Origin of the sequence: Massilia luteola (genome assembly GCF_034420155.1) — a bacterium.
Classification (GTDB): Bacteria; Pseudomonadota; Gammaproteobacteria; order Burkholderiales; family Burkholderiaceae_D; genus Telluria; species Telluria luteola.
The window spans coordinates 170,406-228,076 of record NZ_JAXOFN010000005.1; the positions used below are offsets into that span (position 1 = coordinate 170,406).

General features: G+C 66.0%; 48 protein-coding genes, 1 tRNA gene and 1 pseudogene (2 of these 50 cut by a window edge). 22 read left to right on the forward strand and 28 right to left on the reverse strand.

Going from position 1 to position 57,671, the window contains the following annotated elements:
- The 5 genes in view from thiC to thiE are tightly spaced (at most 24 nt apart) and all read left to right on the forward strand, a layout consistent with a single transcriptional unit that may run on beyond the window.
- Positions 1-485, forward strand: partial view of a phosphomethylpyrimidine synthase ThiC gene (gene thiC, locus U9J41_RS08625; RefSeq protein ID WP_322401803.1) — the end only. The gene continues 1,429 nt to the left of window position 1, outside the view; the window shows 485 of its 1,914 coding nt (coding positions 1,430-1,914); the start codon falls outside the window, past its left edge; it ends in the stop codon at positions 483-485.
- 4 nt (positions 486-489) lie between these two features.
- Positions 490-693, forward strand: coding sequence for a sulfur carrier protein ThiS (gene thiS, locus U9J41_RS08630; protein ID WP_322401804.1), 204 nt, complete (start codon positions 490-492; stop codon positions 691-693).
- A gap of 24 nt (positions 694-717) precedes the next feature.
- On the forward strand, positions 718-1,512 hold the full coding sequence (locus tag U9J41_RS08635) for a thiazole synthase (protein ID WP_322401805.1): 795 nt from the start codon (positions 718-720) through the stop codon (positions 1,510-1,512).
- Entirely contained in the window at positions 1,512-2,279 is a 768-nt protein-coding gene (gene thiD, locus U9J41_RS08640; RefSeq protein ID WP_322401806.1) for a bifunctional hydroxymethylpyrimidine kinase/phosphomethylpyrimidine kinase, read from the forward strand. Before U9J41_RS08635 ends, thiD begins: the two co-directional genes overlap by 1 nt.
- Before the next feature lie 14 nt (positions 2,280-2,293).
- Positions 2,294-2,899 carry a thiamine phosphate synthase gene (thiE, locus tag U9J41_RS08645; protein WP_322401807.1) on the forward strand — a complete coding sequence of 202 codons (606 nt, stop codon included), beginning with the start codon at positions 2,294-2,296 and terminating at the stop codon, positions 2,897-2,899.
- A gap of 41 nt (positions 2,900-2,940) precedes the next feature.
- Here the strand turns inward: thiE and U9J41_RS08650 are convergent, their stop codons facing one another.
- On the reverse strand, positions 2,941-4,917 hold the full coding sequence (locus U9J41_RS08650; RefSeq protein ID WP_322401808.1) for a PhoX family protein: 1,977 nt from the start codon (positions 4,915-4,917) through the stop codon (positions 2,941-2,943).
- Between the two features lie 302 nt (positions 4,918-5,219).
- Between U9J41_RS08650 and U9J41_RS08655 the strand changes: the two genes are divergently transcribed.
- The 4 genes from U9J41_RS08655 to U9J41_RS08670 all read left to right on the forward strand — a co-directional run bounded on the left by U9J41_RS08655 (position 5,220) and on the right by U9J41_RS08670 (position 10,229).
- The gene (locus tag U9J41_RS08655) at positions 5,220-6,605 is read left to right on the forward strand and encodes a hypothetical protein (protein WP_322401809.1); all 1,386 of its coding nucleotides are present in this window, start codon (positions 5,220-5,222) and stop codon (positions 6,603-6,605) included.
- Positions 6,606-6,673: 68 nt separating this feature from the next.
- Entirely contained in the window at positions 6,674-8,380 is a 1,707-nt protein-coding gene (locus U9J41_RS08660) for a GMC oxidoreductase (protein ID WP_322401810.1), read from the forward strand.
- A gap of 896 nt (positions 8,381-9,276) precedes the next feature.
- Positions 9,277-9,879: a hypothetical protein gene (locus U9J41_RS08665; protein ID WP_322401811.1), complete on the forward strand. Its 603-nt coding sequence runs from the start codon at positions 9,277-9,279 to the stop codon at positions 9,877-9,879.
- Positions 9,880-9,962: 83 nt separating this feature from the next.
- The gene (locus tag U9J41_RS08670) at positions 9,963-10,229 is read left to right on the forward strand and encodes a PAAR domain-containing protein (RefSeq protein WP_322401812.1); all 267 of its coding nucleotides are present in this window, start codon (positions 9,963-9,965) and stop codon (positions 10,227-10,229) included.
- 160 nt (positions 10,230-10,389) lie between these two features.
- On the opposite strand, the gene ychF is transcribed toward U9J41_RS08670, so the two are convergent.
- Both ychF and U9J41_RS08680 read right to left on the reverse strand, forming a co-directional pair.
- Positions 10,390-11,481: a redox-regulated ATPase YchF gene (gene ychF / locus U9J41_RS08675; RefSeq protein ID WP_322401813.1), complete on the reverse strand. Its 1,092-nt coding sequence runs from the start codon at positions 11,479-11,481 to the stop codon at positions 10,390-10,392.
- Between the two features lie 117 nt (positions 11,482-11,598).
- Positions 11,599-12,696, reverse strand: coding sequence for a patatin-like phospholipase family protein (locus U9J41_RS08680; RefSeq protein WP_322401814.1), 1,098 nt, complete (start codon positions 12,694-12,696; stop codon positions 11,599-11,601).
- Between the two features lie 141 nt (positions 12,697-12,837).
- Here U9J41_RS08680 and U9J41_RS29315 point away from each other — a divergent pair.
- Positions 12,838-13,404: pseudogene (locus tag U9J41_RS29315) on the forward strand (DUF3857 domain-containing protein); the annotation flags it as partial.
- 1,158 nt (positions 13,405-14,562) lie between these two features.
- Here the strand turns inward: U9J41_RS29315 and U9J41_RS29320 are convergent.
- Positions 14,563-15,123: a GNAT family N-acetyltransferase gene (locus tag U9J41_RS29320; protein WP_425260201.1), complete on the reverse strand. Its 561-nt coding sequence runs from the start codon at positions 15,121-15,123 to the stop codon at positions 14,563-14,565.
- Positions 15,124-15,378: 255 nt separating this feature from the next.
- Here U9J41_RS29320 and U9J41_RS08690 point away from each other — a divergent pair, with 255 nt between their 5' ends.
- Positions 15,379-15,588: a cold-shock protein gene (locus U9J41_RS08690; RefSeq protein WP_056449032.1), complete on the forward strand. Its 210-nt coding sequence runs from the start codon at positions 15,379-15,381 to the stop codon at positions 15,586-15,588.
- A 122-nt stretch (positions 15,589-15,710) separates the two neighbouring features.
- Positions 15,711-17,141: an HD domain-containing phosphohydrolase gene (locus U9J41_RS08695; protein ID WP_322401816.1), complete on the forward strand. Its 1,431-nt coding sequence runs from the start codon at positions 15,711-15,713 to the stop codon at positions 17,139-17,141.
- 20 nt (positions 17,142-17,161) lie between these two features.
- On the opposite strand, the gene pth is transcribed toward U9J41_RS08695, so the two are convergent.
- Together pth and U9J41_RS08705 are read right to left on the reverse strand one after the other, a co-directional pair.
- Entirely contained in the window at positions 17,162-17,746 is a 585-nt protein-coding gene (gene pth, locus U9J41_RS08700) for an aminoacyl-tRNA hydrolase (protein WP_322401817.1), read from the reverse strand.
- 309 nt (positions 17,747-18,055) lie between these two features.
- Complete coding sequence (locus U9J41_RS08705; protein WP_322401818.1) at positions 18,056-18,835, reverse strand: alpha/beta fold hydrolase; 780 nt, start codon at positions 18,833-18,835, stop codon at positions 18,056-18,058.
- Positions 18,836-18,988: 153 nt separating this feature from the next.
- On the opposite strand from U9J41_RS08705, the gene U9J41_RS08710 reads away from it, so the two are divergent.
- Positions 18,989-20,473 (forward strand): HD domain-containing phosphohydrolase, encoded by a 1,485-nt coding sequence (locus tag U9J41_RS08710; RefSeq protein WP_322401819.1) that lies wholly within the window; start codon positions 18,989-18,991, stop codon positions 20,471-20,473.
- 86 nt (positions 20,474-20,559) lie between these two features.
- Here U9J41_RS08710 and U9J41_RS08715 read toward each other — a convergent pair whose 3' ends face one another.
- From U9J41_RS08715 to U9J41_RS08740, 6 genes are all read right to left on the reverse strand, one after another.
- A complete protein-coding gene (locus U9J41_RS08715; protein ID WP_322401820.1) occupies positions 20,560-21,147 on the reverse strand; it encodes a 50S ribosomal protein L25/general stress protein Ctc in 588 nt (195 codons plus the stop codon).
- 260 nt (positions 21,148-21,407) lie between these two features.
- Positions 21,408-22,358: a ribose-phosphate pyrophosphokinase gene (locus U9J41_RS08720; protein ID WP_056126570.1), complete on the reverse strand. Its 951-nt coding sequence runs from the start codon at positions 22,356-22,358 to the stop codon at positions 21,408-21,410.
- Positions 22,359-22,519: 161 nt separating this feature from the next.
- Positions 22,520-22,596, reverse strand: a tRNA-Gln gene (locus U9J41_RS08725).
- A 73-nt stretch (positions 22,597-22,669) separates the two neighbouring features.
- Positions 22,670-23,569, reverse strand: a complete 900-nt coding sequence (gene ispE / locus U9J41_RS08730; RefSeq protein WP_322401821.1) for a 4-(cytidine 5'-diphospho)-2-C-methyl-D-erythritol kinase — start codon at positions 23,567-23,569, stop codon at positions 22,670-22,672.
- Position 23,570: 1 nt separating this feature from the next.
- Complete coding sequence (locus U9J41_RS08735; protein WP_322401822.1) at positions 23,571-24,185, reverse strand: outer membrane lipoprotein LolB; 615 nt, start codon at positions 24,183-24,185, stop codon at positions 23,571-23,573.
- Between the two features lie 62 nt (positions 24,186-24,247).
- Positions 24,248-26,041 (reverse strand): tetratricopeptide repeat protein, encoded by a 1,794-nt coding sequence (locus U9J41_RS08740; RefSeq protein ID WP_322401823.1) that lies wholly within the window; start codon positions 26,039-26,041, stop codon positions 24,248-24,250.
- A 200-nt stretch (positions 26,042-26,241) separates the two neighbouring features.
- On the opposite strand from U9J41_RS08740, the gene mutM reads away from it, so the two are divergent.
- From mutM to U9J41_RS08760, 4 genes are all read left to right on the forward strand, one after another.
- The gene (gene mutM, locus U9J41_RS08745; RefSeq protein WP_322401824.1) at positions 26,242-27,075 is read left to right on the forward strand and encodes a bifunctional DNA-formamidopyrimidine glycosylase/DNA-(apurinic or apyrimidinic site) lyase; all 834 of its coding nucleotides are present in this window, start codon (positions 26,242-26,244) and stop codon (positions 27,073-27,075) included.
- 31 nt (positions 27,076-27,106) lie between these two features.
- Positions 27,107-29,029, forward strand: a complete 1,923-nt coding sequence (locus U9J41_RS08750) for a dynamin family protein (RefSeq protein WP_322401825.1) — start codon at positions 27,107-27,109, stop codon at positions 29,027-29,029.
- An 18-nt stretch (positions 29,030-29,047) separates the two neighbouring features.
- Complete coding sequence (gene mutY / locus U9J41_RS08755) at positions 29,048-30,157, forward strand: A/G-specific adenine glycosylase (RefSeq protein ID WP_322401826.1); 1,110 nt, start codon at positions 29,048-29,050, stop codon at positions 30,155-30,157.
- 96 nt (positions 30,158-30,253) lie between these two features.
- The gene (locus U9J41_RS08760; RefSeq protein WP_322401827.1) at positions 30,254-30,622 is read left to right on the forward strand and encodes a VOC family protein; all 369 of its coding nucleotides are present in this window, start codon (positions 30,254-30,256) and stop codon (positions 30,620-30,622) included.
- 3 nt (positions 30,623-30,625) lie between these two features.
- Here the strand turns inward: U9J41_RS08760 and U9J41_RS08765 are convergent, their stop codons facing one another.
- The 8 genes from U9J41_RS08765 to U9J41_RS08800 form a co-directional block, all read right to left on the reverse strand.
- The gene (locus tag U9J41_RS08765; protein ID WP_322401828.1) at positions 30,626-31,765 is read right to left on the reverse strand and encodes a deoxyguanosinetriphosphate triphosphohydrolase; all 1,140 of its coding nucleotides are present in this window, start codon (positions 31,763-31,765) and stop codon (positions 30,626-30,628) included.
- Positions 31,762-33,387, reverse strand: coding sequence for a bifunctional shikimate kinase/3-dehydroquinate synthase AroKB (gene aroKB, locus U9J41_RS08770; RefSeq protein WP_425260204.1), 1,626 nt, complete (start codon positions 33,385-33,387; stop codon positions 31,762-31,764). The genes U9J41_RS08765 and aroKB overlap by 4 nt, the downstream gene beginning before the upstream one ends.
- A 116-nt stretch (positions 33,388-33,503) precedes the next feature.
- Positions 33,504-35,462, reverse strand: a complete 1,959-nt coding sequence (locus U9J41_RS08775; RefSeq protein ID WP_322401830.1) for an Ig-like domain-containing protein — start codon at positions 35,460-35,462, stop codon at positions 33,504-33,506.
- Between the two features lie 25 nt (positions 35,463-35,487).
- The gene (locus tag U9J41_RS08780) at positions 35,488-37,641 is read right to left on the reverse strand and encodes a type IV pilus secretin PilQ (RefSeq protein WP_322401831.1); all 2,154 of its coding nucleotides are present in this window, start codon (positions 37,639-37,641) and stop codon (positions 35,488-35,490) included.
- Positions 37,638-38,177, reverse strand: coding sequence for a pilus assembly protein PilP (locus tag U9J41_RS08785; protein ID WP_322401832.1), 540 nt, complete (start codon positions 38,175-38,177; stop codon positions 37,638-37,640). The genes U9J41_RS08780 and U9J41_RS08785 overlap by 4 nt, the downstream gene beginning before the upstream one ends.
- Positions 38,174-38,851 carry a type IV pilus inner membrane component PilO gene (locus U9J41_RS08790; protein WP_322401833.1) on the reverse strand — a complete coding sequence of 226 codons (678 nt, stop codon included), beginning with the start codon at positions 38,849-38,851 and terminating at the stop codon, positions 38,174-38,176. Before U9J41_RS08790 ends, U9J41_RS08785 begins: the two co-directional genes overlap by 4 nt.
- Positions 38,848-39,483: a PilN domain-containing protein gene (locus tag U9J41_RS08795; RefSeq protein ID WP_322401834.1), complete on the reverse strand. Its 636-nt coding sequence runs from the start codon at positions 39,481-39,483 to the stop codon at positions 38,848-38,850. Before U9J41_RS08795 ends, U9J41_RS08790 begins: the two co-directional genes overlap by 4 nt.
- Positions 39,483-40,556 (reverse strand): pilus assembly protein PilM, encoded by a 1,074-nt coding sequence (locus tag U9J41_RS08800; RefSeq protein WP_322401835.1) that lies wholly within the window; start codon positions 40,554-40,556, stop codon positions 39,483-39,485. The genes U9J41_RS08795 and U9J41_RS08800 overlap by 1 nt, the downstream gene beginning before the upstream one ends.
- A gap of 324 nt (positions 40,557-40,880) precedes the next feature.
- On the opposite strand from U9J41_RS08800, the gene U9J41_RS08805 reads away from it, so the two are divergent.
- Complete coding sequence (locus tag U9J41_RS08805; RefSeq protein WP_322401836.1) at positions 40,881-43,232, forward strand: penicillin-binding protein 1A; 2,352 nt, start codon at positions 40,881-40,883, stop codon at positions 43,230-43,232.
- A gap of 102 nt (positions 43,233-43,334) precedes the next feature.
- Here the strand turns inward: U9J41_RS08805 and cyaY are convergent, their stop codons facing one another.
- On the reverse strand, positions 43,335-43,664 hold the full coding sequence (gene cyaY, locus U9J41_RS08810) for an iron donor protein CyaY (RefSeq protein ID WP_322401837.1): 330 nt from the start codon (positions 43,662-43,664) through the stop codon (positions 43,335-43,337).
- A 41-nt stretch (positions 43,665-43,705) separates the two neighbouring features.
- On the opposite strand from cyaY, the gene lptM reads away from it, so the two are divergent.
- Positions 43,706-43,981, forward strand: a complete 276-nt coding sequence (lptM, locus tag U9J41_RS08815; protein ID WP_322401838.1) for an LPS translocon maturation chaperone LptM — start codon at positions 43,706-43,708, stop codon at positions 43,979-43,981.
- A gap of 11 nt (positions 43,982-43,992) precedes the next feature.
- Positions 43,993-45,270 (forward strand): diaminopimelate decarboxylase, encoded by a 1,278-nt coding sequence (gene lysA, locus U9J41_RS08820; protein WP_322401839.1) that lies wholly within the window; start codon positions 43,993-43,995, stop codon positions 45,268-45,270.
- Between the two features lie 301 nt (positions 45,271-45,571).
- Here lysA and U9J41_RS08825 read toward each other — a convergent pair whose 3' ends face one another.
- The 5 genes from U9J41_RS08825 to U9J41_RS08845 form a co-directional block, all read right to left on the reverse strand.
- Positions 45,572-46,219 (reverse strand): protein-methionine-sulfoxide reductase heme-binding subunit MsrQ, encoded by a 648-nt coding sequence (locus U9J41_RS08825; protein WP_322401840.1) that lies wholly within the window; start codon positions 46,217-46,219, stop codon positions 45,572-45,574.
- A gap of 11 nt (positions 46,220-46,230) precedes the next feature.
- The gene (msrP, locus tag U9J41_RS08830) at positions 46,231-47,208 is read right to left on the reverse strand and encodes a protein-methionine-sulfoxide reductase catalytic subunit MsrP (RefSeq protein ID WP_322401841.1); all 978 of its coding nucleotides are present in this window, start codon (positions 47,206-47,208) and stop codon (positions 46,231-46,233) included.
- A 120-nt stretch (positions 47,209-47,328) separates the two neighbouring features.
- Positions 47,329-48,504, reverse strand: coding sequence for a c-type cytochrome biogenesis protein CcsB (gene ccsB, locus U9J41_RS08835; protein ID WP_322401842.1), 1,176 nt, complete (start codon positions 48,502-48,504; stop codon positions 47,329-47,331).
- 32 nt (positions 48,505-48,536) lie between these two features.
- Positions 48,537-50,630 carry a cytochrome c biogenesis protein ResB gene (locus U9J41_RS08840; RefSeq protein ID WP_322401843.1) on the reverse strand — a complete coding sequence of 698 codons (2,094 nt, stop codon included), beginning with the start codon at positions 50,628-50,630 and terminating at the stop codon, positions 48,537-48,539.
- A 147-nt stretch (positions 50,631-50,777) separates the two neighbouring features.
- Positions 50,778-51,461: a c-type cytochrome gene (locus tag U9J41_RS08845; RefSeq protein ID WP_322401844.1), complete on the reverse strand. Its 684-nt coding sequence runs from the start codon at positions 51,459-51,461 to the stop codon at positions 50,778-50,780.
- Positions 51,462-51,654: 193 nt separating this feature from the next.
- Here U9J41_RS08845 and yihA point away from each other — a divergent pair, with 193 nt between their 5' ends.
- A complete protein-coding gene (gene yihA / locus U9J41_RS08850; RefSeq protein WP_322401845.1) occupies positions 51,655-52,359 on the forward strand; it encodes a ribosome biogenesis GTP-binding protein YihA/YsxC in 705 nt (234 codons plus the stop codon).
- 24 nt (positions 52,360-52,383) lie between these two features.
- Positions 52,384-53,397 carry a porphobilinogen synthase gene (gene hemB, locus U9J41_RS08855; RefSeq protein WP_322401846.1) on the forward strand — a complete coding sequence of 338 codons (1,014 nt, stop codon included), beginning with the start codon at positions 52,384-52,386 and terminating at the stop codon, positions 53,395-53,397.
- Positions 53,398-53,575: 178 nt separating this feature from the next.
- Here the strand turns inward: hemB and U9J41_RS08860 are convergent, their stop codons facing one another.
- Both U9J41_RS08860 and U9J41_RS08865 read right to left on the reverse strand, forming a co-directional pair.
- Positions 53,576-54,445, reverse strand: coding sequence for a hypothetical protein (locus tag U9J41_RS08860; RefSeq protein WP_322401847.1), 870 nt, complete (start codon positions 54,443-54,445; stop codon positions 53,576-53,578).
- A 269-nt stretch (positions 54,446-54,714) separates the two neighbouring features.
- Positions 54,715-57,671: the 3' portion of an efflux RND transporter permease subunit gene (locus tag U9J41_RS08865; protein WP_322401848.1), read on the reverse strand. The gene runs 160 nt beyond the window's last position; only the last 2,957 of its 3,117 coding nucleotides appear in the window; its start codon lies off the right edge, out of view — the gene reads right to left on this strand; the stop codon is at positions 54,715-54,717.

The window sequence follows — 57,671 nt, forward strand, 5'->3', positions numbered from 1 at the left end:
ACCACATCACGTCCGGCATCGGCGCCGCCAACATCGGCTGGTACGGCACGGCGATGCTGTGCTACGTGACGCCGAAGGAGCACCTGGGCCTGCCCGACAAGGACGACGTCAAGGACGGCATCATCACGTACAAGATCGCGGCGCACGCGGCCGACCTGGCCAAGGGTCATCCGGGCGCGCAGATCCGCGACAACGCGCTGTCGAAGGCGCGCTTCGAATTCCGCTGGGACGACCAGTTCAATCTCGGCCTCGATCCGGACAAGGCGCGTTCCTTCCACGACGAGACATTGCCCAAGGATTCCGCCAAGGTGGCGCACTTCTGCTCCATGTGCGGTCCGCATTTCTGCTCGATGAAGATCACGCAGGAAGTGCGCGACTACGCGGCCGGCCAGGGCATCGCCGCCAACGCCGCGCTGGAACAGGGCATGCAGGTGAAGGCCGTCGAGTTCATGAAGCGCGGCGCCGAGCTGTATCACAAGGAGTGACGCCGTGCTGGAAATCGAATTGAACGGCGCCGCGCACGCGCTGCCCGGAGACTCCAGCCTGCACGACCTCGTCGAGTCGCTGGGCCTCGCGGGCCAGAAGCTCGCGCTGGCCGTGAACCGGCAAGTCGTGCCGCGCGAGCGCTGGCGCGACACGCCCCTGCACGCGCGCGACCGCGTGGACGTGGTGCGCGCCATCGGCGGCGGCTGATCCTCGACATTGAAGGAACATGACATGACGAATACGACTCAAACGGACCGGCCGTTGACCATCGCCGGCAAGGCATACGACTCGCGCCTGCTGGTGGGCAGCGGCAAATACCGCGACCTGGAACAGACCCGCGCGGCGACGGAAGCGTCGGGTGCCGCAATCATCACGGTGGCGATCCGGCGCGTGAACATCGGCCAGCACGCGAACGAACCGAACCTGCTCGACGCGGTACCGCCGTCGCGCTGGACGATCCTGCCCAACACGGCCGGCTGCTACAACGCCAAGGACGCCGTGTACACGCTGCAGCTGGCGCGCGAGCTGCTGAACGGCCACAAGCTCGTCAAGCTCGAAGTGCTGGGCGACGAGAAGACGCTGTTCCCGAACATGCCGGAGACGCTCGTCGCCGCGCGCGAACTGGTACGCGACGGCTTCGACGTGATGGTCTATTGCAGCGACGATCCGATCCAGGCGCGCATGCTGGAAGACATCGGCTGCGCGGCGATCATGCCGCTCGCGTCGCTGATCGGTTCCGGCATGGGCATCCTGAATCCGTGGAACCTGTCGCTGATCATCGAGCAGGCCAAGGTGCCGGTGATCGTGGATGCGGGCGTCGGCACGGCGTCCGATGCGGCCATCGCGATGGAGCTGGGCTGCGACGGCGTGCTGATGAACAGCGCCATCGCCGGTGCGCAAGACCCGGTGCGGATGGCCGGCGCGATGCGCCTCGCGGTGGAAGCGGGCCGCGAAGCCTACCTCGCGGGCCGCATGCCGCGCCGGTTCGCGGCCTCGCCGTCGTCGCCGATGGCGGGCCGGATCTGATGGACACGCTGCTGCGGCCCTGCGTGCTCGTGTGCGCCGGACTCGATCCGTCGGGCGGCGCCGGCATCCAGGCCGACATCGAAGCCGTCTCCGCCCAGGGCGCGCATGCGCTGCCGCTGGTGACGGCGCTGACGGTCCAGGACAACAACGCCGTGCGCGAAGTGGTGCCGGTCGACGCCGGCCTGCTGCTGCGCCAGGCCGTGCTGCTGGCCGAGACGATGCCGATCCGCGCGGTGAAAATCGGCATCCCCGGCAACCGGGAGAACGCGGAAGCCATCGCCGGCATCGTGCGGATGCTGCGTGTGCGGCGGCCGGACCTGCCCGTGGTGCTCGACCCGATACTGGCCAGCGGCCGCGGCGACACCCTGTCGCGCGGCGACGCGCTGGCCGCGCTGGCGCCGCTGCTGGCCGTGGCCACGCTGGTCGTGCCGAACCTGCCGGAAGCGGCGGCGCTGGGCATCGCGCCCAACGGCAGCACGCCCCTGCCCTGCGCCCACGTGCTGGTGACGGGCGGCCATGGCGACGGCGCCGACATCGTCAACCGCTGGCTGAGCGCTGGCGGATCGCGGGAGTGGCGCTGGCCGCGCCTGCGCGGCGAATTCCACGGCAGCGGCTGCACGCTGGCGTCCGGCATCGCGGCCCGGCTGGCGCTGGGCGACACGATGGCGCAGGCGCTGGAACTCGGCCAGCGCTGGTGCGACCGCACGCTCGCGCATGCGTACGCGATCGCGCCGGGCCAGCGCATTCCGCGCCGCATCCATCCATGAGGAGAGATAACGACATGCGAGGCTTATACCTGGTGACCCCGAACTGGGACGACACCGACCGGCTGCTGGACGTGACGGACCAGGCGCTGCGCGCCGGCGCCGCGCTGATCCAGTACCGCCACAAGGACGCGGGCCCCGACCTGCGCCGCGAACAGGCCGCCGCCCTGCTGGCCCTGTGCCGGCGCCACGGCCGGCCGCTGATCATCAACGACCATGTGCTGCTGTGCACCGAGCTCGATGCGGACGGCGTCCACGTGGGCGGTCTCGATGCGCCGGTGGCCGCCGTGCGCGGCGCCGTCGGCCCGGACAAGATCGTCGGCGCGTCGTGCTACGGCGACCTCGAACTGGCGCAGAAGGCGCAGGGCGCGGGCGCGAGCTATGTCGCGTTCGGCGGCTTCTATCCCTCGCTGGTCAAGAAGTATGCCGTGACGACATCGCCGGACATCGTCCTGCAGGCCAAGGCGAGCCTGTGCGTGCCGGTGGTGGTGATCGGCGGGATGACGGCGGCGAACGCGCGCCCGCTCGTGTCGCGCGGGGCGGACATGGTGGCCGCCATCAGCAGCGTGGTGCAGGTGCCGGATCCGTTTTCGGCGGCGCGGGAGTTCGTCGGATTGTTTTGATGGTGGTTTGGCGGGCACCCCGTGCCCGCCATGCGTTCGCGTTACGCTTTCGCCAATTTGAACTGCGCCAGCTCGCCGGTGAGATACCCCACCGCCGCCCCGAACTTGTCCTTGTAATTGGCCTTGATGAGCGGATCCAGCGTGCCCTTGACGTTGGCGTGGATGCCGATCCAGTCGCCCGGATGCTGGAAGTTGCTCATGACGTAGGTCCAGCCGTTGACGTCGTCCACCGCGTGCAGGCCGGTCGACTCGGCGCCGGACGGTACCGACAGCACGCGCGACAACTGTTTGGTGTCGACGTTGTACGCCCACAGGAAGTTATTGACGTGCAGGTTGCTGTCCTCGCCGATGAACAGGGTGCGCATCTTTTCCGAGAACTTGAGGTTGTCCGGGTTGGCGATCTTGTCCGGATTCGCCGCGTTGCCGAGGGCATCCGCGGCGATGTCCTCGCCAGTCAGCAGGGCCTTGACGTCGGCGGGCATCCACTCGCTGTTGATGGCATTGCCGGCCGTGTCCTTCTGGCCGCCCTTCAAGCTCAGCGCCATCACGGCGCCCGCGTTCAACGCTTTCGGGATCGAGATGCCGTTCCCCGCCACATTGGCCGCATTGCCGGCCACCATCGAGCCCTGGCAGTAGGACAGCGCCGAATACGCGACCTTGTCCTTGAGGTTGACGGTCGTGCCTTCCATCTTGGTAAAGCCCAGCGAGGCGCCCAGCAGCGCGGCATAGCGGTGGGTTTCGAGGAAGGCCGCGGCCTTTTCCATGCCCGGTTTCAGCTTGATCCACTCGGCCTTGCCGCCGACCATGACCTTGGTGTAGGTCGCGTCCTGCGGGTCGGCGCTGGTGCGGTCCATGATGTCGGTCGCCTTGAGCGAGGCGGCCAGCGCGCGGATCTCGTCGCTGGTGGCCGCGCCGAGCCTGAGCCAGGTGAGCGGCGCCGGGCTGCCCGCCGGGTCGAGTGAGAAGCCCGCGCCGACCTTGGCCACGTACAGCGTGCCCGCCGACAGGTCCTTTTCCTTGTCGGCCACGAACACGAAATAGCCGCTGTTGGTGGCGTCGTCGCCCATGATCACGGTGCGGTTGTCGCCCAGCACCTGCACCAGTTCGTGCGAGATGCGTCCCATGCAGTAGTGCTTCTTGATGGATGCCGTGCCGTCCGCGTTCACGGTCACTTCCGGCAGGTGGCCGTAGTTGTAGGGGTTCGCCTTCGCCTCGTCGCCGTACAGGTTCTTGCTGAAGGACTTGAACTGGTCCTCGCCGGCGGCGGTGAAGGCGTTCGGCTCGTACTCCTCGCTCGACAGGTGCGTGCCCCACGGCGACAGGCTGGCGCCGCACGTGATCCACAGGCCGTTCACGCCGGACGTGTCGACGTTGTGGTACTTCACCAGCGTCAGCTTGCCGGTGGTCTTGTCCTGGTCGAGGGTCAGCACGGCGATCGGCGACGGCAGCTTGCCGTACATGTCGGTCTTGCCGTCCTGGGCCCAGCTCGTGTATTCGAACTGCACGACGGCGAACACCGCGTTGCCCTTCACGCCCGTCACGTTCGCATTCGGCACGGTCAACAGCGACGTGCCGTCCGGCGAATCCGAGAAGAACTGGCGCTCTTTGCCCGCGACCGTCGTGTCGACGATCGCCTTGTTGTCGATGTCATAGTAGCCGCCGGCCAGGATGGTGCCGCCGCTGCCGTTCGGGACCATGTCGCCGGTGATGAAGAACGGCTGATACGACAGCTTGAAATCGAGCTTGCTGCTGTCGCTGAAGTTGACCGTCATCGTCGATGCGACCGACGTCTTCGCCATGGCGGCGGCATCGGCCAGCGCGGGCGCCGCCATTGACCCGAACGACACGCTCGCGAGGGTCACGGCCGGCGTCGGCGCGGTGGTCGTCGGGGTGTCGTTGTCACCACCGCCGCAGCCGGCCATCAAGGCGGCCACGCCGCCGGCGCCCAGCGGCAGCATCGGGGTGGCGCCCATCAGGCGAAGCAGGCGGCGGCGGGACAGGTCGGGATTCGGATTCATGCGTCAACTCTCCAGGGTCTGAGGGTGGAACCGCGCTCTGTGCGGCGCGGCATGCCCGGAGGTTAGTTGACGAGTATGTCACCTTCATTACAAAACTTTAACGTTTCAAGCCTTGGCGGCAAGCCGCCGCACCGCCGCGATGCCTAACGGTCCAGCCCGGGTACGCCACCCGCTGGGGGCAAAATCGAGAATCCTTGCGTTTCTTCAAGAATGTGACATTTCCGGCGAGTTAGTTTCCGAGAGCAATCAAAGAATCGGACCAATCCGGTCCGGTATGACATCGACGAAAGGGGACGCATCGCATGAAACTCGGATTCTTCGGCATTGGCCTGTGCCTGATCCCGCTGGCCGTGGCGGCCGCACCGGTTGCGACACCATACGCGAACAACAACGGCGCGCTGCCGCCGTCCAGCCAGTACACCGGACCGCTGTTCAAGCTCAGCCACGCATACCCGGCCAAGGTCGCGGCGCCGGCCATGCCTTGGCGCGGCGCCATCCAGAACGGCCGGATCACGGTCCAGAACGCGAGCGCGTACGCCGAGGCGCTGAAGGCGGCGGTCGGCAAGGACATGCCGACCCTGCTGTTCGATTACGCGCACTGGGACGCCGCCGCGCGCGGCTGGTACAACGAGCCCTGGCTGGGCAGCGCCAACGGCAACTACGGCGGGCGCGAAGCCATCCACGGCATGTACGTCGGCACCGACGAACTGGATGCGTCGCTGTTCGCCGCCAGCGGCCTGACGAAGCCGATCTCGACCTATGTGCTGACCTACTACGACAAGGTCGCGGCCCAGACCCTGAACCACGTGTGGTCGGCCAGCGCCGGCATGAAGCCGAACGTGACGTCCACCAGCACGCAATTCGCGGAGGGCGCGCTGATCGTCAAGGCGGCGTTCGTGACGGCCGGCCCGGACGTGTGGCCGGTGATGGCCGGCACCCAGGCCTGGCCGCTGTACATCACGACCAACGCCACGACCGGCGGCAGCACGCTGCCCAAGGTGACGAACACCTACCTGATGCAGTTCGACATCATCGTCAAGGACAGCCAGTCCGCACCGGACACCGGCTGGGTCTTCATGACGCTCGTCTACGACAGCAACGTCAAACCCGGCCCGAACGGCATCTGGGACCAGATGGTCGTGCTCGGCGCGCAGTGGGGTAACGACCCGCAGGCCAACAGCACGGTCAACCCGGCCGCTCCCCTGCTGCAGAACTGGAACAACCCGGCCGCGCCGGCCTATGGCGGCGCCACGTTCGGCTGGGGCAATCGCCTGTCCGGCCCGAACGACGGCGCCATGAACGACATCGCCTACAAGGACGGCATCAAGCAGCAGCTGGTCAAGAATGCCCAGGACTCCTCGTGCATGAGCTGCCACAGCACGGCGCAATGGAATCCGAAGACGAACACCATGCCGTCGTTCCTGCTGCCGGCCACGTCGAACCCGCCGCAGATCGCATCGAAGCAGTACATCGTGTCGCCGCCGCCCGGCTCGCCGGACTGGCTGCGCTGGTTCCAGAACCGCAAGGGCAACGTGCCGATGGATGCGGGCAGCATCGCCGCCGACTTCGACATGGTGCTGGCCTTTAAATCGCTGCCGCTGTGGTACACCGCCACGACCGGCAAGACGCATGCCCTGACCGGCTTCGACCTGCGCGGCAAGCGGATGCCGCCGCGCGCCGGCAAATAAGCCGCGTCCAGCCCCGTACGCGGGCGCGGGCGCCCGCGACACGCCATCCGCATCCAGCAGGAGACACGATGTCATCCAACTACAAGCGTTTCTACACGAAGGCGGGCAACATGCCGGCCGGGATCTCCGAAGGCTACCCGGTGCCGGGTCCGCAGTCGGCGGACGCCGACCGCATCGCCGCCAGCGCCTTCTTCACGACCGACTGGGCGCAGGCCCAGGCCACCAGTTACGACTTCATCGTCATCGGCACCGGCCCGACCGCCGTCGCCTTCATCGACCGCGCGCTGGCGCGCAATCCGCAGGCGCGCATCCTCGTGCTGGACCGCGGCGGCTACTGGCTGCCCGTGCATTACCAGATGCTGCCGATGGCCTTCCAGGCGACCAGTGCGCCGTGCACGACGTATCCGTGGGCACGCAGCGCGGCGATGGCCACGACCGGTTCCAAATTCTTCCAGGCCGGCTACATCCCCGTGCTGGGCGGCCGCTCGACCTACTGGAGCGCGTGGTGCCCGGCGCCGGAACCGACATTGATGCGCGACTGGCCGCCGGCGCTCGTCGCCGTCACGCAGCAGCCCGGATTCTGGGAGGGCGCGCGCGCCTTCCTGCACGTGACGACGGCCGACCGCATCGACGACAGCGTCTACGGCAGCCTGCAGCGCCAGCTGGACACCAATCTGCGCGAAAACTTCAAACGCTTCGTGCCCTCGGCCGAGGGCGCGTTCCCGGCGCCGATGGCCGTCGGCCACAGCGAATGGCAGGGAGTGAAGTTCTACAAGTACTCGACGGTCGGCACCCTGCTCGGCCTGCAGCAGCGCCAGCAGGCGCTGGCGGACCAGGGCCGCGGCCAGGCGCTGGCGCTCGTCGACCAGTGCATCGTCCAGCGCCTGCTGCACGACGGCGACGGCACCGTCACGGCGCTCGACACGAGCCGCGGCCCCTTAAGCGTCGGCAACGCGCGCATCGTGCTGGCGATGGGGACGATCCCGCCCGCGACCCTGCTGATGAATTCCTTCGGCGACCAGCTGCCCAACATCGGCAAGCGCTACACGGGCCACTTCATGTCGCACGTCACCGCGCGCGTCAAACGGTCGGCATTCAAGGACCTGGCCGCGCTGGAACTCGGCGCCCAGTACCTGCACGGCAAGGACGAGCAGGGCCTGCAATACCACGTGCAGGTGAGCGCCTTCGCGTCGGGCGACCCGGCGCGCGACGCTGCCACCATCGCCTACGAAGCCCCCGACGCCGCGGCCGTCGCGTCGATGGCGCAGTTGGTGGGTTCGGAAGACTACGTGGTGTTCGTGTGCGCCACGCTGGGCGAGGTCGGCGAAGACAATCCCGACAACTGGATCCGCCCGAACGGCAGCCTCGATCCGGCGACGAACATCACGGTGCAGTTGCAGGCCGGCCCGCGCGAACAGCACCTGTGGGACGTGCTCGACGAAGCGACCTACCAGACCATCGCCGCCCTGGCCAGCCGCGGCGCCGGCACGCTGCCTTCGATCGAATACTGGATCGAAGGCGCGCCCGACGCGGGCTTCTGGCAGGCGCGCCGGCCGGGCAAGCAGCAGATCCGCCTGCCGATCATCGTGCACGAGGCGTCGGCGCTGTGGATCGGGGAGGATCCGGCCACGTCGGTCGTCGGGCTGGATTACCGGCCGCATGGGGTGAACAACGTCTACGTTACTGGCGGCGGGTTGTTTCCGACGTCGGGGTCGTGGAATCCGACGTTGACCATGTGCGGGCTGGCGCAGGATCTGGCGGAGAGGCTGAGCTGACGGAAGCGGGTGCGGTGGGTGAGTTCCATTGCGGCCCGCGCCGGACCAGGTGAAGCACACTGGTCCACATCACCGCGGGCAGCATGAGATTCAGGATCGGGATCGGCACGCCGATCACCGACAGCACGCCCAGCATCAGCAGCGGTGGGACATGTTCGTGCAGCGGTAGCCGTCCCGGCACCGCGCCATGCACTTTTCTCACCGCGGACGCCGAAATGCCAGTAGAACCGGAGCCAGAAGACCAGGATGGCCGTGCACAGGCATGCCGAGCGCCACATAAACGGTTTCTGAAGCTTGAGCGCAGGCCAAGGAACAGGCACAGGAGCGCTTCCACGAGTGCGGCGCACCAACGCAGGAAGAACGATTTCATGTCGTTTTATAGGCGAGCATGCAGGAAACCATCCGGTTCCGAACTGGATCACGCGAGTGAAAAAGCCCCGGCATCAAACGAGGACCGTGGCCGCCATCGACGGTAGGCTCAATGCGCGAATTCTAATTCAAGGTTGCTTATCAAAAACACTTCAATTGTCACGACGCCCGAATTGCTCTTTCTTCGGACAGTGCGCGTACATACGAATCACCGAGCTGGCAAGCTTCGAAAAATCTTCGAGCTCACCTCGCCTCCTGCTTCATTTCAAAATAAAAGAAGACAATTATGCAAGAAAGTCATAAGATTTTACAATTCATTCTCACTACAACTCTGTAGTGCAAACGCCAGATAGAGTGTGGTCCCCCAAAACCGTTTGGCACAACCAAGAAAAACCACTGCTGTTGGATCGCTTAGAAACAGGGAAAATCGACGCCATTGAGATGCACATCGTCGATTTGAGTTCATCTACGCATCAGTTGTCACCGAATTATATCGATCAGCTACTAAAATTTGACCAACGAAAACCATGACCTACGCATATCAAAACTTCTTGGCTTTTTTTACAACGGCCAACAAAGAGCGGCTTGATGGCCTGAACGAGGCCCATTTCGATGGCATGTCTCTCGAAGAAAGATCGAAGGCCTTCGATTATTTATTAGAAAGAGTACTACATGGCGGAAGCCGTGAAAGCATCGGAGGGCTCTTTGTGGCCGATCCGGTGCGCGCCGCCCCCATAGTGAGGCAACTATTGGATTCCGGAAAATTGCGCGAAGATGCAGAAATCTCGGCGGCGTGGGAACTTTATCAAATTCAAGCGGATGCCTCATTGATACCGGTATTTATACGACTTATGTCGAGCGCAAACGAGACTAATCGATCCAATGCCGCGTTCTATGTACCCGCCGACGTATTGACGCCCGAACTTGATGCTGCATTAAAGGGCATGATTCGGACGGAAACGGAAACTCTTCCACTGATTAATGCGATCAATAAATTGCTTGAATGTCATGGCATTACTAGAGAATCCGTCAGCAAGGAAGAGTTCTCAAAATTTTACCTGGGCCTGCGTAGCGATGTTTTGACTGACAAAGAGAAAACATTCAGGCAGCTCGATAATCTTTTCAATTAAAGATTATCTGCTTCGCAGAATAGAACCATCGCGTGGTCTTTCTACCGAACATCTACGTCATCAACAGGAGCTCAAGTATAGAAATGGCATTGCCAATCATCCGCTTAGGTGACCCCACTTCTCATGGCGGCAAAGTTATCTCAGCTTCGACCACGCATATTATTTCCGGACTCGGCATTGCCCGCGTTGGCGATAGCGTGTCCTGTCCAATACCAGGCCACGGCATAAATCCTATCGTCGAAGGGGTTCCAACGTTCCTGATTGGTGAACGGATGGTAGCCTTGCAGGGGCATCATAGTGCATGCGGGTGCACACTGATTTCCAGCTTGCTCGCGGCAACCCATGGCTAAGTACTCACCCAAGATTACGGTGAAGTCGCTGCCGACACCTTTCATCTCGGACTGAATCTCGGCTAGGTCTCAGCCGGGCATGCGCGCATAAAAAAGCCCCGGCTCAATCGAGAAACCGGGGCGTCGGATAGCCGTCGGATCCGCTTGGACCCGACCTCACTCAAACGTTGAACAGGAAGTTCAACACATCCCCATCCTTGACGATGTATTCCTTGCCTTCCGCCCGCATCTTGCCCGCTTCCTTGGCGCCGGATTCACCCTTGTAGGTGATGTAGTCGTCGAAGGAAATGGTCTGGGCGCGGATGAAGCCGCGTTCGAAGTCCGTGTGGATCACGCCGGCTGCCTGCGGGGCGGTGGCGCCGATCGGGACGGTCCAGGCGCGCACTTCCTTCACGCCGGCCGTGAAGTAGGTCTGCAGGCCCAGCAGCGTGAACGCGGCGCGGATCAGGCGGTCCAGGCCCGGTTCTTCCATGCCGAGGTCGGCCAGGAATTCCAGCTTGTCGGCGTCGTCCAGGTTGGCGATCTCCGATTCGATGGCGGCGGAGATCGCGACGATCGGCGCGTTCTGCTTGTTGGCGAAGTCCGTCAGCAGGTCCAGCAGCGGGTTGTCCTTGAAGCCGCTTTCCGACACGTTGGCCACGAACATGGCCGGCTTGGCCGTGATCAGGCACAGCGGCTTGATCAGTTCCAGCTGGTCGGCGTCCAGGCCCAGCGTGCGCGCGGGTTGGCCTTCGTTCAGGTGCGGCAGCAGCTTTTCCAGGATCGCCACCAGCTTGATCGCGTCCTTGTCGCCGGCGCGCGCCTTCTTTTGCTCGCGGTGCAGCGCTTTCTCGGCGGTGCCCATGTCGGCCAGCGCCAGTTCGGTCTGGATGACTTCGATGTCGTCGATCGGGCTGACCTTGCCGGCTACGTGGATCACGTTCGGGTCTTCGAAGCAGCGCACGACGTTGACGATGGCGTCCGTCTCGCGGATATGCGACAGGAACTGGTTGCCCAGGCCCTCGCCCTTCGACGCGCCGGCCACGAGGCCAGCGATGTCGACGAACTCGACGATCGCCTTGACGACGCGCTCCGGCTTGACGATGGTGGCCAGCTGGTCGATGCGCGGATCCGGCACCTCGACGACGCCGACGTTCGGCTCGATGGTGCAGAACGGATAGTTTTCAGCCGGGATGCCGGCCTTGGTCAGGGCGTTGAACAGGGTGGACTTGCCGACGTTGGGCAGGCCGACGATGCCGCATTTGAGACTCATGGGAAGCTTTCTGGGTCGAATTTACGAAACCCCGTATTGTACCTCCGCTTGCCTGCAAAGACCGCAAACAGCCCTTTATTCCGGCCTTTTCTTGCGCATCAGCGCAATTCGCGTCGCTTAAAGCGGACGAATCTGTCCGACGTCCGGCCGCTCGACGAAGCCCGCGAATTCGTCGCGCAGCCGTTCTCCCTCATCCATCGCCTGGCGCCAGGCGCGGATGCGGGCATCGTGGTCGAGGCCGTAAAACTTGAAATCGCTGCGGTCGATGAGTTTTCCGCGCGGCATTTTGGCGAGGAATGCATGGCTCGGCGCCACGATCAGCACGTTGTCGAGCCAGCCGCGATTCGGCCCGCGCGCCGCGCGGCGCCACGGCAGCGCCTTGTCCAGCCAGCCCGGCACAATGTGTTCGGAAAAATGGGGATACAGCACGATGTCGCCGGGCGCCTGCGCCGCCATCCGCGCATACGGCAGCGCCAGGTTGTAATCGACGATGCCGCCGTCCCAGTAATGGCCGGGCGGCGCGCCGGCGATGTCGCGCACCGGTTTCATCAGCATCGGCAGGGTGCCGGAGGCCAGCAGGCCGGCCGCCAGGTTGTCCGGCGTCAGCACGGCGAAATGCGTGGCGAAGTTGTCGAAGCGGTCGCGCAGCCAGGGCGCGTGGGCGCGGCGGTCGGCGAGCACGACGCGGTCCAGCAAATGCGCCAGCTTGTCGCGCGAAAACAGATTGTGCAGAGCCGCCGCGGCGAATCCGCGCATCTCGGCGTGACGGTGGCCGGGCGCGGCCAGGGCGCGCTTGCCGCGCACCGTCAGCACGTGCAGGCGGTAGTGCGGGTGGTTGACGATGTCGCCCTCGTGGCCGCGCACGAATTCGTCCAGGAGGCCCTGCACGACGGCGTCGATCTGGTCCTGCGAGGGCCTCGTCGACGTGTAGCGCTGGCCGCTGTAGAGCTCACCCAGGCGCGCGAAGGCCGTCACGGGGTCGCGCTGGCAGGCGGCCGCCATGCGCCAGGCGCCGATCGACGATCCGATCAGGATGCGCTCGCGCGGCGCGCGCGCGAACCAGTCGCCGAACACCCACTGGTCGAGGGCGCGGAACACGAGTCCCTTGGGTCCGCCGGCCGCGGCGGGCACGACGGCGATGTCGCGTGCGCGCAAGCCATGCGCGCGGATCTGGGCCAGGGCCGCCGGCCCGGCGTGGAAGGTAAGTGCGCTCATCCCGAAATTATCGCAGGAAGGGCACGGTTGCGTAGCCTCAAGGGTCGTCCGGCGGCCCTCCGTAACATGGTCCGGTCGCCCTTCCGCCCTGTGTCTGGAGCCCGCATGATCAGTAGATATTGTGCCTCGCTAATCTGGATGATGGTCGCGCTGTTGACGACCGGCGGCCTCGCGCGCGCCGGCGCCGGCGCCGGCACCGATACCGGCACCGATCCATCCGTCATCGTCGAGCGCCACGTCCGGCATTACGTCGTCGAGCCGGACGGCACGTACCGGCTCACGGTGGACGACGCGCGCACCCTCGCAACACCGCGCGCCGTGCGGGATCACCGCCGGTTCACCATCCACTCCAGCACGACGCTGGACGAGGTCGTGTCGGTGGCGGCATACACGCAAAAGCCCGACGGACGGCGCATCGCGGTGCCGCCCGGCGCCATCCTGAACCAGGACGACGGCACGGCGCGTGCGACGACCATCGTGTTTCCCGACGCGGCGACGGGCGACCGGCAGGTCGTGCACTACGTCGTGCGGCGCCACACGCCACCATTTCCCGGCCAGTTCGACGACGTGGCGGTGATGCCGTTCCTCGTCCACCGGAACACCACGGTGGTCTACGACATGCCACCAGCGCTGCCGCTGCATGCGGATGCCGTCGGCTTCGTGCCGCTGCCGGGCGACAGTCCGCCGGGCCGGCGGCGCTACCAGTGGCGCTACGTGAACGGGCCCAACGCGCGCATCGAGGCGGACGCGGTCAGCGTCCTCGACTACGGCCGGCGCCTGGTCGTCTCGACCCTGCCCGATTACCCGGCCTTCGCGGCCGCCTGGCGCGCGGCGATGGCCGGCAAGGCCCTGCCCTCCCCGGCCGTCGCAACGCTGGCTCACCAGTTGACGGCCGGACTGCCCGATACGCGCGCCCGCGTGCTTGCGCTGTCCGCATGGGCTCAACAAAATATCCGCCCGATGGACGCCGGGGCCGGTGCTGGCGCTGGCGCTGGCGCTGGCGCTGGCGCTGGCGCTGGCGCTGGCGCCTTCAGCATGGTGCCGCATCCCGCGAGCACGGTGCTCGACGCACGCCGCGGCGACGACCGCGACCGCGCCGCGCTGCTGGAAGCGCTGCTGGCCGCCATCGGCATCGCCAGTACGCCGGCCCTCGTCAACGACGGCAACGTCTACACCTTGCCGGACACGCCGGCGCTGGGCGTGCTCGACCACCTGATCGTGTACGTGCCGGAGATCGCCCTGTTCGTCGACCCGGCGGCGGCCGTCAAGGCCGGCGACCTGCCGCCTGCCCTGCTGGGCAAGCCGGTGCTGTTGCTGAAGAGCGGCACGTTCGCGATGACACCTGTGCTGCAGCCGCAATCGATCCGCACGGTGGCGACCATCGACATCGAGCACGGCACGTCCAGGGTGGACCGGACCGTGACAGGCGCGCTGGCCGAACCCGTGCGCACGGTGGTCCGCGCCGGCGTCGGCGGCTTGCGGACGAATGGATCGCTGGCGACCACAGATCACACCGGAAGCGCCGTGGACGCCGCCGTGGCCAGCCTGATGCGGGAACGCGTTCGACGCCTGGACTTCGTCTGCGCGGCCATCGACGTCGAAGACGAGACCCGCGTGCGCCTGCCGCAGGGCCTGCGCCTCGCGGCGCTGCCCCGGCCCGCCAGCGTGATCACCGGCGGCATCTTTTATCGATCGACCTATGCGCGCGAAAGCGATGCCGTCCTGGTCAGGCGCCGCCTGACGGTCCGCCACGGCCGCGCGACCTGCACGCCGGCGGACGACCGCGCCATGCGGCCGGCACTGGAGCGCATCCGGCACGACCTGCGCAGCCGCATCGCCGTCGCAGCAAGCCGATCGGCGCCGGCATCAAGGGCGCGCGTCGCGGCCGAAGGCATCGCGCCACCCGCGCGCGCGCAAGGCGGCCACGGCCTCGTCCGTGAGGTCGAAGCGCAGGTCGACGCGGTCGCGTCCGGAGCGGTAGCCGCCGGGCCAGCGGGCGATCTCGACGAAGCCGCAGCGGCGGAAGAAGCCGGCCGTGTGCGGATGCGTATCGACCGTCACGTAACGGGGCCGCAGCTTGCGGCCGGCCATGTGCAACAGGCGGTAGGCAAGCAGCGCGCGGCCGATGCCGGCGCCGTGGCGGTCGGCCCGCACGAGGCCGAACACGAGGGTGCCGAGGTCGTAAAACTCGGACAATTCGTAGCCGCCGAAGCCGACGATCCCACCGGCCTCGACGGCGACGAACAGCGGGCCGTCCGGGTCGTCCAGGGCGGAACGCAGCCATAATGTTTCCGAAGCGGGAAAGTGAGCCGGCACGTTGGAGCGGAAGGCCGCGAGCACGGCCTTGCGGTCGTCCGGGCGATAACGTCTGATCTGCAATTGCATGGCGGATGGGAATGGTTGATCGGCACCGCTATCTTCCCCCATCCGCCTCGATGCCGCCGGTGCGCACCGGTGCGATTCGCGACCGCGCACAATAAATCCGACATTCAATCCGAAATGCTTAGGCGATCCGGCGCAACGCCTGTATATTTCATCGTGCACCTCATCAAGTCGTCGTTATTGTTGGTTTCTTTCCCGTCTCGCCCGTCCGGGCATTCCCGTTTGATACCCCTCGGTTACATCTCTTGGTCGCGCTGCGCATCGGGCACTCCGCTCTCAACATCTACTGAAGGTATCTACATGACGACTCAAACCGGCACCGTGAAATGGTTCAACGATTCCAAAGGCTTCGGCTTCATCGCGCCTGACGCAGGCGGCGACGATCTGTTCGCGCACTTCAAGGACATCCAGTCGGAAGGCTTCAAGAGCCTGACCGAAAACCAGCGCGTCTCGTTCGAACGCGCACCCAGCCCGAAGGGCGACAAGGCAAGCAATATCCGCGCGATCTGACGTTCGCGCCGGCAGCATCCAGGGCCCGCTTCGAGCGGGCTTTTTTACGTCTGCTCATCACCTCGCGCACGCGACAGTTCGCGCGCCTTGTACGCCATGGCAATGACCGTTACATTAGTGCCATGCAACCCGATGAAACCATTACCGTCGAGGACGCCGTGCAGGTGTTGGCCATGGTCGGCGACCTGTCCATGGGCCTGCCGCCTGACCACTCGATCCGCACGGCCCGCCTCGCCGCGCGGCTCGCGGAGGAAAACGGCGACGGTGCGGATGCGTGCACGAGCACGCGCCTCGTCGCACTGCTGCGCTGGTCGGGAAGCACGGCGACGGCGGCCGGGTTCGCGCACCTGCTGGGCGACGATGTGCGCGGCCGCCATGCGATGGTCACGCGCACCCTGTCCGGCCACAGCGGCCTCACGTTCGCCAACGTGCTGCCGCTGGCGCAGATGCAGTGCGAGGTGGCGGGCGACATCGCCGTGCTGCTCGGGTTGCCGGGCGACGTCGAGAACAGCCTGCGCCACCTGTTCGGCAGCCACCACCGCGGCGACATGCAGGATCTGCTGTTCGCCCCGAACATCCCGCGCGCCGTGTTCTACGTGCGCCTGGCCGGCGACCTCGAAGTGCTGGCGCCCGCGCACGGCACGACCGGGGCCCTGCGCCTGATCGGCGAGCGCGCCGGCGTCAAATATCCGGTCACGCTGGTGCAGCGCCTGTCGCCGCACGCGCAGGACTGGCTCGACATGCTCGAGGAACCGTCGTGCGCGGCCGACTATCCCGGCCACGACCGGCGCGTGCCGCTGGCCGTCGTGGCCGACGTCATCGAATTGAAACTGCCGTGGCTCACGGGCTATTCGCGGCGCGTCGCGGCATTGGCGCGCCGTAGCGCGTCGCTGGCCGGCATGCTGGCGCTGGAAGAAAGCCCGCTGGTGCGGGCCGCGCTGCTGCATGGCATCGGCAAGGTGGCGGTGCCGAACGCCGTGTGGGAACGGCCCGGCAAGCTCGATGCGGCCGACTGGGACCAGGTGCGCAAGGTGCCGTTCTGGACGGCGCGCGCGGGCGCGCAGATTCCGGCGCTCCAGGGCGAAGCGACGCTCGCCTCGTTCATCTACGAACGCCTCGACGGCAGCGGTTATTTTCGCAAGGCGCGGGCTGGATCCGTGGGCATGCAGGAACGCCTGCTCGGTGCGGCCGCCGCATATATTTCGCTGTGTTCGGCGCGTCCGTGGCGCCCCGCGCATGGCGCCGCGGCCGCGTCGACCCTGATGACGGCGCAGGCGGCGGCCGGACGCTTCGACCGGCATGCCGTCGAAGCCGTTCTTGCCGCGGCGCGCGGCACGGCGCCGTCCGCGCCCATGCGCGACCGCCTGCTGTCCGAACGCGAGCTCGAAGTGCTGCGCCACATCACCCACGGCGAGACGAGCCGCGAAGCCGCCCGCGCCATGCGGATCAGTCCGGCGAGCGTGCGGATGCACGTCGACAATATCTTCCAGAAGCTGGAAGCAGGGTCGCGTCCCGCCGCCACGTTGAAGGCGCTGGCGCGCGGGCTCATCTGAACTGGCGGACGCGCGGCGCGTCAGTCCGTGTGCAGCTGCATCGTCGCGGCGTTCATCTTGCCCTCGCACACCATCGGGATGATGCGCAGGCTCTTGTCGATGGCTTCTTCGATCAGCGTCTGCTCTTCGCGGCGCGGGCGGTGCAGCACGAAGTCGGCCACGGCCTGCTGCAGGTTCAGCGTGCGCGGATGGCCGATGCCGAGGCGCAGGCGCCAGTAGTCCTGCGTGCCGAGCGCGGCCGTGATGTCCTTGAGGCCGTTGTGGCCGCCCGAGGAACCGCCGCGCTTGAGCTTGGCGGCGCCCGGCGGCAGGTCGAGCTCGTCGTGCACGACGAGGATCTCTTCCGGTCCGACCTTGAAGAAACGCGCCAGTCCGCCCACCGACTGGCCGGACCGGTTCATGAAGGTCAGCGGTTCGAGCAGCCAGACGTCCTTGCCTGCGATCGATGTCTTAGCGACCATGGCGTTGAAACGCGACTCGCGCTGCAAATGGCAGCCGGGCAAGGAGTTGGCGAGGTTGTCGACCAGCCAGAAGCCGGCGTTGTGACGGGTTTGTTCATATTCCGGGCCGGGGTTGCCGAGGCCGACGATCAGGCGGATGTGCATAAACAGCAATCGATGCGTAAAACCTCGATTATCGCGTAAAACGCGGGTCTTGATTCTCACGGAAAACGCGACGCTTGATTCTCGCGTACACCGCGATTATTGATTCCGCCGTAAACGCGATTGTAGGTTCTCGCGTAAAACGCGCGTGCACTGATCGGCCGGATAAGCGCACGCGCGGCGGCCGGGCTGCGGCCGCCGCTGGTTTACCGCTGGCTTACCGCCGGATTGCCGCCGGTTTGCCGCCGGTTTGCCGCTGAGTTACCGCTGATTTGCCGCTGATTTGCCGTTGATTTGCCGTTGATTTCCTGATTACCGGCTGGCCGCCACCGCCTCCAGAATCACCCGGGCGACGTCCGCCGGACGCGACTGCTGCGGCACGTGGCTGGTCGGCAGCTCCGTCGTCTTCGCGCCGATGGTTTTGGCGAACGCGCGCTCCAGGTCGGGCTGGATCATGCGGTCGTTCTTGCTGACGATGTACCAGCTCGGATGGTTCTTCCAGGCCGCGACCGTCGTCTTTTCGCCGAACGCCTTCACGGCGATCGGGCCTTGCGTGGCAGCCATCACGGCGGCGTGCTCGGCAGGTACGTCCTGGGCGAAATTCTCTTGCAACGCGGCCGGCGACAGGCTGGCGAAGCCGAACTTGTCGACCGTCAGCTTCATGATGCCCGGCGCCGGGGGCAGGTCCTTGCCGAGGTCGCTGGTGGCCTGGCCGGCGTTCGGCGCGAAGGCGGCCACGTAGACGAGGCTCGCGACCTTGTCGCCGGCGCCCGCTTCCGTGATCACGGTGCCGCCCCAGGAGTGGCCGACCAGCACGACCTTGCCGGGCTGGTTGTCGATCGCGCGTTTCGTCGCGGCCACGTCGTCGGCCAGCGACGTCAGGCTGTTCTGCACGGCCGTGACTTTGACGCCCTTGGCCTGCAGCAGCGGGATCACCTTGGCCCAGTCGGAACCGTCGGCGAACGCGCCGTGGACGATGACGACGGACGGTTGCGCGGCGGCGGTGGCGGCTTGCGCGGCACCGGTGCCGGCGGCGGCGATGGCAGCCGCGGCGGCCAGGGTGCGCAGGGTGGTGGAAATCGATGCTTTCATGATGGCTCCTTGTGGTTCGTTGTCGGGTTGTCGATGGAAGCCAGTGTAGGGAATCGCCTCCGGCAGGAGTATCGGTCGATCGACCGACCCCGGCGCCTGTCGAAAGACCAGGCGCGGCTTGCCGGCACGCGTCATTGTCACTACAGTACCGGCATGCAAATCGACAACACCGTCACCGTCGAGGACGCCGTCCAGGCCCTGGCCCTCGTCGGCGACCTCTCCATGGGCCAGCCGACCGACGGCTCGATCCGCGCCGCGCGCCTGGCCGCGCGCCTCGCGCACGCGGACGGCGCCGCGCCCGATGCCTGTGCCCACGCGCGGCTCGTGGCGCTGCTGCGCTGGTCCGGCTGCACGGCCAACGCGTCCGGCTTCGCCACACTGCTCGGCGACGACGTCGGCGGACGCGACGCGATGCTCACGCACACGCTGCCGCCGAACCACCCGCTGACCGTCACGAGCGTGACGCCGCTGGCGCGCATCCATTGCGAGGTGTCGGGCGACATCGCCGGCCTGCTGGGTCTGCCGGTGGAAGTCGAGGCCGGCCTGCGCCACGTCTGGGAACATTACGACGGCAATGGCTTGCCGGAACGGTTGAGCGGGCCGGCCATCCCGACCGTCGTCTATTACACGAGCCTGGCCGGCGACCTCGAGATCCTCGCGCGCACGCACGGCCTGGCGGATGCGCTGCGGATGATCGCCGGCATGGCCGACCGCAAGTATCCGGCGGCGCTCGTGCGCATGCTCACCGGTCACGCCCGGGCCTGGCTGGACGAGCTGGACGCGCCGGCACCCGCCGCGGACGCCCCGCTGCTGACGCGGCAGGTGCCCTTGAGCATCGTCGCCGACATGATCGAGCTGAAGCTGCCCTGGCTGGCGGGCTATTCGCGCAAGGTGGCCGCGCTGGCGGAATCGGCCGCCGCGCACGCCGACTTGTCGCCGGTCCAACGGCAATGCCTGGGCCGCGCCGCGCTCATCCACGGCATCGGACGTGCGGCCGTGCCGAACACGGTATGGGAACGGGATGGCCGGCTCAGCGCCGCCGACTGGGAAAAAATCCGCCTCGTGCCGTACTGGACCGCGCGGGCCGGCGTCCAGATCCCGTCGCTGCGTCTCGAGGCCGCGCTGGCATCGCACGCGTACGAGCGGCTGGACGGCAGCGGCTATTTCCGCAACCTGAATGCCGATGCGCTCGGCCTGCCGCACCGCCTGCTGGCGGCCGCGTGCGCTTACGTGGCGCTGTGCATGCCGCGTCCTTGGCGTCCGGCCCATGCCCCGCATGAAGCCGCACGTGTGCTGGCAGAGCAGGCCGGCGCCTTCGATGCGGCCGCCGTGCGCTGCGTGATCGCTGCGGCCGGCGCTCCGGCGGCCGGCGCTCCTGCGGCCGGCGGTGCGGCGGCGAGCGGTGCGGCGGCCGGTGGTGCGGCGCAGGCCGCCGCACCGCGCAAGAACGTGCTGTCGGAACGCGAGGTCGAAGTCCTGCGCCGCATCAGCCTGGGCGAGAGCAACAAGGAAGCGGCGCGGAGCATGCAGATCAGCCCGTCGACCGTGCGCACGCACGTGGAAAGCATCTTCCGCAAGCTCGCATGTTCGACGCGCGCCGCGGCCACGCTCAAGGCGCTGACCCTGGGGCTCATCTAAAACACCGGACAACAAAAAACCCGCCGGACTCGCGTCGCGACGGGTTTGATGCGATCCTCCGGACGAGCCGGCGGCCAGCGCAGGAATTACTCTGCAGCGACTTCGGCCGTTGCGGCGCCGCGCGGGATCGACGACGTGGCGACGGTCTGGTCCTGGCCGTGGGCGACGACGGTCACGCCTTCCGGCAGGTTCAGCTGCGACACGTGGATCGACTGGCCGGCTTCCAGCGTCGACAGGTCGACGGTGATGAATTCCGGCAGTTGGCCCGGCAGGCAGGACACGTCCAGCTCGTTCAGCACGTGCGACACGATGGCGCCGCTCAGCTTGACTGCCGGCGAGATGTCGGCGTTGATGAAGTGCAGGGCGATCTTGGTGTGGATCGGCTGCGAAGCATCGACGCGCTGGAAGTCAGCGTGCAGGACCAGTTGCTTGTATGCGTGCATCTGGAAGTCGCGCAGCAGGACTTTCTGCGCCTTGCCGTCCAGTTCCAGATCCAGGATCGAACCGTGGAAAGCTTCTTTCTTGAGCGCGTGGTACAACGCGTTGCCATCCAGGGCGATCAGTTCCGGGGCAGCTGCGCCACCGTAGATGATGCCCGGGGTCTGGCCGGCGTTGCGCAGGCGGCGGCTCGCTCCGGTCCCCTGCTGAGTGCGTGCAAATGCGACTACTTTCATGGTGTTACTCCAAGTGTGGGCCCGAATGCCGGCACATGCCGGCCCGGTTGCCCGGGTTGTGATGTCCCCGCGACCAGGGACATCGATAAAGAGCGCGCTCGCGCACGCTCAAGAAATTCTGTACAGCTCGATGCGTCAACGGCGCGCCGGCTTTTTGCCTTGCGCGCCGTGTTTTACGGATTACTCATGCGATTGGTGCCCACCAAACGGCGTTCGACACGTAGGGTGGGCTCCCCGAGCCCACCACGCTTTCCGCGAAATTAATCGACGAACAGCGAAATGACCGAATCGCCCTTGACGATACGCTTGAACGTCTCGGCCAGCAGCGGTGCGCAGGTCAGCTGACGGATCTTGCCGCAAGCCTGGGCAGCCGGGCTCAGCGGGATCGTGTCGGTGACGACCAGTTCGTCCAGCGGCGAATTCGCGATACGCTCGATCGCCGGGCCGGACAGCACCGGGTGCGTGCAGTACGCGACGACTTTCTTCGCGCCACGCTCTTTCAGCACTTCGGCGGCCTTGGTCAGCGTGCCGGCGGTGTCGACCATGTCGTCCATGATCACGCAGTTGCGGCCTTCGACTTCACCGATGATGTTCATGACTTCCGACACGTTCGCCTTCGGACGACGCTTGTCGATGATCGCCAGGTCGCAGCCGAGGCGCTTGGCCAGCGCACGGGCGCGCACCACGCCGCCGACGTCCGGCGACACGACGAGCAGGTCGTCGTAGTTGCGCTTCTGCAGGTCGCCCAGCAGCAGCGGCGATGCGTAGATGTTATCGACCGGAATATCGAAGAATCCCTGGATCTGGTCGGCGTGCAAGTCCATGATCAGGACGCGCTCGACGCCCGCTTCCTGGAGCATGTTGGCAACGACCTTGGCCGAGATCGCGACGCGCGCGGAACGCGGACGGCGGTCCTGGCGGGCATAGCCGAAGTAAGGAATCGCCGCGGTGATGCGGCCTGCCGATGCGCGCTTGAGCGCGTCGACCATCAGCATGATTTCCATCAGGCTGTCGTTGGTCGGTGCGCAGGTCGATTGCAGAACGAACACGTCCTTGCCGCGAACGTTCTCATTGATTTCGACCATTACTTCGCCGTCGGAGAACTTCGAAACGACTGCTTTGCCGAGAGGAATGCCGAGGTTTTTTGCGACCCCTTCTGCTAGCGCCGGATTGGCATTGCCGGTAAAAACCATCAGGTTTTCGTAAGCCATGGGAGTCCCAGAGATGTAAGCGTTGAAAGAAGAACTTGAAAAGCCGCTAATCGTCGGATGATTAACGTTGAACCACAAAAAAAAATGAGCCGCTCATTGGCGGCTCCATTTTTATCTGCCTGCTGGAGCACTCGTCATCGTCAGCTCAGGCAAAGAAACTTTGGCAGGGGAACAAGGATTCGAACCTTGGTATGCCGGAATCAAAATCCGGTGCCTTAACCAGCTTGGCGATTCCCCTACACTGAAACTTACAGCTCGTCGCTGCACTTGATTATTATATCGTCAAATGCGTCGACAGGCAAAATTTTATTCTACAACTCATGGGTTTGCAAGAGCGATTTCATCGGATGTCGCTGCAGCGCCATGGCTTTCCACGCTCTCCACTTCGCCGGCACCTGCCTCAGTACCTGTTCAGCTTCTTGCTCTGTGGAAAACGCGCAAAACACGCACGATCCGGAACCAGTCATCCTGGCCGCCCCGTAACCACCCAACCATTCGATCGCCTCTGCTACCGGCGGGAACAGGCGGGCTGCCACGTCCTGCAAATCATTCTTTCCGAAGCCAATCAAATCCTTCGATTCGACATGTCGTCTGGAAAAGTCCGATATTGTGATGGCTTTCGTGTCTCTTGTCAAATCGGGGGCCGTAAAAATCCCGACAGTAGGCACGGCGACGCCGGGCTCGATGACGATGTACCAGCAATCCGGCCCCGGCACGGCCTGCAAGGCCTCGCCCACACCCTCCGCGAACGCCGTCTCGCCGAACAGGAAGAACGGGATGTCGGCGCCCAGCGGCAGGCCCAGCGCGATCAGCTCGGCATCCGTCAGCCCGGCCTGCCACAAGTGATTGGCGGCCATCAATGCCGTCGCCGCATCGGACGAGCCGCCGCCGAGTCCGCCGCCCATCGGCAGGCGTTTCTCGACCGCGACATCGATGCCCCGCGGCAGGCGGCCGTGGCGGCGTGCGTAGTCCGCCTGCAGCGCGCGCAGGGCGCGCACGATCAGGTCCTGCTCTTCCGGCACACCGGGCACGTCCGTGGTGCGATTGACGCGGTCGTCGTCGCGCAGGTCGAAGTGCAAGGTGTCGCTGCGGTCGATGAGCTGGAACACCGATTGCAGCAGGTGGTAGCCGTCCGGCCGGCGGCCGACGACGTGCAGGAACAGGTTCAGCTTGGCCGGCGCCGGACAATCGTGCAGAAACGTCGCCCCCATGTCACGCCACCGGATCGATGACGATGCGGATCGTCAGCGCATCGCCGACGGCCGTCGTGCTGCGCTCGGCATCGATGCGGCGCGGCATCGGCGCGCCCTGCGGACCATTCTGCCATTCCACGAAACGCAGGCGCCAGCCATCGTTCGTGACGACACTGTCGTGCGCGGGCGACGCGATAAAACGCTTGCCGCCGGCAGCGACGGCATAGCCCTGCAGCCAGTCGCGCAGGCCGCTCACGGGCAGGGTCCAGCCGAGCGCTTTCGCGGTCAGCGTGTCGATGTCTTTTTCCACGCGCGGCTGGCGGCCGGACTGGGTCAGCGTCGCGGTCCCGGGCGTGACCGTGATCTCGGCGACCGTCTGGCCCAGCGGCGAGAACAGCGACACGTCGATGCGGCCCGGGCGCTGTACCCACGTGAAATTGCCGTTGATCGATTGCGGCTGGCCGTCTTTCGAGTAATTCGCGGCCAGCCGGCCGTTCAGGTCGATCGTGTCGCGGTAGGCGCCCACCTGGGCGGCCGGGTTGGCGAGCGGGACGTTGCTGGTGGTGGCGCATCCGGCCAGGGCGGCGGCGCAGGCGACTGCGCAAGCGAAACGGGAAAGACGGTGCATCGGCATGGAATCAATCAGTGAACAGGATGGACTGACGGACGCCGCAGCGTCCGTCCATTGTCATTATTTCACAGAGTCTGGTGCAGGCGCGCGAGCGTGCTCTTCAGCGCATCGTTCTTCGGGTCCTTGGCCTGGGCTTCGCGCCACAGCTTGCGGGCATCGTCCTTCTGTCCCTTCTTCCACAAGACCTCGCCCAGGTGGACCGCGATTTCCGGATCGTTGCGCAGCGTATAAGCCTTGCGCAGATGGGCTTCGGCATCGTCCAGCTTACCCATCCGATATTGCACCCAGCCCATGCTGTCCAGGATGAACGGGTCGTTCGGGGCCATTTTCAGGGCCTTGTCGATGAGCCGGTGGGCTTCCCGGAGACGCACGTTGCGGTCGGCCAGCGAATAGCCGAGCGCATTGTAGGCCTGCATATTGTCCGGCGACTTGGCGATGACCTTGCGCAGCGATTTTTCCATCACGGCCGTCTTGCCCATCTTTTCGGCCATCAGGGCATAGTCGTACAGGAAATCCATATTGTCCGGGAAGCGCTTGACGCCCTGCGCCATCAGCTTGAACGCTTCCTTGGCCTTGCCCGCGTCGCGCAGGATCTGGGCGTCGACGAGCACGACCTGCGCCTGCTCCGTCTTGTCGTCCGTCTTCAGCGTGGAGAGCAGCTTGCGCGCGCCGGCGACGTCGCCCTGCTTGGCCGTCAGCTGGGCACGGCGCAGCTGGGCACCGAACTGGACCTTGGGATCTTCGCTGTCGAGCCGGTCGAGCCAATCGGCCGCGGCCTTGTAATCGCCCCGTTCCTCGGCCAGCTGGGACAGGATCATCACGGCCTTGGACGGGTCGCGCTCGTCCTCAGGCGCCTTGTCCATCAGGTCGACGAAGCGGCTGAAATATTTTTCCGCGGCCGGACGATCGTTCATCTGCATCGACAGGATGCCCAGCGCGTACAAGGTGCCGGGGTTGTCGGGCTGGGCCTTGTCGAGCGTGAGGAATTCCTGGCGCGCGGCCTCGTACTGCTTTTCGTTGACGAGCAGGCGCGCATAGGCCGAGCGCACTTCGCGCGCCTCGGGATGGGCGGCGAGGAAATCCTTCAGCACCTTGATGGCGCCGCCCTCGTCCTCGCTGACCTGGGCCACCGTCAGCGCGGCGATCTCGGAGTCGGGCTTGATCTGCAGGGCGGCCTGGGCTTCGCGGCGGGCCGCCGCCTTGTCGTTTTTCGCCAGCGCGGCCTGGGCCAGCACGACGTGCGCTTCCATCAGGTTGCCGTACGGCGCGACGAGGCGCTCGAGCATGGCGACGGCGGCGTCCTTGTCCTTGGCGCGCAGCAGCAATTGCTGCATCTGGAACATCACGAGGCCGCGCGCGGCCGGGGTCGCCTCCGCCAGGCGCTGCTTCAAAATACTTTCGGCCTCGCCGAGGTTGTCGGACAGGATGATCAACCCCAGATAGTACTGGCTGGCCTCTTCGGAGTCCGGCGCGTACTGGCGCCACAGCTTGACGGCGGCGAGCGCGTCGTCGGCCTGCTTGGCGGACAGCGCCATCTCGGCGGCGCGCTTGGCCAGGCGCGGGTCCTTCGTCTGCTGGGCCAGGCTCATCATCGTCAGGTACGGGCCTTGCCAGTCCCCGTTCTTGAATGCCATCTCGGCCTGCATCAGCTGGGCCATCATGGCCGGGGTCATGTTGACGTTGGGGAGCTTCTCATCGGCTTGCTCGCCCTCTTTCGTCTTGCCGGCGTCGGGATGGTCCCGCGCCTCGGCGGCGGCGAGCGGCTGGTCGGACACGTCCTGTGCCGGCCGCTGCTTGGGCGCCACGGCGCAGGCCGACAGCAGTGCGGAGAGAGTTACAATGGCGAAAGCGTTTTTCAAGGCAAGTCCCACGTCGTCGAGATTGTCCGATTCTACGCCATGCACCCGAAGCGCGTGCGCCGCTGCAACACGAATTTACATTCCTCTCATTTCAAAGGATCGCTTCAATATGGTCAGGGCCAGGCGCAGCGACGCAGACAGTGCTGTAGCACGGCAAGGAGCTGCAACGACGTCCTGGCCATTTTTAAGCGAGACGATTCATGCCTGAATTACCAGAAGTCGAAGTTACGCGACGAGGCGTCGCCCCGCACCTGGACGACCGCATCGTCGACGACGTCGTGCTGCGCCGCGAAGGCCTGCGCTGGCCGTTTCCCCCGAATCTGCGCGAGCTGCTCGTGGGCCGCCGCATTCTCGGCACCGGCCGGCGCGGCAAGTATTTGCTGTTGAATTTCGAACATGGCACGCTGATCGTCCACCTGGGCATGTCCGGCCACCTGCGCGTGCTGCCGGAAGGCGTCGAACTGAAAAAGCACGACCACTTCGACCTCGTCGTGCGCGGTCCGGAAGGTCGGCGCGTGCTGCGCCTGCACGATCCGCGCCGCTTCGGCGCCGTGCTCTGGCATGGTCACGACGACGGCGAGCTGGAGCAGCACGTGCTGTTGCGCGGCCTGGGCGTCGAACCGCTCGAAGACAAGTTTTCCGGCGCCCTGCTGCATCAGGCCACGCGCAAGCGCAGCGCACCGGTCAAGCAGGTCCTGCTGGCCGGCGACATCGTCGTCGGCGTCGGCAATATCTACGCCTGCGAGAGCCTGTTTCGCGCCGGCATCAACCCGAAGACGGCGGCCGGCAAGATCAGCCGGGCCCGCTACGACAAGCTGGCCGAAGCCATCCGCGACATCCTCGCGGCCGCCATCGTGCAGGGCGGCAGCACGCTGCGTGACTTTATTGCCGTAAATGGCCAGTCGGGCTACTTCCAGCAGACATATTTCGTCTATGATCGTGCAGGAGTGCCTTGCCGCAACTGTGGCACGCCGGTCCGCCAGATCAAGCAGGGCCAGCGGTCCACGTTCTATTGCGCGGTCTGCCAACGGTAAGGTCATCGACGAGGCGACGGGACGCACCACTATGCAGGATCTACAACAGTATGCCGACTGGCGCGCGCGGGTCGCCCAGGCGCTGGAACAATATCGCGGCTGGGCCCGGGCGGCCGAGCTGCTGGACGGCGCGGCGGAACAGCGCGTCGCGCGCGCGCTCGCGCGGCTGTGCGACGCCCGGCTGTCGGTCGCGTTCGTGGCCGAGTTCTCGCGCGGTAAATCCGAGCTGATCAACGCCATCTTCTTTGCCGACTACGGCCAGCGCATCGTGCCGTCGAGCCCCGGCCGCACGACGATGTGCCCGACCGAATTCGCCTGGGACCCCGCGCTGGCGCCCTGCATCCGCCTGCTGCCCATCGAGACGCGCGCCGAGCGCCTGGCGACGGGCGATTATCGCGACGTGCCCGGCGCCTGGACCACGCTGCCGCTGGACCTGTCGGCGCCCGAACGCATGCACGAGTGCTTTTTACAGGTGAGCCTGACGCGCCGCGTCAGCCCCGCCGATGCCCAGCGCTACGGCCTGTACGATCCCGACGACCCCGACCTCGCCGCCACGCTGGGCGCCGACGGCCTCGTCGAGATCCCGCGCTGGCGCCACGCGCTGATCAACGTGCCGCATCCGCTGCTGCGGCAAGGCCTCGTGATCCTCGACACGCCGGGCCTGAACGCGATCGGCACGGAACCCGAGCTGACCCTGAACCTGATCCCGAACGCGCACGCCGTGCTGTTCATCCTGGCCGCCGAGACGGGCGTCACGAAGAGCGACATCGACGTCTGGCGCACGCACATCAACGCCGGCCCGGGCCGCATCGTCGTGCTGAACAAGATCGACGCGCTGTGGGACGAACTGCGCAGCGCGCAGGACAACGACGCCGCCATCGCGCGCCAGCAGCACGACGCGGCGCGCCTGCTGGGCGTGGCGGACACGCAGGTGTTCCCCGTCTCCGCGCAGAAGGCCCTCGTGGGCAAGATCACGGGCGACCTCGGGCTGTTCGAAAAGAGCCGCGTGGGCGCGCTGGAATCGGCGCTGTTCCACGAACTGATCCCGGCGCGCCAGGACATCCTGCGCCGCCAGCTGCAGGACGACCTCGCGACCTTGACGGGCGCCCAGGCCGCGCTGCTCGCCGCGCGCGGGCGCGACCTCGTCGAGCAGCTGCAGGAACTGCAAGGCCTGCGCGGCAAGAACCAGGGCGTGATCACCCACATGATGCGCCGCGTCGAGATGGAAAAGAAGGAATTCGACGCCAGCCTGTTCAAGCTGCAGGGCACGCGCGCCGTGTTCACGACCTTGTCGACGGATCTGTATTCCAGCATCGGCATGGACGTCGTGCAGGACCACGTCGACGCCGTGCGCGCCGCGATGGAAGCCGCGCGCTTTTCCACCGGCATGCGCGCGCCGGTACGCGTGTTCTTCGAGCAGGTGCGCGCCAGCCTGGATGCCGCCGCCGCCAAGATCGCCGAGATCGCCGCGATGATGGAGTCGATGGTGCGCCGCTTCTCCACCGAGCACGGTCTCGCGCTGGCGCTGCCGGCCACGCTGTCGCTGGAACGCTACCGCCGCGACATCGACGCCATCGAAGCCATCTACCTCAAGCAGTTCGGCACCGCGGCGCTGCTCATCACGAGCCGCGGCACGCTGCTCGAACGCTTTTTCGATTCCATCGCGTCGCGTGTAAAATTCGCGTTCCGCGAGGCGAACGGCGACGTGGAGGCGTGGCTGAAAGTGGTCAATGCGCCGCTCGAAGCGCAGATCCGCCAGCACCGCGACCAGCTGCGCCACCGCCAGGCGTCGATCCAGCGCATCCTGGACGCCACCGAAAGCCTGGAACAGAAAATCACCGCCTTCGAGGCGGCCCAACACGACCTGGAGCAGGTCAAGGCGCGGCTGGCGAGTCTGTCCGACGCCGTTGCCGATGCGCTGCGCGCCGACCTGCCCGAACTGCAAGCCGCCTGACGGCAGATCAGCCACTTCATGAAACGCAGCACCGACACCGAAACCCTGTCCGACCCGAGCTTTGCGCGCGCCGTCATAGCCTGGCAGCGCGCCCATGGCCGCCACGCCCTGCCCTGGCAGAACACGCGCGACGCCTACCGCATCTGGCTCTCCGAAATCATGCTGCAGCAGACGCAGGTGACCGCGGTGCTGGGGTATTACGCACGCTTCCTGGAGCGTTTCCCGACCGTGCACGACCTCGCCGCGGCACCATCGGAAGACGTGATGGCCCACTGGAGCGGCCTCGGTTACTACACGCGGGCGCGCAACCTGCACGCGTGCGCCAAGCGCATCGTCGCGGACTACGGCGGCGTGTTCCCGAGCGACCCGGCGCTGCTGGCCGACCTGCCCGGCATCGGCCGCTCGACCGCCGCCGCCATCGCCGCGTTTTCCAGCGGCGTGCGCGCCGCGATCTTGGACGGCAACGTGAAACGCGTGTTCGCGCGCGTGTTCGGCATCGACGACTACCCCGGCATCAAGCCGGTGGAAGACGCGCTGTGGCGCCGCGCCGATGCCCTGCTGCCGGAAGGCGACGGCATCGAAGCCTATACGCAGGGCCTGATGGACCTGGGCGCCACGCTGTGCACGCGCGGCAAGCCGGATTGCGGCCGCTGTCCGCTGCAGGCGCGCTGCGTGGCGTTCGCCACCGACCGCACGTCCGTCCTGCCCGTGCCGAAACCGAAAAAGGCGACGCCGGAACGGCGCGCGCTGATGCTGGCCATCGTCGACAACGGCCAGGTGCTGCTGCAGCAGCGGCCGGACTCCGGCATCTGGGGCGGCTTGTTGTCACTGCCGGAATACGACGGCCACGTGGCGCTGGATGAGGCGGACGACGTGTCCGCACCGACGCTGGCCGGCGCCGCCGGCGAATTCGGCAACGTCGCCGACGTGGAACCGCTGCTGCCGCTGGTGCACGGCTTTACCCACTACCGCCTGCACATCCAGCCGTACCGCATCGGCCTGCACGTGCGCGGCGCGACGCCGGCGGGCCACGTGTGGTGGGACCTGGCGGCCAGCGCCGACGCGCCGCTCCCGGCGCCGATCAAGAAGCTGCTGGGACAACTGGCAGCGCCGTCGCTGTTCAGCTAACACCGGGCTCTGACCCCGAATTGTCGGCTACTGACAGGAATTGACACGGGAGCTCCCTACACTGGCCGCACTGTCAACCAGCCAAGGAGAACCACCATGCTGACCCCAACCTATACGATCCTCTACGTCGCCGATCCGCACGCGAGCGCACGCCTGTATGCCACGCTGCTGGACACCCAGCACGTCGAAGCCTCGCCCACCTTTGTCCTGTTCATGCTGGAAAACGGGCGCATCCTGGGCCTGTGGGCGAAGTCCGCCGCCGAACCGGCCGCCGACTTCCACGGCAGCGGCAGCGAACTCGCGTTCCGCGTCGGGGACGATGCCGAGGTCGATGCGCTGCACGGCAAATGGCGCGACAGCGGCGTGCGCATCCTGCAGGCGCCGACACGGATGGATTTCGGTTATACGTTCACGGCCGCCGATCCGGATGGGCACCGCCTGCGCGTGTTCGCGCGCAGCGAGTAAGCATCAGAACGTATCGAGCGAATAGATGCGCCGGTGTTCCTTGATCGCATACCGATCCGTCATCCCGGCGATGTAATCGGCAATCTTGCGTGCCTGCTTCATCGCGTCGCTTGGCGCCACCTGGTAATCCGGCGGCAGCAGCACGGGATCGGTCAGGAAGGCATCGAACAGCTCGTGCACGACGCGGCTCGCCTTCACGCGCATGCGGTTCACCTGGTAGTGGCGGTACAGGTTCGCATGCAGGAAGCGTTTCAGGGCCGTCGTCTCCGCACGCATCGCCGGCGAAAAGCGGATCAGCGGCGGCCCCGCGCGCACGTCCTCGATGCTGTGCGGCGCGGCGTCCGCCAGCAGGTCGGCCGACGTCGCGGCCAGGTCGGCCGTCATCGCCGTGATCATCAGGCGGATCGTCTCGTACAGCTCGCGCCGGCCCGGCAGGCCGGGGTACTGCCGCACCACCTCGCGGTGCAGGCGCGCGAACAGGTCCACCTCTTCCATCTGCTTCATCGTCAACAGGCCCGAACGCAGGCCGTCGTCGATGTCGTGGTTGTTGTAGGCGATTTCGTCGGCGAGGTTCGTCAGCTGCGCTTCCAGGCTCGGTTGCGTCCTGTCGATGAAGCGCTGGCCGAGGTCGCCCAGCTGGCGCGCGTTCGCCAGCGAGCAGTGTTTCAGGATGCCTTCGCGCGTCTCGAACGTCAGGTTCAGGCCGTCGAAGGCGCCGTAGTGCTCTTCGAGGTGATCGACGACGCGCAGGCTTTGCAGGTTGTGCTCGAAGCCGCCATGGTCCTTCATGCAGTCGTTCAGCACGTCCTGGCCGACGTGGCCGAACGGCGTGTGGCCGAGATCGTGCGCGAGGGCCGTCGCTTCGACCAGGTCCTCGTTCAGGCGCAGGCTGCGCGCCAGCGTGCGCGCGATCTGGGCCACTTCGATCGAGTGCGTGAGGCGGGTGCGGAACAGGTCGCCCTCGTGATTGAGGAAGACCTGGGTCTTATATTCGAGCCGGCGGAACGCGGTCGAGTGGATGATGCGGTCGCGGTCGCGCTGGAACTCGCTGCGCGACCCCGGCGCGGCTTCCTGGTGGCGACGCCCACGGCTCTTCGACGACTGCGCCGCGTAAGGAGCCAGGTGGGCGTCGAAGTCGATCATCGCGAAGGTGTACCGACCGAGGCCGCCAACGTGGCTTCCAGCAGCTCGCGCGGGGCGTTCGTGATGCTCGGGCTGCCCAGCGGCTTCAGGAGGATGAACTTGATCGCGCCGCCCTCGTTCTTCTTGTCGACTTCCATCAGCTCGATCCAGCGCTCGACGCCCAGGTCCGGCGCCACCACGGGCAGCCCGGCCGCTTGCACCAGCGCGCGCACGCGCTCGAGCGCGGCGGCGTCGATCAGGCCCAGGCGGCGCGACAGGTCGGCCGCCATCACCATGCCGCAGCCGACGGCCTCGCCGTGCAGCCATTCGCCATAGCCCAGGCCGGACTCGATCGCGTGGCCGAAGGTGTGGCCGAAATTCAGCACGGCGCGCAGGCCGCCTTCGCGTTCGTCGCGCGCGACGACGTCGGACTTGATTTCGCACGAGCGCGCGATCGCGTGCGCGAGCGCCGCGTGGTCGCGTGCCATCAGCTGGGCGATGTTGGCCTCGATCCAGTCGAAGAAGCCGGCGTCGAGGATGGCGCCGTGCTTGATGACTTCCGCCAGGCCGGCCGACAGTTCGCGCGCAGGCAGCGTGTCGAGCGTCGCGGTGTCGGCGATGACGGCGCGCGGCTGGTAGAACGCGCCGATCATGTTCTTGCCCAGCGGGTGGTTGATGCCGGTCTTGCCGCCCACGGACGAATCGACCTGCGCGAGCAGCGTCGTCGGGATCTGCACGAACGGCACGCCGCGCATGTACGTGGCGGCGGCGAAGCCCGTCATGTCGCCGATCACGCCGCCGCCCAGCGCGACGAGCGTCGTCTTGCGGTCGCATTTATTGGCGAGCAGCGCGTCGAACACCTCGTTCAGGCTCTCCCAGGTTTTATATTCCTCGCCGTCGCGCAGGATGATGGGCACGACCTCGCGCCCGGCCGCGCGCAGCGGCGCCGCGACCTTTTCCAGGTACAGCGGGGCGACGGTCGTGTTGGTGACGATGGCCACCTTGCCGCCGCCGCCGATGTGGCGCTGTAAAAGGGAGGAATCGTCCAGCAGGCCGCGTCCGATCGCAATCGGATAGCTGCGGTCGCCCAGCTCGACGTTAAGGGAAATGCATGTCTGTTCGTTCATTGTCGGTTTTGCCTTGGACCGTTCGTGCGCGGCGCTTCTGGCGTCGATCTGGTCCAGAATGGTCTGAACCATCGATTGTACGTTAGGTCGGCCCGTATCGATGACGATGTCGGCGATCTCGCGGTACAGCGGCTCGCGCTGCTCGGTCAGGTCCTCGAGTTTGCGGCGCGGGTCGGCCGTCTGCAGCAGCGGACGATTCTTGTCGTGCGCCGTGCGCTGCAGGATGCTGGACACGCTGGCGCGCAGGTAGATCACGGTACCCCGCTCGGCCAGCAGCGCGCGGCTGGCCGGGTTCAGCACGGCGCCGCCGCCGGTGGCCAGCACGATGCCGTTCTGGGACGTCAACTCGCGGATCACGTCGGCTTCGCGGCGGCGGAAGCTGGCCTCCCCTTCGATCTCGAAGATCCACGGAATCGTGGCGCCGGTGCGCGCCTCGATCTCGTGGTCGGAATCGATGAAGGTCAGGTCCAGGCGCCGCGCCAGCAGCCGGCCGATGGTGGTCTTGCCGGCTCCCATCAGGCCGACGAGGAAGATGTTGTTGTTCTTACAGTCAGACACGTGTACGAGTTCAAATAAAAACGGCCAGGTATGCCCTGGCCGTTCTGTTGCAATCGGGCATCCCCTAAGAAAACTTACGGGCAGGTGAACGACAGTTTAAACGGAATAATGGTCGCCAAGCCAGAAGGCGTGGTAACCGACACGTTGAACGAGGCCTGGGCCGGCGAGCATTGGGTCGGATTCGTGCTCGAAATACTGAACACGTGCGTGGAGCCCTGCGGGTCGGCGCCGACCGTCATCCCGGTCGGATCGTCCACGTTGACGTTCGAATGCGGCGCGATATTCGGCACGGTGCCGGGCATCACCGGGGCGGCGTTGCCGTTGAGCATGCTCGTGATCTCGACCTTGGAACCGGCCGGCATCGGGTTGTTGTTGAGGTCGTTCAGCTGCAGTGCAAACACCTTGGTCGCGCTGCCGCTGATGGCGCCGAGGTCGACGGGCTTGCTCAGGTCCAGCGGCGTCGTGCTGCCGTCCATGTACACGTACTTCACGCTGCTGCCGCTGAAGAAGATGGCCGTCTTGTCGAACACGGTGTTGGTGCCGTCCGTCGAGCTGGCGCAGATCGTGGCCAGGCCGGCGCGGGTCGCGTCCGGCGTCACGGCATTGCACGGCGTGGCCGGCAGGCCCGGCGTCGCCGCCCGCGGCGCCTGCGTGCGGAACGCAACCGAGCACACGCCGTTGACGGTATTGCAGCCGCCCTTGTCGGACGAGCCGATGGCGCCCATATTCGTCTGGAACACGACCGGCGTGCCGTCCGGGACCGGGTTGCCGAAGGCGTCGGCCAGCATCACCTGCACGTTCGTGGCCGACGGATTGTCCAGGGTCCAGCCCTCGACGTTGAACGAGCCGGAGCTCAGCGAGAACGCGCGCTGCACCGGCAGGCCCGTCGTCACGACGATCGAGTCGGACAAGGTCGAGATGTCGGCGCCGCCGTTGGTGGCGGTGCCCGGCAGCGTGGCCTGGACGCGGAACGACGTGGGCACGCTGCCCGAATTCACGGTGGTCACGACCTGGCCGGTGGCGTCGGTCGTATCGCTCGCCTTGTTGATCTTGACGGACGTCGAGGCCGTCGTGAAATTCACCTGCTTGCCGGCGAGCGGGTTGCCGAAGATGTCGACGACCTTGAACGTCAGCGTGGCCGTCTCGGTGCGGCCGTTGCCGCCCTGGCCCTGGATCACGATCGACTGGTTGGTGGGCGACGCGCCGACGAACTGCACCGACGCGGCGGCCGGTGGGGCGATCGTCAGCGTGGCCGACGCCGACTTGGCGACACCGGCGGCCGACACGGTGATCGTATCGTTGTTGGCGCAGCCCTTGTCGCGGTACACCGTCTGGACGGTGCCGTTATTGGTCGGCACGGTCGCGGCCAGCGTCGCCTTGCCGGCCGTGACGCAGGCGGAGCTGAAGCTGACGTTGACCTGCTGGTCGGTGTACTTGCTCGATCCGTTCAACACGTCGACGGACAGCACGGTCGAGCCATAGGCCTGGATGCTGGCGGGGCTGGCGCTCAGGGTGCCGAAGGTCAGCGTCGTGGCGCCGACCGAATAGTTGGCGGTGCCGGTCGCGGTCGTGCCGGCCACGTTCGACGTGGCGGTCACGGTGCCCGCGCCGCCGGCGGCCAGGCTGGCGGCGCGCATGGAGATGGTCGCGACACCATTGACGTCCGTGAGCGCGGTGCCGGCGGTGGGCGAGAACACGGCCAGCGCATTGTCGGTGGCGAAGGTCACGATCGCGTTCGGGACCGGCTTCTTGCCGGCATCCAGCACGGTGGCCTTGACGGTCAGCGGCGTGGCGCCGGTGAGCGCGGTGGACGAGGCGCCGGCGGCATTCGTGAAGCCCAAGGTGACGGACGGCGCCGCGGTCGCGGTGGTGCCCGTGCCGGTGCCGGTGCCCGTGCTGCCGGAGCCCGTACCGCCGCTCACCGTCCCGGGATTGCCGCCGCCGCCGCCGCATGCGGTCAACACCATGGCCATCATCAGGCCGGCCGCGCGCACGCCGTGGCGCGCGGCGGATTCAGTCGTGGAATTCTTCATGTGTTTGCTGTTATGGATGGTTCTGTCAATGGCCGTTCTGCACGCGCTCGGCCACGATCTTCGGCGTGATGAAGACGAGCAGCTCGGTCTTGGTGTTCTCGCGCGACGTCGACTTGAACAGGTTGCCCACGACGGGGATGTCGCCGAACAGCGGCACCTTGCTGTCGTTGTGGGTCTCGGTCATCTGGTAGATACCGCCCAGCACCACCGTGCCGCCGTTTTCGACCATCACCTTCGTCTTCACGTGCTGGGTGTTGATGGCGAAGCCCGCCGTGGTCGACTCGCCCTTCGAATCCTTGGCGACGTCCACGTCCAGCACGACGTTGCCGTCCGGCGTGATCTGCGGCGTGACTTCCAGCTTGAGGTTCGCCTTCTTGAACGTGACCGACGTGGCACCGCTGCTGGTGGCCTGCTGGTACGGCAGTTCGACGCCCTGCTCGATGATGGCCGGGACGTTGTCTTCGGTGACGACGCGCGGGCTGGAGATGATCTTGCCCTTGCCGTCCGCTTCCAGCGCCGACAGTTCCAGGTTGAGGAAGCGGTTCGCGGCCGAGGAGAACAGCGAGAACGCGATCGTCGGCGCGGTCACGCCGTTGATGCCGGACGCCGGCAGGTTGACCAGCGTGCTGTTGGTATAGCCGTCGCCCTTGTCCGGGGTCTGGCCCGTGATCTGGCCCACGCCCGTCAGGTTGCCGCCGATCGCCACGCGCTGGTTGCCGTTGACCTGGTAGCCCGAATCGCCGCCACGCAGGTTGCGCAGGTCGGCGAAACCGAGCTTGGCGCCGAGGTTGCGCGAGAAGCCGTCGTTCGCTTCCACGAGGCGCGCTTCGACGAGCACCTGCTTGGTCGCGACGTCGGTCTTCTGGATCAGTTTGCGGATGTCCTCGATCTTGGAGGCGATGTCGGTCACGAACAGCTGGTTCGTGCGCGGATCGATGATGGCGCTGCCGCGCTTGGACAGCACGCGGTTCTTGCCGCTGCCGTCGCTGCTCGCGCTGCCCGTCTGGTCCAGGCCGAACACGGTGCGGAACGCTTCCGCCTTCTGGTAGTTCAGCTGGAAGATCTCGGAGTGCAGCGGCTCCAGTTCGGAGATCTGGGCGCGCTGTTCGAGCTCCAGCTTTTCCTTGGTCAGCAATTCTTCCTTGGGCGCGATCCACAGCACGTTGCCGTTCTTGCGCATGTCCAGGCCCTTGGCCTGCAGGACGACGTCGAGCGCCTGGTCCCACGGCACGTCCTTCAGGCGCAGCGTGAGGTTGCCGGTGACGGAGTCGCTCGTGATGATGTTCAGGCCCGAGATGTCGGCGATCGCCTGCAACGCCTGGCGCACCTCGACGTTCTGGAAGTTGAACGACAGCTTCTCGCCCCGGTAGCCCGTGCCGCCGGCGCCGCCGGCCGGACGGTTCGGGTCTTCCTTCACGGGCTTGACGTCGATGACGAGCTGGGTGTCGCTCTGGTAGACGCTCTGCTCCCAGTTGCCCTGGGTGTCCACGACCATGTGCGTGTTCTCTCCCTGCGGCGTCGTCGTGATGCGCGACACTGGCGTGCCGAAGTCGGTCACGTCCAGGCGGCGGCGCAGCGAGGGCGGCACGCCGGTCTTGAGGAAGTCGACGAGGATCTGCGTCCCGACCTGGCGCACGTCGACGGCGACCTGGCCGTTCGGTAGGTCGACGACGATGCGGCCTTCGCCATTGCTGCCGCGACGGAAATCGAGGTCGCGCAGCAGTTGCGACGCGACGGGCGCGGCGGTGGCCGCGACCGCCGGCTGGCCGGACGCGTCGACCGCACGCGCGGGCGCGCCCGAGCCTTCGACGGTGACGATGACGTCCTTGCCGTCGACGGCGGCGGCGTAGTTCAGCACGCGCTTGAGGTTCAGCACGAGGCGCGTGCGCGTGCCCGCCTGCACCACGTTCACGCCGCGCACGTCGCCCAGGTTGATGTCCTGGGCGGTCTTGCCGGTGGCGTTGGCGGTGGCGCCGAAATCGAGGGCGATGCGGGCCGGATTGGTGATCGAGAAGCCGATCGGCGGCTGCTTCGGCGCCTCCTTCATGGCCACTTTGATGACGACGTTGCCGCCCTGCTGGTTGGCGCTGATCGACTCGATCGCGTTGTCCTGGGCCCAGGCGCCCGCCGCGGCCAGCGCCAGCAGCAGTCCGCCGGCGACGGAAAGGAATCGGGTCATTTATGGTTCTCCTTGGTTTGCAGCTCCAGCTTCGCCTCGCGGCCGGACCATTCTCCGGCGGCGTCCTGCACCACTTCACGGATGTCGATGGCGTCCTCGCCCACGTGCGTGACGACGCCGAAATTCTGGCCGATGCGCTGGCCCGTCTTCACCTGATACAGCGAGCGGTCCACCTGCAGCAGCGCATAGCGGGTGCCGCCTTTTTCCATCGTGCCGACCATCTGCATGGTGTCGAGCGGGAAGGTCTCCAGCAGCTCGCGCGGCCGCTGCAGGTCCGGCTGGTTCGGGTTGTTCGAGGTCGCCGCCGTGCGGGCCAGCTCGCCCAGCAGCTTGTTCGGGTCGAACGGGTCGACGGCATCCTTCGCGCCATAGGCGTAGGGCAGAAAATCCTTGGGCGCGGGCAGCGGCTTCACGGTCGGGTGGGTGTCGTGCTTCACCTGTTCCATCCAGTCGCGCACCTCGCGCACGTCGGAATCGCCGCAGCCGGCCAGCAGCGCGGACGCCAGCGCCATCCCCATCACGATGCGCGCGCTCATGCCTTGCTCCCCTTGCCGCCCTTGCCGTTCTTCTTGGTCTTGCGCGCCTTCGCCTGCGCGTCCAGTTCATCCTGGTCGAGGTAGCGGAAAGTCTTGGCGATGGCGTCCAGCGACAGCGTGCCGTCCTTGCCGGCCGTGAGGGCCAGGTTGTTCAGGGTGACGATGCGCGGCATCTTGGCCATGTCGGCCGCGAACTCGCCGATGTCGTGGTAGTGGCCCGTGACCTTGATGTCGATCGGTAGCTCGGCATAGTAATCCCTGACGACGACCTGGCCCGGCTTGAACAGCTCGAACTGCAGGCCGCGCCCGATGCCGGCCTGGTTGATGTCGGACAGCAGCGCCGCCATCTCGGCCTTGCTCGGCAACTGCTTTTCGAGGCGCTCGACGTAGAGGTTCACCTGCTGCTGCTGGGCTTCCAGCGCGTCCAGGTTGATGGCCTGCGCCATCTTGATCTTGTAGTCGTCGCGCAGCTTGAGTTCCTGCGCGGCGAGGGCGTCCTGTTCCTCGAACTGGCCGCTCCAGTAAAAGAAGTAGCCGAGGCCCATGACAGCGACCATCACGGCGGCCGCGCACAACAGGCGCGGCGCCAGCGGCCACAGGCCCGGATGGCGTCCCTGCAGGCCCTCGAACTGGGCCGCCAGGTCGGCGAAAGACTGTTTCAGATCGATGTTCATGACTTGGTGCCTGCCGTGGTCGCGGCGTTCGCGCTCTTTTTCGTGGTGCCCGGCTTGCCGTCGTCGTCGTTCTGGCGGGCGCGCTTGATCGCGACGTTCAACGTGAATTCGACGACCTTGCGTCCGGTCTTGCTCTGCGCGAGCGTGGCGGCGCGCACCTCGGTCAGATCCGGACGCTCGAGCCACGGCGAGTTGCCGGACAGGTTGCGCAGCAATTCCGCCACGCGCTCCTGCGACTGCGCGTAACCGTTCAGCATCACGCGCTGGCCGTCCTGCTTGAAGCCCTTGAGGTACACGCCCTCCGGCGTCTGGCGCACCAGTTCGTCGAGCAGGTAGACGGGCTGGTTGCGGTCGCCCTGCAAGTCCTCGACGGCCTGCTGGCGCGCCTTCAGGCCCTCGATCTCGGACTTCAGGCTGGCGATCTTGCTGATCTTCTTGTCCAGTTCCGCGTTGGCGTTCTTGAGCACCAGGTTGCGTTCGTTGTGGACCGCGATACGGCTCGCGTTGTAGCCGCCCACGAGCAGCACGAGCGCGGCGCCGGCGACGCCGCCCAGGGCCAGCAGCGCGGCGAACGCGGTCTGCTTCTGCTTGCGCTTCGCTTCCCGGTGCGGGAGCAGGTTAATGCGGATCATCAGCCGAACCTCCGCAACGCCAGGCCGCAGGCAACGAGATAACCGGGTGCGTCGTTGCGCAACTGCTGCTCGCGCACGCCGGCGCCCAGTTGCATGCCGTGGAACGGCGCCACGACGGAGGTCGCGATGCGCGTGCGGCCCGCGATGATGTCGGGCAGGCCGGCCAGCTGGGCGCTGCCGCCCGCGAGGCAGATCTGGTCGATGCGCGTGTACGGCGTCGACGTGTAGAAGAACTGGATCGCGCGCGTGACTTCCAGCGCGGCGTTCTCCAGCCACGGCGCCAGCAGGTCGGCGCGATAATTGTCCGGCAGGTCGCCCGCCTTCTTGCGCGTTTCCGCTTCCTCGAACGAGAGGCCGTAGGCGCGCACGATGTCCTGGGTCAGCTGCACGCCGCCGAACGGCTGCTCGCGTTCGTAGACGGTCTCGCCGTTCTGCAGCACCGAGACGTGGGTGGCCTGGGCGCCGATCTGGAACAGCGCGACGATGCGGTCCTTCGGGCCGTTGTCCTCGTCGAGCAGGCGCTGCAGCGCGGCGCGCGCGGCATACGATTCGATGTCCATCACGGTGGCCGTCAGCCCCGCCGCTTCGGCGATGGCGACGCGATCCTCGACCTTTTCGCGGCGCGCGGCGGCCAGCATCACTTCCATGTCCTCGGGCGAGTTGGCGGCCGGCCCGATCACGTCGAAGTCGAGGCTGACCTCGTCCAGCGCGAACGGGATATACTGGCTGGCCTCGGATTCGACCTGCACTTCGAGCTGGTCTTCCGGCAGGCCGGCAGGCAGGATGATTTTCTTGGTGATGACGGCGGCCGGCGGCATGCCGAGCGCCACGTGCTTGATGCGGGTGCCGCTCTTCTGCACGACGCGGCGCACCGCGTCCGACACCGCTTCGATATTCTCGATGTTGCCGTCGACGACCGCGCCGCGCGGCAGCGGTTCGGCCGCATGGCGTTCGAGCCGCAATTCGCCCTTGCCGCCGTCGGACAACTCGACCAGGCGCACGCCGGACGTACTGATATCGAGTCCGACCAATGGCGGGCTCTTCTGTCCGAACAAGGAACCTAGACTGATCACGAGCGCACTCCCTCTCTGCTACTTCTGCGTTCCTGAAATGTCGGAACGGCTTTGAACGCCCGCGTGGGGAACTATTGAAAAATCATGGATATAGTGCGGATATATCAGGCACTGCATTGAATCGTAGCAATACTGATGTGCAAGGACAAGAAATTTCTACACGGGAACATATTCAGGCGAAGCAGGAAAGCGACACTTCGTTACTCCCTGATATCGATCAATATTGTCACCGCTTCCACACCTGTTGTTCACTTGTCTATCAGTGCCTCAAAAACGCCCCTGCCTTATAATGAACTGGATCAATAAAGCGAGCCCACTTCCCGCATGAAAGCATCCCAAAACGGGGGCAGCCCCGCGCCGCAGTCTTCTTCGCCCAAGCACACTCCCAAGCGCATCCTCCTGACCCTCCTCGCCACCCTGGCGGGCCTGGCCGCCTGCGGCGTGCTGGTGGTCGTGTTCGCGCTGGCGATGGCGTATCCGAACCTGCCCGCCCTCGACACCCTCACCGACTACCGGCCCAAGATGCCGCTGCGGATCTTCACGGCCGACAACGTGCTGATCGGCGAATTCGGCGAGGAGCGCCGCACCCTCGTCCACTTCAAGGAGATTCCCGACGTGATGAAGAAGGCCGTGCTCGCGATCGAGGACGACCGCTTCTACGAACACGGCGGCGTGGACTACTGGGGCATCCTGCGCGCGGCCATCCACAACGCCACCGGCGGCGCGCGCCAGGGCGCATCGACCATCACCCAGCAGGTGGCGCGCAACTTCTTCCTGTCGTCCGAGCAGACCCTCAAGCGCAAGGCCTACGAGGCGCTGCTGGCCTACAAGATCGAAAAGAACCTCACCAAGGACCAGATCCTCGAGGTCTACATGAACCAGATCTACCTGGGCCAGCGCGCGTTCGGTTTCTCGTCGGCCGCGCAGATCTACTTCGGCAAGGACCTGAAAGACATCTCGATCGCCGAGGCGGCGATGCTGGCCGGCCTGCCGAAGGCGCCGTCGGCCTACAACCCGGTCGTCAATCCCAAGCGTGCGCGCGTGCGCCAACAGTACATCCTGGTGCGCATGCACGACCTGCACTACATCACGGACGCCCAGTTCGAACAGGCGAAGAACGAGGAACTCAAGATCAAGACGGACAGCACGGCGTTCGGCGTGCACGCCGAATACGTGGCCGAGATGGCGCGCCAGCTGGTCTACGAACAGTTCAAGGAAGACACCTATACGCGCGGCCTGAACGTGTTCACGACGATCACCAAGGCCGACCAGGACGCCGCCTACCTGGCGCTGCGCCGCGGCGTGATGGACTACGAGCGCCGCCACCCGTACCGCGGCCCGGAAAAATACATCGAGATCCCGTCCGCCAAGGGCGACGCCGACGAAGCCATCGAAGCGGAACTGGCCGAGCATCCCGATTCGGACGACATCGTCGCCGCCGTCGTGCTGTCGGCCTCGCCCGCGCAGGTGAAGGCCGTGCTGGCGTCGGGCGAGGAGATCACGATCGCGGGCCCGGGCCTGGCATTCGCCAAGGACTGGCTGTCGCCCAAGGCGGCCGAGACCCGGCGCGTGCGCCGCGGCGCCGTCATCCGCGTGACGCAGGACGGCGGCTCGGCGTGGAACATCACGCAACTGCCGGAAGTGGAATCGGCCTTCATCGCCGTCAATCCGGACGACGGCGCGATCCGCGCGCTGGTCGGCGGCTTCGACTTCAACCGCAGCAAGTTCAACCACGTCACGCAGGCCTGGCGCCAGCCGGGGTCCTCGTTCAAGCCGTTCATCTATTCGGCATCGCTGGAACGGGGCTTCTCGCCCGCGACCGTCATCAACGACGCGCCGATCTCGTTCGACGCCGGATCGACGGGCGGCCAGGCGTGGGAACCGAAGAACTACGACAACAAGTACGAAGGCCCGATGACGATGCGGCGCGGCCTGACCAAGTCGAAGAACATGATCTCGATCCGGATCCTGAACAAGATCGGCGCCCGCTACGGCCAGGAATACGCGACCCGCTTCGGCTTCGACCCGGACAAGAACCCGCCTTATTTGACCCTGGCGCTGGGCGCGGGCGCGACGACGCCGCTGCAGATGGCCGGCGCCTATTCCGTGTTCGCCAACGGCGGCTACCGCATCAGCCCCTACATCATCTCCAAGGTGACGGATGCGGACGGCAAGGTGCTGTCGGAAGCGCGTCCGGACCGCGCCGGCGTCGACGCCAACCGCGTCATCGACGAGCGCAACGCGTGGCTGATGGACAGCATGCTCAAGGACGTGGCCCGCTACGGCACGGCGGCCAAGGCGCAGCAGATCCTGAAGCGCCCGGACATCGCGGGCAAGACGGGGACGACGAACGACTCGATCGACGCCTGGTTCGCCGGCTACCAGCCGCACCTGGTGGGCATCGCGTGGATCGGCTACGACCAGCCGCGCAACCTGGGCAACCGCGAGACGGGCGGCGGCCTGGCGCTGCCGATCTGGATCGGCTTCATGCAGAAGGCGCTCAAGAACGAGCCGGTGGTCGAGCGCCCGGTACCGCCGGGTCTCGTGCAGTACGGCGACGAGTACTATTACGCCGAGAACCCGCCGGGCACGGGGGTGCAGTCGCTCGACGTGGGGCCGGCGCAGCCGGCGTCCGAGCAGAAATCGCGCGACGCGGTGCGCAACGAACTGTTTTAATTTCCGACACCGCCTCGTGCCGGCGTTACGCGTGGGCGGGGGCCGCCCACCCTACGGCCGTAGGGTGGGCACCCCGTGCCCACCATGCGCACGCCGACGAATTCAACGCAACTTGACCGGGGCGCCGCCCTGCTCCGTGGCGAAATCGGACAACGACGTGAAGAACTCCGTGTCGTTGCGCGTATTGCGCCACTCATCGCCCACGCGCTTGTAATGGAAACCGCCGGCCCGCGCCGCGATCCACATTTCCTGCAGCGGCGCCTGGCTGTTGACGATGATCTTCGAGCCGTTGTCGACGAACTCGATCTCGAGGACGTTGCCGCTGCGCTTGCACTCGACGTCGACCACGTCCTGCTCGAACAGGCGGTCGAACGCGTGCTCGATCTCGTTCAGGGTGGACTCGGCCAGGGCCAAAAATTCGGATTCGGTCATGCTACACTCCAAGGTCTGCTAATCAAACCGTGATTCTAAACGTGAAGTCCCCATTTGCGCTCCTGACAAGCCTGGCGACCCTGATGGCGCTCTCGGCCTGCGGCCAGACCGGTCCGCTCACCATGCCCAAGCCGCCCGCCCGGATCCCCGCCGCGAACACCCACGCGGCCGCGACCGGCACCACCCAGAACACGGCCACGCCGGCCATCCAGATCTCGCCCCCGGCCCCCGCCGCCGGCGTGACGGTCCCCGCCGCCGGCTCGAACGCGAACAATACCGAGGCGCCCAACCTGCCGCCGCCGGCCACCCAACAGTAAGCACCGACTCCATGTCTCACTTCACCTATCAAGACGGCGTCCTGTACGCCGAACGCGTTCCCCTGTCCGCCATCGCCACGGAACACGGCACCCCGACCTACGTCTATTCCAAAGCCCAGCTGCTGGAAAACTTCGCCGGCTACGCGCGCCCGTGCGCGGGCCGCGATGCGCTGGTCTGCTATGCGATGAAGGCCAACTCCAACCTGGCCATCCTCGACCTGCTGGCGCGGCAAGGCGCCGGCTTCGACATCGTCTCGGGCGGTGAACTGCTGCGCGTGATCGCCGCCGGCGGCGACCCGGGCAAGGTGATCTTTTCGGGCGTGGGCAAGACCGCGGCCGAGATCGCGCTGGCGCTCGAGAAGGGCATCCTGTGCTTCAACGTCGAGTCGATCCCGGAACTGCACCGCATCAACGAAGTCGCCGGCCGCATGGGCAAGCGCGCGCCCGTCTCGCTGCGCGTGAACCCGAACGTCGACGCCAAGACCCATCCGTACATCGCGACCGGCCTCAAGGCCAGCAAGTTCGGCGTCGCGTTCTCGGACGCGCTGGCAACCTACCGCACGGCCGCGCAGCTGCCGCACCTGGACGTCGTCGGCATCGACTGCCATATCGGCTCGCAGCTGCTGGACGACGCCCCGCTGCTGGAAGCGCTGGACAAGCTGATCGAACTGATCGACACGCTGGCGAGCGAAGGCATCCACATTCACCACCTGGACGTGGGCGGCGGCCTGGGCATCGACTACGGCACGGGCGAGTCGTCGCCGGTGCCGATCGCCCACTACGTCGAGCGCGTGTTCGCGCGCGTGGATGCCTGGCGCGCCGAGAAGCACGGCGGCCGTCCGCTCAAGGTGATCTTCGAGCCGGGCCGTTCCATCGTCGGCAACACGGGCGTGCTGCTGATGTCCGTCGAGTTCCTCAAGCCGGGCGAGGAAAAGAATTTCTGCGTCGTCGACGCCGCGATGAACGACATGGCGCGCCCGACCCTGTACCAGGCCTGGATGGACGTCAAGCCGGTCGTGCAGCGCGACGGCGCGGCCGTCACGTACGACCTCGTCGGCCCGGTGTGCGAATCGGGCGACTGGCTCGCGCGCGACCGCGACCTGGCCGTCGAGCCGGGCGACGTGCTGGCCATGATGGCGGCCGGTGCGTACGGGTTCACGATGGCCTCGAACTACAACACGCGCGGGCGTGCGGCCGAGGTGCTCGTCGATGGCGACCAGGTGCATGTCATCCGGCGCCGCGAGAATCCGGCGGACCTGTTCGCGCTCGAAACGATCGTGAACGTCTGAAAACCGTCGCCCCCGCGCAGGCGGGGGCCCAATTTCTCACGCGTGGCGCTTGCGTGATGCGGGCGTGCGCGTGGGCACAGGGTGTCCACCCTACTCCCGTCCCCGTGACCGGTCATCCGGCCACATCTGCGCCGCACACGCGGCCGCCTGGTCATTCCAGCGGCCGCCGAGGTCGAGACACCGTTCGAGCACCCCATAGCGCGGCCGCCCCATGCCGAAAACGAGCGCGAGGGCCAGGACCACGACGATTACCAGCGCAAGGGGCCACTTCATGTCAGGCAGTATGCATCAGGGTCTCCGGTCACGATCGCACGGATGCAGGTGCAGGATGTTTCCCGGCGCGGGTTGACGTGCGGCCGAGGCTCCACCACACGCGCAGCAGCAGGAGCACGGCGACGACGCTGCCCCAGACGATGGGCTGCTCGAAGTTGTGCTTCCCCGCCTTCATCCACCAGTAGTGCAGGATCGCCAGCGGCGCGATCAGATAGATCAGCTTGTGCAGCCTGGCCCAGTTGCGGCCCAGGCGCTTGATCATCGCGTTCGTGCTCGTCGCGGCCAGCGGGATGAGCAGCACGAAGGCGGCGAAGCCCACCGTGATGAACGGCCGCTTGAGCACGTCCTTCCACATGGCGGCCACGTCGAAGAAATGGTCGAACCACAGGAAGGTCGTGAAATGCATGAACGCGTAGAAGAACGTATACAGGCCGATCATGCGCCGCAAGCGGACGAGCCAGTTCCAGCCCGTCAGGCGGCGCAGCGGCGTGACGGCGAGCGTGGCGCACAGCAGGTACAGGGCCCAGTCGCCGCTGCCGTGCGTGAGGAACTCGACGGGATCGACGGGCACGCCGGTCGCGGTCAGCCACGCCATGCGCAGGAACGGCAGCAGCGCCGCCAAGAACAGCACGGCTTTCAGCGCCTTGAACTGCTTCGGGGTCGGATTGAACGCCATGGCCGGCCCGCTCAGAAATACTTCTTGAGGTCCATGCCCGTGTACAGCGAGGCGACCTCGTTATAGCCGTTGAACATCAGCGTCTTGCGCTTGGGCGTGAACAGCCCGCCTTCGCCGATGCGCCGCTCCGACGCCTGCGACCAGCGCGGATGGTCGACGTTCGGATTCACGTTCGAATAAAACCCGTATTCCTCGGGCGCGATGCCGTTCCACGCCGTGCGCGGCTGGTCGCGCGTAAAACGGATCTTGACGATGGACTTGGCCGACTTGAAGCCGTATTTCCACGGCACGACGACGCGCACCGGCGCGCCGTTCTGGTTCGGCAGCACCTGCCCGTACATGCCGACCGTGAGCAGCGCGAGCGGATGCATGGCCTCGTCCATGCGCAGGCCTTCGATGTACGGCCACTCGAGCACGCGGCTCCTCACGCCCGGCATCTGGCTGCGATCGGCCAGGCTCGTGAATTCGATGTACTTGGCGTTGCCGGTCGGCTCGACCTGGCGGATGAGACTGGCCAGCGAATAGCCGACCCACGGGATCACCATCGACCAGCCCTCGACGCAGCGCAAGCGGTAGATGCGCTCTTCCAGCGGCGCCAGCTTGACCAGGCGGTCGAGGTCGAGGGTCATCGGCTTTTTCACCTCGCCTTCGATCTGCACGGTCCACGGCCGGGTGCGCAAGGTGTGCGCATTGGCGGCCGGGTCGGCCTTGTCGGTGCCGAATTCGTAGAAATTATTGTAGTGGGTGGCGTCCTCGAACGGCGTCTGCTTCTCGTTCGTCGAGAACGCGGGATTGCGCGTGGCCGGCAGCTTTTGCACGGTGCCTTGCGCGAAGGCTTCGCGATTGGCCATCTCCCACAGCGAGGAGCCGGCGACGGCCGTCGCCGCGACCCTGGCGAGGAAGGCGCGCCGGCCTTCATAGACCTCGCGTGGCGTGATTTCGGACGGGAACGGCAAATCGATGCCGTTCGGATTTTTTCTGATCAACATGGCGGCTCCGGCAGTAAATAGTGTTTCGCGCGACATATCAACGTTACACCATCTGCCGCCCCCGGGTCGTCCAGGCGGGCATTTGTTACCAAATGCCGCCTACCGACATAAACGGACATATTACAGCTTGCCGTACGAGTGCAACCCGGACAGGAACATGTTCACGCCAAGGAAGGCGAACGTCGTCACGACCAGGCCGATGAGGGCCCACCACGCCGCCGCGCGGCCGCGCAGGCCGGACATCAGGCGCATGTGCAGCCAGGCCGCGTAGTTCAGCCAGACGATCAGCGCCCATGTCTCTTTCGGGTCCCACGACCAGTAGCCGCCCCAGGCCTCGGCCGCCCACAGCGCGCCCAGGATCGTGGCGACGGTGAAGAACGCGAAGCCGACGGAGATGGCCTTGTACATCACGTCGTCCAGCACTTCCAGCGCCGGCAGGCGGTCGGCGAAGATGCCGTGCGACTTCAGCAGGTAGGCGGCGCCGACCATCGCCGCGAGCGAGAACGTGCCGTAGCCGATGAAGTTGGCGGGCACGTGGATCTTCATCCACCAGCTTTGCAGCGCGGGCACGAGCGGCTGGATCTCGGCGGCGTCGCGCGCCACCGTGTACCACAGCAGGAAGCCGACGGCGGCCGAGATCACGAGCAGCACGAACGGCCCCAGCTGGCGCGTTTTGTAGCGCTGTTCGTAGTACAGGTAGAACAGCGCCGTGATCATCGAGAACAGGATGAACACTTCGTACAGGTTCGACACGGGGATGTGCCCGACGTCCGCGCCGATCAGGTAGGACTCGTACCAGCGCACCATCATGCCGGTAAAGCCCAGCACGACGGCGGCCCAGCACAGCTTGGAGCCGACGCTGCCGCCGAACGGCGAACGCGTGAGCAGGCCGAGCCAGTAAAACGCGGTCGAGAACACGAACATCGCGCTCATCCACAGGATCGCGGACTGGCTCGACAGCATGTACTTGAGGAAGAATTTCTGGTTGGCGGCATCGAGCGAGCCGCCGTACAGCTGCACGGCCGACAGCGCCAGCAGGGCCACGAGGGGCATCAGCCAGCGCACCGGCTTGAAGGTCCAGCCGACGCAGGCGAACACGGGCGCGGCCAGCACGAGGATCCCCCGCTCGTAGACGTCCATGTAGGCGCCGAAGCGCTGCAGCGCGAACAGCGCGGCGGCCAGCAGGCCGGCGCCGAACAGCCAGTCGACGGCCGTCAGGCGCTTGAAGAAGCCGGGGGGCCGGGTGTATGCGCCGCGGTCCGGCGCGCCGGCATGCGATTGCGATGAAATATCCATGGATGTCTCCTTTGTTGCTAGCTTTTCGAAGCTTACGCCGATTGCGGCAATTTGTTCTTCAGGTCGTCGAATTCGCGCTCGAAATCGAGCGTCTTGCGTTGCGTGCTCATCGCCATCAGCGCGTGCGTGCCGCCGTCCGGCGCCGGCTTCACCCACACCCAGACGCGGCGCTCGCGGATATAAAACATCGAGAAGATGCCCAGCACCAGCAGCAGGCAGCCGACATACACCACCTTCTTGCCCGGCGAACGCGTCACCTGCAGCACGGAGGCCTTGACCTCCTTGAAATCGTCCAGCGCCAGGAACACGGGTGCGCCATAGAAAAAGCTGTCGGACAACGCATTCGTCGCCTGTTGCAGGAAGCGGCCGTGGGTCTCGGTCGGCGTCACGGGCGCCGCGCCGTCGCGCGCACGCGCAGCCTGCCACAGTTCCCACATGGCGCCGTTAAGCATCTTCATGAATACGGTCGCGGCCTTTTCCTGCTCGGCAGCGGGGATGCGCTCGAGGAATTTCGACACCGCGAGATAGCCGCCCTGGTTGCCGTCGCCGGCAAAGATCGCCAGCGTCTTGGCGGCCGATTCCCGCAACTGCGTGGCGAGGGTTCCGCTCGCATCGCCCGGCGGCAGCGCGCGCGCGGCGTAGCGGCGGGCGGCTTCCGCGCGCAGCGCCGGATCGGCGAGCGCGGCGCGCAGGCGCATCCATTCGCGCACGCCGTGCTCGTCGTCGGCCGGGATGCGCATGAAGCTGAACGGGTCGGACGGGTTGGCGCGCACGCCGGCCAGGAACACCTGGTGGCCTTCCAGCGTCACGGGCTGCATGTAGTTCAGGAATTCGCGCGCCTGTCCGGTCTTGTCGCGCAATTTGTATTGCACGCTGGGCCCGACGTTTTTTAATGCCTTGTTGCCGGCGTTCTTGGCGGCCGAGCCTGTGTGCTGGGACAAGGTCTGGGCAAACTGTTCCTCGAAACTCTTACCTTTCGCGACGGCGCGCGCGTCGTTGTTCTGGCTCGTGTTCTCGACGTTGAACGGCCGGAAGCCGGACCACTCGACGGCGTACGTGTCCGTGCCCTGCTTCAGTTCGGTCGACGTGCCGACCTCGCCATCGATGGCGAACGATTTGTCGCCCGTGCCCGTCATCGGCCAGCCCGTCAACTTGAGCTTGCTGCCGCCATCGTCGAAGCTGGACTGGTAGACGGCGACGCCGCGGTAGATCAGCGGCTGGTTGACCTTGATGGTGGCGGGGAACGTCTTGCCCGTCTCGTGGTCGCGGATCACGACTTCGCTGGCGAACAGCTTGGGCATGCCCGTCGTGTAGAAATCGATGATGAATTTTTTCAGTTCGATCGTGAACGGCAGGTCTTGCACGAGCACGCCGTCGGCCTGCTGGAGCAGTGCCGTGTCGCTGGCCTGGCCTTCGGGAATCATGGTGTTGCCGCGGAACGTGGGATTCCCGAGGCCGAGGCGGTGCTGCGGCGCGATGGCCGAGATCAGGCCCGTGCCGGCATACGGCGTCTTCCCCATGAACCATTCCTGGAAACGGATGGGCAGGCTCGAATCGAGCAGCCCGCCCAGCAGGATCACGATGATGGCCGTGTGCGCGAAGATGTAGCCGAACTTGTTGGCGGCGCCCTTTTTCGCGGCGACGAGCACGCCGCCCGGCTTGTCGACCATCTTCGTCCGGTAGCCGGCGTCGACGAGGCGGGAGGCGGTCTGCTGGGCCAGCGGGAGCATGTCCAGCGGCGCCGTCCATTCGGTCCGATGGTGGAAATTGCGCAGCGATTCCTCGCGCACGGCATCGCGCCAGCTGCGCATGTCGCGCAGGAATTTCGGCGCATTGCGCGCGATGCACAGGCTCGTCGAGACGATCAGGAAACCGAGGATCAGCAGGAACCACCAGGCCGAATAGACCGTGTACAGGCCGATCTTGCGGAACACCTCGAACCAGAACGGGCCGAACTGGTTCACGTAATCGGGCATCGCCCGGTCCTGCTGCATGATGGTGCCGATGATGGCGGCGATCGCGATCATCACCAGCAAGGTGATCGCGAAACGCATCGAGGACATCAATTCGACCGCTTCGGCCAGGCCGCGCCGGCGCGTTTTCAGTTCAATTCCGGTGGTGCTCATCGACTTTCACTCTAGATACAACATTCAACGAGGATACAACAAAAGGGCGCCCCGCTTGCACGGTCGCCCTTCCCTGTTGTTTCCGCCGGTTGTTTTAGTTTAGGCCGATTCGTCGGCTCGATTATCCGGGACCAGCAATACCAACCATTACTTCAGGCCGGCGATGTAATCCGCGACGGCTTTCATTTCATCGTCCGACAGGCGCTTGGCCAGCGTGGCCATCTGCGGGCTGTTGCTGCGCGCGCCGCTCTTGAACGCCTGCAGCTGCGTAACGGTGTAATCCTGGTGCTGCCCCGCCAGGCGCGGATACTGGACCGGCAGGCCCGCACCGGTGGCGCCGTGGCAGCTGGCGCAGGCGGCCACGCCGCGGTCCGCGATGCCGCCGCGATAGATCTTGCGGCCCAGTTCGAGCGTGTCCTTGTTGCGCGCGGCGCCCTGCTTGGGCTGCTGCGTGGCGAGGTAGGCGGCGATGTTTTTCTTTTCGTCGTCGGTCAACATCTTGGCATACGTCGTCATCACGGGCTGGTTGCGGGCCGGCGTCGTGAAGTCGACGAGCTGCTTGTGGAGGTATGTATCGATCTGGCCGGCCAGCCTGGGATTGGTGTTGATGGTCGAATTGCCGCCGGCGCCGTGGCAGGACGCGCAGGCCGGCAGGCCGCGGGCGTTGTCGCCGGTGTCGTAGAGGGAACCGCCCTTGGCCGGATCGGCCTTGGCGGCAGCCGGAGGCGCATGGGCCGCGTCCGCTGCAAGAGCGCTGCCCACGAGGACGAAACTGGCCAGCAAGGACTTCACGATCGCCGCGCATGCGGCCGGTTGGAACACACGATTCATTCAAGCACCCTGAAAAAGTCAAAGATAATCAGGATCCGGAGATCCTTCTTGCAGTTGCAGTGCAGCGGTCATGCTCGTGCTCCCGCGCCGATGGTCCATCCTTCAGGCTCGCCGACGACAGGTAACTCCCTATTGTACAATAGCCTTTGTTTCCTGCCCTCACCTCCGTTGTCTTTTTCGCTTCACTTCCCTCATGTCCAAACTCTGGCAAGCCCGTTTCTTCACGACCGTCAACCAGTTGCGGGATCTTCCCAAGACACAGGTGCCGGAAATCGCCTTCGCCGGCCGGTCCAATGCGGGCAAATCGACGGCGATTAATATCCTGACGAACCAGAAGGGCCTCGCGTTCGCCTCGAAGACGCCCGGCCGCACGCAGCACATCAATTTCTTTTCGATTGGCGGCGCCCACGTCGCCATGCACCGCAAGGACGCGACCAACGTCGAGGAGATCCGCGGCCTGCTCGTCGACTTGCCGGGCTATGGCTACGCGGAAGTCTCGGGCGACGCCAAGCTGCATTGGCAAAGGCTGCTGGGCGACTACGTGCAGCGCCGCGAACAGCTGGCCGCGCTCGTCCTGATCATGGACTCGCGCCGCCCGTTCACCGAGCTCGACATCCAGATGCTGGAATGGTTCGCCCCGACGGGCAAGCCGATCCACTGCATCCTCACGAAAGTGGACAAGCTCAACCGCAACGAGTCCGTCAACGTCCTGCGCCAGGCGCGGCAGGTGCTGGACAGCTATGTCGACGAGGACGGCAACGGCTTTCCGTTCACCGTCCAGCTGTTCTCGGCGCTCAAGCGCGTCGGCATCGACGAAGCCAACGACAAGATCATCGAACTGCTCGGCCTGGACGACGACCCGGATGCGGATGCCGGCCAGGCCGGCGCCGACGAATAATTTGCTACGACCGCAGGATTAGACATGCCGATCATCACGCCTTCGCAATACCCCGCCGTGCGCATGCGCCGCATGCGCCGCGACCCGTTCTCGCGCGCCCTGATGCGCGAAAACGTCGTCACGCCATCCGACCTGATCTACCCCGTGTTCATCCTCGACGGCCAGAACCAGCGCCAGCAGGTGGCGTCGATGCCGGGCGTGGAACGCGTGTCCGTCGACCTGCTGCTGAAAGTGGCCGAGGAAGCCGTCGCGCTGGGCATTCCCGTGCTCGCGCTGTTCCCCGTCGTCGACGCGGCGCTGAAGACGTATGACGGCATCGAAGCGACGAATCCGGACGGCCTCGTGCCGCGCGCCGTGCGCGAGCTGAAGCGCCATTTCCCGCAACTGGGCATCATGACGGACGTCGCCCTCGACCCGTACACGACCCACGGCCAGGACGGCCTGCCGGACGAGAACGGCTACATCGTCAACGAGAAGACGATCGCCATGCTGACGCGCCAGGCGCTGGCCCAGGCCGAGGCCGGCGTCGACATCGTGGCGCCGTCGGACATGATGGACGGCCGCATCGGCGCGATCCGCATCGCGCTGGAAGAGAAGGAATTCATCCACACGCGCATCATGGCGTACTCGGCCAAGTACGCGTCGGGCTACTACGGTCCGTTCCGCGAGGCCGTCGGCTCGGCCGCCAACCTGGGCAAGGCCGACAAGAACACCTACCAGATGGACCCGGCCAACAGCGATGAGGCCCTGCGCGAAGTGGCGCTGGACATCGCCGAAGGCGCCGACATGGTGATGGTCAAGCCGGGCATGCCCTACCTGGACGTCGTGCGCCGCGTGAAGGACGAGTTCAAGGTGCCGACGTTCGCCTACCAGGTCAGCGGCGAGTACGCGATGCTGCAGGCGGCGTTCCAGAACGGCTGGCTCGATCCGGACAAGGTCATCATGGAGACGATGATGTCGTTCAAGCGCGCCGGCGCGGATGGGGTACTCACCTATTTCGCGATGGACGTGGCGCGGCGGTTGAAGGCCGCCGCGTAAAACAAACACCGCGCCGAGGCGCGGTTTTTTGTTGGTTAGCCATGTTGAATTCGCGGTATGCCGTAGGGCGGGCTCCCCGGGCCCGCGCGTGACGTTCGCGGTTTATCGGCTTTACGCGCGGGCACACGGTGCCCACCCTACGATTCGCCGGTTGCTGTATGGTGGGCTCGGTGCCCGATCACCGCGGCGGTTTGTATTCCGGGAACATTTCCTTGAACAGGAAATTCGTCAGCTCCTGCGTATCCTGCGGCCGCGCCGACAGCGTGACGACGCGGTTCAGGCGATGCGATTCCCACTCGAAGTCGCCGCTTTTTTCCTTGCGGATCAGCTCGATCATCTTCTTGACGATCGCCGTCTCGATGTCCGGCTCGCTGCCGCGCTCGACCGTCACGGCCGTCAGCCAGCGGCGCTTGAAGTTCGGGTTCCAGCCGCGGAATTTCAGGTCGGCCGTGCTGAAGGTCTTGTTCGTGACGCTGAACACGCCGCCCGTCTCGTTCGGATCCTGGCCACCGCGGCCGTTGATGGCGGCGATGTTGGCGAGCGCGTTGCGGTTGCCGCGCGCCGCTTCGCTTTCCTCGGCCTGGTCGGTCTGGGCCGGCGCGCCGCGGCGCTTGCGCTGGGCGTCGATATAGGCCTGCATGTCGACTTCCTGCGGCGGCGCCTTGTCTTCCTTGGTCGGCTGCGGCTTTTCCTCGACCGGCTTTTCGTGGGGCAAGGTGATCGTGTTCGGCAGGCGCTGCACGTGCGTCACACGCGGCGGGGTCGGCTTCGATGCGGCCGCCTTCGCGGTCTTCTTGGGCGCCTGCTCGGTCGGCTTGGCCGCCGGCTTGTTCGGTTTTAATGGCGGCAGCCAGACGATGGCTTCGCCGGCCTTGGGCGGCGCATGGCGTTCCGTCTTGGGCTGGAACAGCCAGATGGCCACGAGCAGCAGGTGCAGCGCGATCGTGATCGCGATACCGATGCGGTTCGGTCCCTTTTGTCCGTAGATGACCACTTTCCGTCCAGGCAGCGGCTGGCCGCAATGTATGCAGACATCGCTGTCTTCCATCGGCATATGGGAATGGTCACGCAAGATAATGAACGCCCCTGGACAGGAGCCAGTTAAAAGATATTGACGAGGCGCAGTCTAACCCGTTTGGTTTCCCTGCGCACGCGCTGTTAAGCATCTGTAATGAGCTTACAAGCTGGGTAGATTAATGGTTGTTACAGTGTGTATCAACCTTGCGCTGTGGAATCGCCCGATGTGAAACGGATTACGGCCTTATTTCACATCATCCGTTTCGCCGCCGTTCCCGCGCAGGCGGGAACGGCGAGAACTCAGGCCACCTTGCTGAGGACGGCCTTGCGCCCGTGCTCCATCTCGACGAGCTGCGTATCGGTCATCGGACCGCTGCCGCTGTATTTGTCGAGGTACAGGTAGATCACGGGCGTGATGTACAGCGTGATCACCTGGGAGAAGATCAGGCCCCCGCACACGGCCAGGCCCAGCGGCTGGCGCAGCTCGGCGCCGGCGCCCAGGCCCAGGGCGATCGGCAGCGCACCCATCAGTGCGGCCAGGGTCGTCATCACGATCGGGCGGAAGCGCAGGATGCAGGCTTCGCGGATCGCCTGGTCCGGCGTCATGCCCCGATTGCGCTGGGCGTCGAGGGCGAAGTCGATCATCATGATCGCGTTCTTCTTGACGATGCCGATCAGCATCAGGATGCCGATGATGGCGATCATCGTCAGGTCGAGATTAAACAGGCGCAAGGTCAGCAGCGCCCCCACCGCGGCGGACGGCAGGCCGGCCAGGATCGTGATCGGGTGGATAAAACTTTCGTACAGCACACCCAGCAGCACGTAGATCACGCCGACGGCCGCCACGATCAGGATCAGCTGGCTCGACTGCGAACTCTGGAACACGGCCGCGTCGCCGCCATATTTCGTGATGATGGACGCGGGCAGCTTCATGTCGCGGCCCATCTGTTCGATGGCGGCGGTGGCGGCGCCGAGCGGCGCGTCCGGCGCCAGGTTGAACGACAGCGTGATCGCCTGCAGCTGGCCCTGGTGGTTGACGGCGATGGGGCCGACGGTGCGCTTGACGGTGGCCACGCTGGACAGCTGCACGAGCTGGCCCGTCTTGCTGCGCACGGACAGGCGCGACAGCGCGTCCTCGAACTGGCGGTCCTCGTTCGCCGTTTCCAGGATCACGTAATAGCTGGCCGCGCTCGAGTAGATCGTCGACACCTGGCGCTCGCCGAACGCCGCGTACAGCGCCGTGCGGATGTCGCCCAGCTGCACGCCCAGCAGGTTGGCCTTGTCGCGGTCGATGTCGAGCTTGGCCTGCAGGCCCTTGTCCTGCGTATCGCTCGTCACGTCGCGGAACATGGGGTTGTTGCGCATGCGCTCCATGTACTCGTTGGCCCACTGGCTGATGTCGGCGCCCGACACGCTCTGCAAGGTGTACTGGTAACGGCTCTTGCTCTGGCGGCCGCCCAGCTGCAGGTTCTGCACCGGCGCCATGTAGACGTTCACGCCGGCGACATTCCGCAGCGACTTGCGCAGGCGGTCGACCACCTGCGGCATCTTGTCGCGCTCGGCGCGCGGCTTGAGCACGATGAACATGCGGCCGTTGTTGCCGCCGCTCGAGAACGACGTGACGTCCTGCACGGCCGGATCGTCCTGGATCACCTGCGCCACCTTGGTCTGCAGGACGACCATCGCGGACGACGAGATGTCCTCGGCCGCTTCCGTCGTGACGCGCAGCTGGCCGATGTCTTCCTCGGGGAAGAAACCTTTCGGGATGGTCGTGTACAGCACGACGGTCAGCGCGAACGTGCCGAACGCGACCATCAGGACGACGAACCGGTGCCTCAGCGCGACGTCGAGGGTCCTTTCGTAGGCGTTGCGCACGATCGTGAACGCGGCCTCGAAGTGGCGGCCGATGAAGCTTTTTTCTTCCGTGTGGCCGTGGCCGTGCGCCGGGAGCAGGCGCGACGCCAGCATCGGCACGAGCGTCAGCGACACGGCGGCCGACACGAGGATCGCGAGGCCGACGATCACGGCGAATTCGTGGAACAGCAAGCCGATCACGCCCGGCATGAAGAAGATCGGGATGAACACGGCGACGAGCGACACGGAAATCGACACGATCGTGAACCCCATCTCGCGCGAGCCGTCGAGCGCGGCGCGCATCGGCTTTTTCCCCATCTCGATGTGGCGCACGATGTTTTCCAGCACCACGATGGCATCGTCGACGACGAGGCCCACGGCGAGCGTGATGCCCAGCAGGGAAATATTGTCGATGCTGTAGCCGAGCCAGAACAACAGGCTGAGGGCGCCCAGCAGCGAAATCGGCATCGTGACGGCCGGGATGAACGTGGCCGACGCGCGGTGCAGGAACAGGAAGATCACGAGCACGACGAGACCCACCGTCAGCGCCAGCGTGAAGTTGACGTCGTGGATCGCCTCGCGGATCGAGCGGGAGCGGTCGTTGACGAGGTTGATCTTGATGGACGCCGGCAGCTGCGACTGGAAGCGCGGCAGCAGGCGGCGCACGCCGTCGACCACCGCGACCGTGTTGGCGTCCGGCTGGCGCTGCACGAGCAGCACGATGGCGCGCTCGCCGTTGTAGGCGCCGAAGGCCCGGGTCGACTGGTAGCTGTCCTCGACGGTGGCGACGTCCTTCAGGCGCACCGGCAGGTTGTCGCGCGTGGCGACGATCAGGTTCTCGAAATCGGCCGCCTTCATCATCTGTGGCGGGCCCTGGATGGTCAGGGTCTGCTGCGGACCGTCGAGGATGCCCAGCGCGGAATTCGAGTTCGCCGAGCGCAGCGCGGTCGCCAGTTCGTCCATCGTGATGTTGCGCGCATTCATGAGGTCGGTCTTCGCGCGCACGCGCACGGCGAATCGCTTGCCGCCATGGACCAGCACCTGGGCGACGCCCGGCAACGTCGAGATGGCCGGCGACACGAGGTTCTCGGCGTAGTCGTTCAGGTCGGACAGGTTCATCGACGGCGACGTCATCGTCATGAACAGCACGGGCGCGTCGGCCGGGTTGACCTTGCGGTACGACGGCATCGTCGTCATTTCCTGCGGCAGCTGGCGCTGGGCTGCGAGCAGCGCGGCCTGGACGTCGACGGCGGCGGCGTTGACGTCGATCGACGGATCGAATTCCAGCGTGAGCGACGTGTTGCCCTGCGTGCTCGTCGACGTGATCAGGTTGATGCCGGCGATGGTCGAGAACTGTTTTTCGAGCGGCAGCGCGACGGAGGACGCCATCGTCTCGGGGCTGG

Coding starts and splice junctions, on each gene's coding strand:
- U9J41_RS08635 (WP_322401805.1), top strand. CDS start 718: ATGACGAATACGACTCAAACGGACCGGCCGTTGACCATCGCCGGCAAG.
- thiD (WP_322401806.1), top strand. CDS start 1,512: ATGGACACGCTGCTGCGGCCCTGCGTGCTCGTGTGCGCCGGACTCGAT.
- thiE (WP_322401807.1), top strand. CDS start 2,294: ATGCGAGGCTTATACCTGGTGACCCCGAACTGGGACGACACCGACCGG.
- U9J41_RS08650 (WP_322401808.1), bottom strand. CDS start 4,917: ATGAATCCGAATCCCGACCTGTCCCGCCGCCGCCTGCTTCGCCTGATG.
- U9J41_RS08655 (WP_322401809.1), top strand. CDS start 5,220: ATGAAACTCGGATTCTTCGGCATTGGCCTGTGCCTGATCCCGCTGGCC.
- U9J41_RS08660 (WP_322401810.1), top strand. CDS start 6,674: ATGTCATCCAACTACAAGCGTTTCTACACGAAGGCGGGCAACATGCCG.
- U9J41_RS08665 (WP_322401811.1), top strand. CDS start 9,277: ATGACCTACGCATATCAAAACTTCTTGGCTTTTTTTACAACGGCCAAC.
- U9J41_RS08670 (WP_322401812.1), top strand. CDS start 9,963: ATGGCATTGCCAATCATCCGCTTAGGTGACCCCACTTCTCATGGCGGC.
- ychF (WP_322401813.1), bottom strand. CDS start 11,481: ATGAGTCTCAAATGCGGCATCGTCGGCCTGCCCAACGTCGGCAAGTCC.
- U9J41_RS08680 (WP_322401814.1), bottom strand. CDS start 12,696: ATGAGCGCACTTACCTTCCACGCCGGGCCGGCGGCCCTGGCCCAGATC.
- U9J41_RS29320 (WP_425260201.1), bottom strand. CDS start 15,123: ATGGGGGAAGATAGCGGTGCCGATCAACCATTCCCATCCGCCATGCAA.
- U9J41_RS08690 (WP_056449032.1), top strand. CDS start 15,379: ATGACGACTCAAACCGGCACCGTGAAATGGTTCAACGATTCCAAAGGC.
- U9J41_RS08695 (WP_322401816.1), top strand. CDS start 15,711: ATGCAACCCGATGAAACCATTACCGTCGAGGACGCCGTGCAGGTGTTG.
- pth (WP_322401817.1), bottom strand. CDS start 17,746: ATGCACATCCGCCTGATCGTCGGCCTCGGCAACCCCGGCCCGGAATAT.
- U9J41_RS08705 (WP_322401818.1), bottom strand. CDS start 18,835: ATGAAAGCATCGATTTCCACCACCCTGCGCACCCTGGCCGCCGCGGCT.
- U9J41_RS08710 (WP_322401819.1), top strand. CDS start 18,989: ATGCAAATCGACAACACCGTCACCGTCGAGGACGCCGTCCAGGCCCTG.
- U9J41_RS08715 (WP_322401820.1), bottom strand. CDS start 21,147: ATGAAAGTAGTCGCATTTGCACGCACTCAGCAGGGGACCGGAGCGAGC.
- U9J41_RS08720 (WP_056126570.1), bottom strand. CDS start 22,358: ATGGCTTACGAAAACCTGATGGTTTTTACCGGCAATGCCAATCCGGCG.
- ispE (WP_322401821.1), bottom strand. CDS start 23,569: ATGGGGGCGACGTTTCTGCACGATTGTCCGGCGCCGGCCAAGCTGAAC.
- U9J41_RS08735 (WP_322401822.1), bottom strand. CDS start 24,185: ATGCCGATGCACCGTCTTTCCCGTTTCGCTTGCGCAGTCGCCTGCGCC.
- mutM (WP_322401824.1), top strand. CDS start 26,242: ATGCCTGAATTACCAGAAGTCGAAGTTACGCGACGAGGCGTCGCCCCG.
- U9J41_RS08750 (WP_322401825.1), top strand. CDS start 27,107: ATGCAGGATCTACAACAGTATGCCGACTGGCGCGCGCGGGTCGCCCAG.
- mutY (WP_322401826.1), top strand. CDS start 29,048: ATGAAACGCAGCACCGACACCGAAACCCTGTCCGACCCGAGCTTTGCG.
- U9J41_RS08760 (WP_322401827.1), top strand. CDS start 30,254: ATGCTGACCCCAACCTATACGATCCTCTACGTCGCCGATCCGCACGCG.
- U9J41_RS08765 (WP_322401828.1), bottom strand. CDS start 31,765: ATGATCGACTTCGACGCCCACCTGGCTCCTTACGCGGCGCAGTCGTCG.
- aroKB (WP_425260204.1), bottom strand. CDS start 33,387: ATGGGAGCCGGCAAGACCACCATCGGCCGGCTGCTGGCGCGGCGCCTG.
- U9J41_RS08775 (WP_322401830.1), bottom strand. CDS start 35,462: ATGAAGAATTCCACGACTGAATCCGCCGCGCGCCACGGCGTGCGCGCG.
- U9J41_RS08780 (WP_322401831.1), bottom strand. CDS start 37,641: ATGACCCGATTCCTTTCCGTCGCCGGCGGACTGCTGCTGGCGCTGGCC.
- U9J41_RS08785 (WP_322401832.1), bottom strand. CDS start 38,177: ATGAGCGCGCGCATCGTGATGGGGATGGCGCTGGCGTCCGCGCTGCTG.
- U9J41_RS08790 (WP_322401833.1), bottom strand. CDS start 38,851: ATGAACATCGATCTGAAACAGTCTTTCGCCGACCTGGCGGCCCAGTTC.
- U9J41_RS08795 (WP_322401834.1), bottom strand. CDS start 39,483: ATGATCCGCATTAACCTGCTCCCGCACCGGGAAGCGAAGCGCAAGCAG.
- U9J41_RS08805 (WP_322401836.1), top strand. CDS start 40,881: ATGAAAGCATCCCAAAACGGGGGCAGCCCCGCGCCGCAGTCTTCTTCG.
- cyaY (WP_322401837.1), bottom strand. CDS start 43,664: ATGACCGAATCCGAATTTTTGGCCCTGGCCGAGTCCACCCTGAACGAG.
- lysA (WP_322401839.1), top strand. CDS start 43,993: ATGTCTCACTTCACCTATCAAGACGGCGTCCTGTACGCCGAACGCGTT.
- U9J41_RS08825 (WP_322401840.1), bottom strand. CDS start 46,219: ATGGCGTTCAATCCGACCCCGAAGCAGTTCAAGGCGCTGAAAGCCGTG.
- msrP (WP_322401841.1), bottom strand. CDS start 47,208: ATGTTGATCAGAAAAAATCCGAACGGCATCGATTTGCCGTTCCCGTCC.
- ccsB (WP_322401842.1), bottom strand. CDS start 48,504: ATGGATATTTCATCGCAATCGCATGCCGGCGCGCCGGACCGCGGCGCA.
- U9J41_RS08840 (WP_322401843.1), bottom strand. CDS start 50,630: ATGAGCACCACCGGAATTGAACTGAAAACGCGCCGGCGCGGCCTGGCC.
- U9J41_RS08845 (WP_322401844.1), bottom strand. CDS start 51,461: ATGAATCGTGTGTTCCAACCGGCCGCATGCGCGGCGATCGTGAAGTCC.
- yihA (WP_322401845.1), top strand. CDS start 51,655: ATGTCCAAACTCTGGCAAGCCCGTTTCTTCACGACCGTCAACCAGTTG.
- hemB (WP_322401846.1), top strand. CDS start 52,384: ATGCCGATCATCACGCCTTCGCAATACCCCGCCGTGCGCATGCGCCGC.
- U9J41_RS08860 (WP_322401847.1), bottom strand. CDS start 54,445: ATGGAAGACAGCGATGTCTGCATACATTGCGGCCAGCCGCTGCCTGGA.